This is a genomic window from Pseudarthrobacter sp. TRD_SC_9 (assembly GCF_055361265.1).
In genome coordinates this window covers 3031454-3086684 of sequence record NZ_CM143956.1, presented here as the reverse complement: position 1 = coordinate 3086684, position 55231 = coordinate 3031454, and the positions used below count along the sequence as shown (strand labels likewise).

Below are 55231 nucleotides of genomic sequence, written 5' to 3'. Positions count from 1 at the left end.
TCGCTGCCGAGTTCTATATCAACGCGATCAACGTGATGCGCGGCGCCGAGGCCATCTCCACCTACGCCCCGATCGAGGAATCCGAGAAGTTCCGGATCGAGTACTGGGCCTTGGAGGAAGCCAAGCTGGCGCGGATGCCCAAGCCCAAGAGCCACGCCACCCGCATCGCCCTGGTGACGGGTGCGGCGTCGGGCATTGGCAAGGCCATCGCGACCCGGCTCGCCGCCGAAGGCGCCTGTGTCGTGATCGCGGACCTGAACCTGGAGAATGCGGAAAAGGTCGCCGAAGAGCTCGGCGGCCCCGACGTTGCCGTTGGCGTGCAGGCTGACGTGACCGACGAAGCGCAGGTCGCGGCAGCCATTGACGCCGCCGTGCTGGCCTTCGGTGGCCTGGACCTGGTGGTTAATAACGCCGGCCTGTCCATTTCCAAGCCGCTGCTGGAAACCACCGAAAAGGACTGGGACCTGCAGCACAACGTCATGGCGAAGGGCTCGTTCCTGGTAGCCAAGGCAGGTGCCAAGGCCATGATCGCGCAAGGACTCGGCGGAGACATCATCTACATCTCCTCCAAGAACTCCGTGTTTGCCGGACCGAACAACATTGCGTACTCGGCGACCAAGGCCGACCAGGCCCACCAGGTCCGCCTGCTTGCCGCTGAACTTGGTGAGCACGGCATCCGGGTCAACGGCATCAACCCCGACGGCGTGGTCCGCGGCTCGGGCATCTTCGCCGGCGGCTGGGGTGCCAAGCGCGCCGCAGTGTACGGCGTGGACGAGGAAAAACTGGGCGAGTACTACGCCCAGCGGACCCTGCTCAAGCGCGAGGTCCTCCCGGAGCACGTGGCCAACGCCGCCGCCGTGCTCACCAGCAACGAACTGTCCCACACCACAGGCCTGCATATCCCGGTGGATGCCGGCGTCGCGGCCGCTTTCCTGCGGTGACGGGTGAGTCGGTGGTCGAGCCTGTCGAGACCAAGGACATCCTGCCTACTCCGGTGTTCGCAGCAGTAGACATCGGCGCCTCTTCCGGGCGGGTCATCCTGGGCAGGGTCAAGGCCAAGGACACGTCCGGCTCCGGCCCCGCCGTTGATCTGCAGGTTGTCCACCGCTTCCCCAACGCAGTAGTGGAGTCCGACGGCGGCCTGCGCTGGGATTTCGACTCACTGTTCGCGGAGGTACTCAAGGGGCTGGCAGCAGCGGCGGAAACCGCAGCGGCGGCCGGTGAGACCATCGCCAGCATCGGTATTGACACCTGGGCAGTGGACTACGGCCTGGTCAACCACGCCGGCGAGCTGGTGGCCCAGCCTTTCAGCTACCGGGACAGCCGCAGCGCAGCCGTCGTCGGGTCCGTGCACGCCGCACTGGCTCCTGAACAGCTCTATGCCACCACGGGCCTGCAGTTCCTGCAGTTCAACACCATTTACCAGCTGGCGGCCGAGGCTGACCTCGACGGCGTCCAGGCGCTGCTGATCCCGGATCTCATAGCTTTCCTGCTGACCGGCCAGCGCAGGACAGAGGCCACCAATGCCTCCACCACCGGGTTGTTCGACGCCGTTGCAGGGGAGTGGGCCAGCGAGTTTTTCCAGGCCCTGGGGCTGCGTCCGGATCTGTTCCCGCCGCTGGTGCAGCCAGGCGAAACCGTCGGCGCGATCCTGCCCGGAATCGCCAGCCGGACCGGGCTGGCACCGGAGACCACAGTCGTCGCCGTCGGCTCGCATGACACCGCCTCGGCAGTGGCCGCGGTACCGGCCGCCACTGAAAACTTCGCCTACATTTCCTCCGGCACCTGGTCCCTGGTGGGCGTGGAATTGCGTCGTCCCGTGCTGACCCAGGCCAGCCGGCAGGCGAACTTCACCAACGAACGCGGCGTGGACGGCACCATCCGCTACCTTCGCAATGTGGGCGGCCTTTGGTTGCTAAGTGAATGCCAGCGCAGCTGGGGGTCCGGCAACGAAGACGGCAACGGCGCCCCGAACCTGCCGGAACTGCTGGAGGCTGCCGCGGCGCTGCCCTCCGGCGGCCCCCAGATCAACGCTGACGATCCCGCCTTCATTGCCCCTGACCGGATGCCGGAGCGCATCCGGGCCGCCGTCCGGGAGTCCGGTGGCGAGCTCTCAAATGACCCTGCAGCCATCACCCGCTGCATCATGGACAGCCTGGCGGCCGGATACGCGCGGACCATCGCCGACGCTGAACGCCTCGCGGATGTTGCCGTCGACGTCGTTCACATTGTGGGTGGCGGATCGCAGAACCGGCTGCTGTGCCAGCTCACGGCGGATGCTACGGGCAAAACAATGATCGCCGGTCCGGTCGAAGCTACGGCCCTCGGCAACGTCCTGATCCAAGCCAGGGCGGCCGGCCAGGTGAGCGGGGGCCTGCGCGAGCTCCGGGGCTTGATCAGGCCTGCTGAACCGGTGACATTACGCCCGGTGTCAGCTGCTGTTCCAGGCATCGCCGCACTGGCAGACTGATCCCAGCCAGCAACACTCCCGCACATTGCCTCAGGAACGGAAGCCATGCCCCTTTTTGACCTGCCCCTGGAGAAGCTTCGCGAATATGAGTCACCGGTGGTGCCGCCGTCGGGCCTCAAGGAATTCTGGGACCGGAGCATAGAAGAAGCCCGTGAGTTTCCGCTGGCGGCAACATTTGAGCCGGTGGAAAACTACCTCGCCGTAATCGATACCTTCGACGTCACGTTTGCCGGCTTCGGCGGCGCCCCGATTAGGGGCTGGCTGCACCTGCCGGCCGGTCGTGACGCAGCAGATGAGCTGCCGGTGGTGGTCCAGTACGTGGGCTATTCCGGCGGCAGGGGACTGGTCAACGAGGACACCAGATGGGCCCAGGCGGGCTACGCGCACTTCATCATGGATACCCGGGGCCAGGGCTGGGGTGGGACGCGCGGTGACACTCCTGATCCGCACGAATCGGCCGGCGACGTCGCCTTCGCGGGCCTGATGACCCGCGGTATCAGCCATCAGGACGATTATTACTACCGCCGGGTGTATGTGGACGCGTTTCGCGCGGTGGAGGCAGCGCAGTCCCACCCCGCCGTCGATTCCTCGCGGGTGGTGCTGCAGGGCGTCAGCCAAGGCGGCGGTATCGTGGTGGCCGCGGCCGGGCTGGTAGCCGGAAGGCTCGACGGCGTGGTGGCAGCTATGCCCGACGTCCCGTTCCTGCAGGACTTCCCGCGTGCCATCGATATCACCCCGCGCGGACCCTACCCCGAGATCGCGGGCTTCCTGGCCCGGCACCGGGAGCGGTATGAGTCCATCCTTGAGGTGCTGAACTATTTCGACGGCGTCAACCTCGCCAGGTGGGCTGCCGTTCCGGCGCTTTACTCGGCTGCGCAGATGGACGATATCTGCCCGCCGTCGACAGTTTTTGCCAGCTTCAACGCATACGGCAGCGACGCGGGGACGCCGGTCAAGGACATTGAGGTGTACCGGTTCAACAACCATGAGGGTGGCCAGGAGCAGCAATGGATCCGCCAGTTGCTGTTTCTACGGAAGATCTTGGGGTAAGTTCTTAGTGCGGGACTGAGAAAACGGTTTCTGAGTCCCGCAGAACTGGGAACCAATGAAGAAACTCAGCAGGCTCAGCGTCTTTGGCTATGGAGCCGGCGACGCTGCAAACAGCATGATCATCAGCACCGGAAATATGTTCCTGCTGGTGTACTACACGGACGTGGCCGGCATCGGCGCAGCAGCGGCAGGAACGCTGCTGCTTGTTGCCCGGGTTTTTAATGCCTTCACCGACATAGCAGCCGGGCGCATCGTAGACCGCGTAAACAGCAAACGGTGGGGTAAGTTCCGTCCGTTCCTGATGTTTGGCTTCGTTCCCCTGGTGCTTAGCGCAGCGGCCTTCCACGTCCCGGACGTGGACCCCGCTATGAAGCTGCTGTACGCCTACTGCACGTACGGACTGGTCTGTGTGTCCTACAGCCTGGTGAACGTCCCGTACGGCTGCCTGGTTGGAGCAATGACGCAGGATGCGAAGGAGCGGGCGCGGCTTGGCGGCGCCCGCACCCTGGGAGGGCTGTCGGTCGGCGCCAGCCTCGGATTCTTCATTGCTCCGCTTTTGGGCGCAGGCCAGGATATGCAGCAGATCTTCACCTGGGTCACCCTGGTGTTCGTCGTCGTGGGTTCCGCGCTCTACTTCTTTACCGGTACCGTCTGCCTCGAGCAGGTTCCCGGCAGCGTCCCCAAGATCACGCTGAGCCAGAGCATCGCGGCGCTTAAGGCAAACTCACCCCTGGTGATCCTGTGCATCAGCTCCGTCCTCTTTGTCACCGGAACCACGGCCACCGGGGCTTCCCAATTTTTCTATCTTCGCGATGTCCTGTCCCGGGTGGACCTGTTTCCCCTTATGGCGGCAGCCCAGGTGGTCATCACGCTGACCCTGGCTGTGCTCATACCCCGGCCGGTGGCCCGATGGGGCAAACGGGCGGTCTACAGCGGCGGCGGCATCCTGGGTGTGCTGGGCGGCCTTCTGGTCTTCTCAGCGCCCGCGGACGTGCCCCTGCTTGGCCTGGCTGGACTGATCCTGGGACTGCTGGCCTCCGCCACCGTCAGCATCCTCACCTGGGCGCTGATTGCGGATACGGTCGAATACGGCGAGTGGAAAACGGGAGTCCGGGTCCAGGGCATTAATTACGCCCTGCTGGCCGCAACGAGGAAACTGGGCATGGGATTCGGCGGCGCCCTGGTGGCCTTCTCACTCGCCTGGGGCGGCTATGTATCCGGCATCAGTGAGCAGTCCGGCACTGCCACCCTCGCCATCCGGGCAGCTGCCGGCCTGCTCCCGGCGGCGCTGGTGTTGGCTTCAGTCGGAATCATGTGCTGGTACCGCCTGACGGACAAGAAGCACGCAGAGCTGGTGGCCAGCCTGTCCCGTGAAACGACGTAGCTGTTTTGCGACGGCGGCGGCTGGCGGTTATGGTGGTGGCTATGACTAACCGTTGGTATGCGTATTTTTCGTTGGCTCTGGAGGAGCCCGCGTCTAACTGACACGCACCCAACTTCCTTCAGAGCCAACAGGGCAGAGATTATTCTCTGCCCTTCGCCATATCTACGGCGGGTTCTGATTAAGGGCCCGCTTCCATCTCCGGAACAGGACCCCTCATGACCCCCGCAGCAACCGCCACAGCCGCCAGTTCGACGTCGAACCTCCGTGTTAGCCACTTCGCCGCCCTTCCCACGCCCCGGGAACTGAGGGCCGAGCTGCCGCTGGACGCCCACGTGACGGACGTCGTCGAGCGCGGCCGTGACGAAGTCCGGGCCATCATGGATGGCGTTGATGACAGGCTGCTGGTGATCGTTGGCCCCTGCTCCATCCATGATCCGCAGGCGGGGCTCGATTACGCGCGTCGGCTGGCAGTCCAGGCGCAGCTTCACGGTTCCGAGCTGTTGATTGTTATGCGGACCTACTTCGAGAAGCCGCGCACCACGGTGGGTTGGAAGGGCCTGATCAACGATCCGAATCTGGACGGCACCCACGACATGGTGACCGGGTTGCGTACCGCGCGGAGGTTCCTGCAGGACGTCGCCGCGCTCGGGCTGCCCACCGCCACCGAATTCCTGGAGCCCATCAGTCCGCAATACATGGCGGACCTGGTTTCCTGGGGCGCCATTGGTGCCCGGACCACCGAAAGTCAGATCCACCGCCAGCTGGCCTCCGGCTTGTCCATGCCCATCGGCTTCAAAAACGGGACCGACGGCGACCTCCAGGTTGCGATCGACGCCTGCGGTGCCGCTTCGGCCCCGCAGGCCTTCCTCGGCATTGACGATGAAGGCCGCGCCGCGCATGTGGCAACAGCGGGCAATCCGGACACGCACGTGATCCTGCGTGGCGGACGCAAGGGGCCCAATTACTCAGCTGCCGACGTCGAGGCTGCTTCTGAGCGGCTGGAAGGCAAGCAGCTCAACCCGCGGCTGATCGTTGATGCCAGCCACGCCAACAGCGGCAAGAGCCACCACCGCCAGGCCGAGGTTGCGCTGGAACTCGGTGCCCGGCTGGAGGACGGCGGCCCCGCCGCGGACGCAATCGGCGGCGTGATGCTGGAAAGCTTCCTGGTGGGAGGCGCGCAGAATCTTGACGTGGCGGAGCATGCGGCAGGCCGTACGGAACTGGTGTACGGCCAGAGTGTGACGGACGCCTGCATGGAATGGGACGTCACCGTTTCCGTGCTTGAGCAGCTGGCGGCATCGGCGCGGAAAAGGCGTGGCGCCCGGAGCGCTCAACTTGCTGGATGAAGAGCCGGATGGACTTTCACATTGGCACCCTGAACCTCTAGAGTATCTAGCACATGGTTGTTCGAAGGCCCGGTGACGACGCGCCGTAAAGGCGGTTGCCGAACAGCACCGGGAGCAAAGGAATATGGGATGTCCGCAGATCAGAACTTCTCCAACGTGAAGTTCCTGACCGTGGCCGAGGTGGCCGAGGTTATGCGCGTTTCCAAGATGACCGTGTACCGTCTGGTCCACTCAGGAGAGATGCCGGCCGTGCGCTTTGGCCGCTCCTTCCGGGTTCCTGAGAACGCTGTTGAGCAATACCTCAAGGGCGCCGTGGTGGAAGGCCAGTCGGACACTGCCTGACCCCTGTTGCTGTGGCCCTGCCGTCGCCCCTGACGGCGGCGGTCAGTAGGTGCCCCTGATAGGCGGTACCCTGTTAAGGAACGTTTTACGTCATTGTAAGAATCTGTCCGTTGTTTCAGTTCGTAGCATTGTCCACGAACATTTCCATCAGACAGGTACTACATCTAGTTTGTGAGGAACTTTCGTGGGTTCAGTTATTAAGAAGCGTCGCAAGCGTATGGCCAAGAAGAAGCACCGCAAGCTGCTTCGCAAGACCCGTCACCAGCGCCGCAACAAGAAGTAGATCATCTACTTCACTGCGTGAATGCCCGTTGCCGTCAGGCAGCGGGCATTTTTGCGTCCAGGCCCCGGTTCGGAACCAGCCCGCACTATCCCGGCGGACCCAAGACCCTGCCACTCAGTGGCTGAAAGGTCAGCGGCTGCGGAGGCGGGCGAAGCCCTTCCACAGGCCATAAACTGCGCCACCTACCGTGGCGGCCTTGAGGCCCAGGGTTGCTGCGCGACGGCCCGAGCGGAAGTCGTACACGGGCCAGTTGTGCTCGCGGGCGTGCTTGCGGAGCCGGGCGTCGGGGTTGATCGCCACAGGATGTCCCACCAGGGTGAGCAGCGGAATGTCGTTATAGGAGTCGCTGTAGGCCCAGCAGCGTTTCAGGTTCAGGCCTTCAGAGTCTGCCATGGCTTCTACGGCAGCCGCCTTGGCAGAACCGTGCAGGATGTCACCCACCAGGCGGCCGGTGTAGGCGCCTTCTTCCACTTCTCCCACCGTGCCCAGTGCGCCTGTCAGCCCCAAGCGGGTGGAAATGACGGTGGCTACTTCAATGGGTGTGGCCGTGACCAGCCAGACCCTCCGCCCGACGCGCAGGTGTTGCTCGGCCAGAGCCTTGGTTCCAGGCCAGATCCTCGAGGCGATCATCTCGTCGTAGACTTCCTCGCCGAGGGCCTTGATATCCGACACAGTAATGCCTGCCGCCAGGATCAGGGCTGAGTCGCGGACGGCATGGACATCACTGAGGTTCTCGCCGCGCATCACAAACTTGAACTGCTTCCAGGCGAAACCGCTGGCCTGGCGCAAGGTGAAGGCTTTCCGCTGGTACATCTTGCGGGCCACGTGGAACAGGCTGGCGCCCTTCATCAGTGTGTTGTCCACGTCGAAGAAGGCTGCCTCGCCAAGAGGGGACGGAGGGGTCGGGCGCGTGGCTACGGCGACATACTTCTCCTCGGGCATGCCTTGAGTCTAGCCAATGGGTCCGGACGCAGCTGCCGGGCCACCAGCTTCGCTGCCGGTAGCACCTTCCCGATGCAGCCCGCCGGTGCCTGCAGGACTACCTTTAAGTCATGGCAAAACCGGAAGTGGTACTACTGACAAAATCAGACTGCCACCTGTGCACACGGGCGCGTGCCGCCGTCGAACGCGTCACCTCCGGGCTGGGACTGGAATGGTCGGAACAACTGGTGGACCAGCACCCTGAACTGGGCCAGAGGTACGCCGAAGAGATCCCCGTGCTGCTGGTGGACGGTGTACAGCGGGATTTCTGGACCATTGACGAAAGCCGCCTGGACCGGCTGCTGCGGCGGATCCTGGCGGCGTAATGAAACGGGCTCAGGTGTGGGCGCCCGCTTTGTTGGCTCAGGCGTCCTGGCCCTAGAGTGTAGACACAACGCGACTCGACGGAGCAGACAGTGACCTCCTTGGAATCAACACCCTCTGCCATCCAGGGCGATGGCGGGACTGCGAAGCAGATTCCACCGGCAGCGGTGGCCCGCTTGACGCTCTACCTGCGCGCCCTGAATTCGCTGCTGGCCGAGGGCATCGAGACTGTTTCTTCGGACTCCCTGGCGGAGGCGTCAGGGGTGAGTTCGTCAACGCTGCGCAAGGACCTCTCGCACGTTGGTTCCTACGGCACGCGGGGCGTGGGTTATGAGGTCCAGTACCTCAGCAGGCACATCGCGGCGGCCCTTGGCCTGACCCACGACTGGAAAGTCGCAATTGTGGGCGCCGGTAACCTTGGTAAAGCCCTGGCGCGGTACGGCGGCTTCGAGTCCCGGGGGTTCGACGTCGTGGCGATTTTCGACGCCGACCAGATGGTGGTGGGAAACGAGGTCGGCTGGCTGCGGGTCAGTGATGTCCAGGACCTGGAAACGGTCCTGGAACGAACCGGCGCGAACATGGTGGTCCTTGCCTTGCCGGCCACGGTTGCCCAGGCCGTCTGTAACCGGGTAGTGGCCGCAGGAGTCACCAGCATCCTGAGCTTTGCCCCCATAGTGCTCCAGGTGCCCGAGGGCGTGAATCTGCGCAAGGTGGACATGGCCACCGAGCTCCAGATCCTCGCCTACCACGCACAACGGACGCAGACCCCGGGCCGAACAGCCTAAGCTGTGGCCCGCGGGCTGCGTCCGCGGAGAGTGTGCTGCGCCTGAAGACCTGCGCTAGCGGCTGTACGGGTTACCGAAGGGCTGCTGCTTCTGGAAGTAGGGCGCATTGGCCGGCAGGTAGAGCAGCACAATGGCCGCGATGCCCAGAAGGATCACAATGAGCTGCAGGACGCCGTATAGCGGACCGAACTGGAACAGGCTGAAAAGGCCAAAAACAGAAATGGCGGCAAAAACAGTTCCAAGGATCCGCGCCCAGTTCTTTCCCTTCCGCACCGGGAAGGCCACCAGGGCATAGAGACCCAGGGACAGCAGAGCGGCGATGATTCCTCCAACCATCACAGCACCCTGCATGCCCTCGGCCATTCCGGGGGGAACTTCCTCACCCTGCGATTGGATCTGTGACTCCATCGACTCCAAGAAGTAATCGCCGCCGGTGAAGGCCATGATGAGCGAGCTAACGGCGGACAGGATTCCTGCCGCGAGAATCATTTTGAAAGAGAGGTCCACCTGCGGCGGAACGGCGCGGTCTCCGGCTGGCTGAGACTGCTCCGACGGATAACCATACGGGGCAGGGGGCTGGCCATAGGGAGCCTGCTGGCCGTAGCCGGGCTGCTGCTGGCCGTACTGGGGAGCCTGCCCATACTGCGGCGGTACCTGCTCACCGTACTGGGGAGCGTTCTGGCCGTATTGCGGCTGCGGGGGTGACTGCTGACCATATTGAGGTGCGTTCTGGCCGTAGCCCGGCTGCTGCGGGGCGTTTTCCGGATCGTTGCCTTGAGGCGGCTGGACGGGAGGAGTGGTCATGAGCGTTCCTTCGCGAATCTGGATGAAACATCGGAGCCGGGAACAACGCAAGCCGTGCCCCCAGCATGGCTGATTCCACCGTACCTCCCACCGGCAGACTGGTGGGTCATTAAAGGCAATAAATTGTGCACTGGCCTGCAAAAACGCCTACGCTCCGGGTTGCCCGGGGCGTAGGCGTGTTCAGCAGGTGGTCAGTTGGTTGCGGGCGTGCGCTGTTCGAACCACGGCCGGGAGTTGGGCAGCCACATCAAAACGGTTGCCACGATACCGAGGATGGAGCCGAACCAGCCTCCTCCTCCGTCGATGCCGGACTGAACCAGGGATATAACCAAGGTGACTGCCACAATGACGGTCAGGGCCATGCGGGCCCAGGACTTGCCTTCCTTCATTTTCATCGCCAGGACAACCTGGGCAGCAGAAAGTACAAGCATGAGAAGGACCAGGAGCACAGCCACCACACCGAAGGCGGGCAGTGCGGCTATTGCTACCAAGGCAAAGAAGAACCCCACAACACCCAGGAGGACGCCCAGGATGCCCGTGATGACCCAGATCCAGTAGGAGACCTTGAGCTCCGTGGGCATTCCGGCGACGCTGAAAATACCAGAGAAGCCACCCTTGGGCATGACCTGGTCGAAGCTGCGTGGTGCGTCGGAGGGCATCTGGAACTGGTGGCTCTGCGGCGGGCCGGGCTGCTGGTAACCCTGGGCCGGCGGAGGCTGGTACCCGGCCGGGGGAGTGGTGGGGCTCTGGCCGGCAGGTGTCCCGGTTGAATCGGGTTGCGGTATGTCGCTCTGGTTGCTCATGGGTTCACTGTAGGCGTGGCCGGCCGTGTTATCTACGAATTGGCGTGGAAGTCGTGATGAAAACAAAGCAAACCGCCCGCCGTCGAACATTAGTGTCCGAGGGCGGGCGGTTGTCGCGTGTCAGCGAGGCGGTGGGACTAAGCCGCGGGAGCGATGAAGGCCAGTTCCAGGTTGATGCCGACCTTGTCGCTGACCAGCAGGCCGCCGGTTTCGAGGACGGCGTTCCAGGTCAGACCGAAGTCCTTGCGGCTAATGGTGGTCTGCGCGGTGACACCTGCGCGGGTGTTGCCGAACGGGTCCACGGCCACTCCGTTGAACTCGGTTTCCAGCGTGACGGGGCGGGTGATGCCCTTGATGGTGAGGTCGCCGTTCAGCTCAAAGCCGTCGCCGTTGTCTACGAGTTCTTTGGAGACGAAGGAGATTTCCGGGAACTTCTCCACGTCGAAGAAGTCCTCGCCGCGGACGTGGCCGTCGCGGTTGGCGTCGCCGGAGTCGAAGCTGGCGGTCTTGATGGTGGCGTTGATTGCAGAGTCGGTGACATTCGGGGCGAGTTCCAGAGTGGCTTCTGCGTCCTTGAACTGGCCGCGGACCTTGCTGATGCCAGCGTGCCGGACGGTGAAGCCGATCTCGCTGTGGGAGTTGTCGAGGGTCCAGGTGCCGGTGGTGATATCGGTGGGAAGTGCCATGATGGTGCTCCTTCAATTAGTTACGGGCTCAGGGGGAGAGCGTCTGATCGTTGGTTGAAGCCTCATCTGTTGAAGTATCAACTAACTGCTGCATCCAGTATAAACATGCATTTGCATGTTTTGTTCCCTGATTCACGAACTTTTTTGAAACTTTTTTGGAACACCTGCGGAACTACCCGGCCCGGCCGGAAGTTCTACTTCCGGTAGAAGATTTCGAATCGCCCCAGATCTTTGAGAAACTGGTAGACATGCCCCAATCCACGGTTCATCTGCTCCGCCATGGAGAGGTCCACAATCCCCAGGGGATTCTCTATGGCAGGCTTCCAGAATTTCACCTTTCCGAACTGGGCCAGCGAATGGCCCAGACTGCCGCCGCTTACTTTGCGGAGCGTGCTGCGCAAGGCGCCAATATCGTTTACCTCGCCGCGTCGCCTTTGACCCGCGCGCAGGAAACGGCACTTCCCACCGCGCAGGCGTTGAACCTGGAGATCGCCACCGAGGATCGCATCATCGAGGCCGAAAACCGCTTCGAAGGGCTCAAGGTCACCAGGGCGGAGCTCCGCAGGCTCCGGCACTGGCAGCACTTCGTCAACCCGCTCCGGCCGTCCTGGGGCGAACCCTACAAAGCACAGGCCCTGCGCGTCATGGCGGCCGTCCACGATGCGCGGCTCCATGCCAGAGAACTGGCCGGTACCGACTTTGAGCAGCGTGGCGCCGAGGCCATCCTGGTCAGCCACCAGCTCCCCATCTGGGCCACCCGGTTGAGCGCGGAAGGCCGGCGGCTTTGGCACGATCCCCGCAAGCGCGAATGTACCCTGACATCCGTCACCTCCCTGGTGTTCGACGCCGACGGGACCCTTCTGCGCGTTGAATACCACGAGCCTGCTGCCGCACTCCTTCCCGGTGCGTCCACCACTCCGGGAGCCTGAGCATGGCTGCCAGGAACCGCCCAATGAACTCCGCGATGGCCTCTCGCCGAACCGTACTTGTGGCCGGCGGCGCCGCGCTGGCCGGGCTTACCCTGGGCCTGTCCGGCTGCGCCCAGGAGGACGCCCTGGCCCGGCAGGCCAAGGCCGGGGACAACAAGAACTATGTGGCAGGTGACGGCTCCGTGACCGAATTCACCGCAGCCGACCGGGCTGCCGCCGTCGAAATCAACGGCACGCTGTTCAACGGCACCACCATTACCCCCGCAGATCTCCAGGGCAAGGTGACGGTGCTGAATTTCTGGTTTGCCGCCTGCGCCCCCTGCCGGGTGGAGGCTCCCCAGCTGGAGGCACTGCACCAGGAATTCAAGGACCAGGACGTCCGCTTCCTGGGCGTGAACCTCCGTGACGAAAAAGCCACGGCAGAAGCCTTCGAAAAGTCATTCAATGTGACCTATCCCAGTTTTGACGACAAAAACGGCTCGGTACTGCTGGCCGTTTCCGGCATGGTTCCCCCAGGCGCCGTTCCCACCACCCTGGTCCTGGACAAGCAGGGCAGGGTGGCGTCGCGTGTGCTCGGCGAGATCCAGACCGGCACGCTCAAGGCCCTCATCACCTCCGCCGTGGCAGAGTAGCGGGCGCATTTCCATGAACAGCCCCTTCGCCGAGACGATCTTGAGCGGCTCGCTGCTGCTGGCCATTCCCGTCGCCCTGTTGGCAGGGCTGGTGTCCTTCCTCTCGCCCTGCGTCTTGCCGCTGGTACCGGGATACCTCGGGTACGTCACCGGGTTGACGGGCGTGGACCTGCAGCGGCAGAAGAAGGGCCGGATGCTGGCCGGCATCGGCCTGTTCGTGCTGGGATTCTCCCTTATATTTGTGCTGCTGGGCGGAGCCTTCGGCCAGCTGGGCACCCTGATCTCCGGCCCGCAGAACGCGTGGATCACCCAGGTGCTGGGCCTTTTGGTGATCCTGCTGGGCGTGGTGTTCATGGGCGGCTTCGGCTGGTTCCAGCGCGACGCCAAGATTCACGCCAAGCCTCCCGCCGGGCTGTGGGGTGCGCCGCTGCTGGGCATCACCTTCGGGCTGGGCTGGGCCCCGTGCATTGGCCCCACCTATTCCGCCGTCCAGCTGTTGAGCCTGTCCGGCGGCTCCTCCGCGGCCAAGGGCGCGTTCCTGGCGTTTATCTACAGCCTGGGCCTGGGAATCCCGTTCCTGCTGATCGCACTGGCCGTGCGCCGCGGCGTGGGCGTCATGTCCTTCTTCCGCAAGCACCGCCTGGCCATTCAGCGCACTGGCGGCGCCATCCTGGTAATCCTGGGCCTGCTGATGGCCAGTGGCGTGTGGGGCGCCTGGGTCACCGAATTGCAGTACTGGTTCATAACCGACGTGAAATTGCCAATCTGATGAGCGAGCGTGTGAAAACTAATAAACGGACCGTAGCGGACGCCAAGGCCGAGGCGGCGTTACCGGCTCTGGGCCCCTGGGGCATGGTGCGCTGGGCCTGGACGCAGCTGACCAGCATGCGTACTGCATTGTTCCTGCTGCTGCTGCTGGCCGTGGCTGCCGTGCCCGGATCCCTCGTTCCGCAGCGGGCAGCCAATGCCTTTACCGTCAGCCAACACATCAAGAACAACGGCGACTTCGGCAGGGTGCTGGACGCCCTCCAGTTGTACGACGTCTACTCCTCGGTGTGGTTTTCCGCTATCTACATCCTGCTCTTTACCTCGCTGATCGGCTGCGTCATTCCGCGCGCCATCGCCCATTACAAGGCAATGCGCTCCCAGCCGCCGCGCACTCCCGCCAGATTCTCGCGACTTCCCGAATACGGCACCCTGGTGCTGAAGTCCGACGCCGGGATCCCGCCGTCGGAGGCCATCTCCGATGCCGCCGGGCTGCTGCGCAAACGCGGCTACCGGGTGGATGTGCGGGACGCCGACGGCGGCAGCCCGTCCCTGGGTGCTGAACGCGGCTTCCTCCGCGAAGTCGGCAACCTGGTGTTCCACACCTCGCTGATCGGTGTGCTGGTCTCCGTGGCCGCCGGCGGATTGTTCGGCTACAGCGGGCAGCGGATCCTGGTGGAAGGGGACACCTTCGTTAACACGCTGGTGGGTTATGACCAGTTCACTCCCGGCACCAACTTCCAGACCAGCGATCTCCAGCCCTACTCCATGCAGCTGAATTCCTTCGACATCAAGTTTGACCGCGAATCCGTGGGCAAGATCGGCCAGCCGATCGACTTCACCGCCAAAGTGACCACCAAGGAATCCCCCGAAGCACCCGCCTCGGAGCAGGTCCTGAAGTCCAATCAACCCGTCTCCCTGGGTGGCACCAGCATCTACCTGATAGGCAACGGGTACGCCCCGGTGGTGACAGTCCGGGACGGTGAGGGCAATGTTGCCATGCAGGGTCCCGTGGTAGCCCAGGTGCAGCCAGGTGCCGACAACTACTACTCTTCCGTGGTGATTAAGGTTCCGGATGCCAAGCCGGACCAGCTCGGGTTTGTAGGATTTTTCCTGCCCACGGCCTTTGTCGGCAACGACGGCATCTCCTTCAGCGGGGACCCGGAACTCTTCAACCCGCAGCTGACGCTGAACTCGTTCTACGGCGACCTCGGGTTGGACGACGGCGCTCCGCAAAACGTCTTCGCGCTGGACGTCGCAGACCTGACGCCGCTGAACGCCCGCGACCTTGACACCGGCGGCATCACCCTCGCTCCCGGCATGAGCTACGACCTTCCGGACGGCAAGGGCAGCATCAGTTTCGACGGCGTCAAGCGCTACATCGGCGTGGACATCCACCACAACCCAGGCCAGGGATTCGCGCTGATTTTTGCCCTGCTGGCCGTGGCCGGCCTGGTGGTCTCGCTGTACGTGAACCGCCGCCGCGTCTGGGTCCGCGCCGACACCGGGCCTGACGGCTCTACCACGGTGGAGTACGGCCTCCTGGCGCGTGGCGAAGACCACCGGCTGGCCGCCGAAGCCACCGCCATCGGGGAACTGCTCGCCGGGCAATGGCAGGTTGACCCCGCCACCCAGCAAAATCCCAGCAGTTCCGGGGATAATAGCCCCGACCCTGTTTCCACCCCTGCAGGCTCCACCACACCAACAGGCTCCCCCAAGCCGACGAAGGACCAGTAATGCCGTTTTCCCTCAACGAAACCGCAGGCGCCTACAGCGAACTGTTCATGCTGTTCGCCGCCGCCACCTACACGGTGGCGTTCGTCGCCTTCGCCTGGGACCTCGCCAAAAGCAGCAAAGCACTCCGCCTGATCGATGAGAAGGCCGCCGAAGCTGCCGCCGCCGAAGCTGCCGCCGCCCCGGCGTCCTCGAAACAGCCCGTGGGTGCCCGCGTCGGAAATTCTGCCGGGTCTGTCACTGACAGGACCGACGGGCACCTTGCCGGGCCGGTGGACCGGGCAGAACGGCCGACGTCGAAGGCGGGTTCGCCGTCCACCTCCAGAGCCCGGATGGCCGACGGCGACATGCGCTACGCCGCCGAGCGCCGCGTTCCCGCCCGCGTGGCTGTTGCGCTGACCGTACTGGGCGTTCTGATCCACGGTGCCGGCGTGGTGGCCCGCGCCATCGGGGCCGGCCGGGTGCCGTGGGGCAACATGTACGAGTTCCTGACCACCGGCGCCTTTATGGCGGTAGCTGTGTTCCTGCTGGTGCTGATCAAGCGCGACCTCCGCTTCCTGGGCACGTTCGTCCTTGGCCTGGCCGTGATCATGCAGGTTGCCGCGGCGGTGTCCTTCTGGACTCCCGTGGGTCACCTGGTGCCGGCCCTGCAAAGCTACTGGCTGATCATCCACGTCTCTATCGCCGTGCTGTCCTCGGCCCTGTTCACCTTGACCTTTGCCATGTCCGCGCTGCAGCTGGTGCAGTCGCACCGCCAGAAAACCGTGGCCGCCGGCGGCGCGGACAAGCTTGGTTTTATGCGCCTGGTTCCCTCCGCGCTGAGCCTGGAAAACCTGTCCTACCGGATCAACGCCATCGCCTTCATCGGCTGGACTTTCACCTTGATGTTTGGTGCCATCTGGGCCGAAAAGGCCTGGGGCCGGTTCTGGGGCTGGGATACCAAGGAAGTCTGGACCTTCGTGATCTGGGTGGTCTACGCCGGCTACCTGCACGCCAGGGCAACCCGTGGCTGGACAGGCACACGCGCAGCCTGGCTGTCGATCGTGGGATACCTGTGCATCGTCTTCAACTTCACCATCGTGAACCAGTTCTTCAGCGGCCTGCACTCGTATTCCGGCCTGTAGGGCGGGCGCTCCCGATGGTGGCGGGTAGCGGCTAAAGTCCGGTCCCCGGGTGGTGCCGTGCGCTGTTACTGGCGGTCGTCGTCGTGCGCGTCTGCTTCGCCCGGACTGGGATCCTTGGGGCGCTTGTTGCCGGTGTCCGACCCGGGAGTGTCCCCTCCGGTCTTGCGGATGTTCAGCTCTTCTTCAAGCTTCTTCAAGCGCGCGGCCTCTGCCTGGTTCCTGCGCTTCATCTCCAGGTTGCGGAGGAAATCGGGATCGTCGTCAGGGGAGCTGGTGCGTGGATAAGCCGGGGTGGCAGGCTGCTCCGGCGCAGGGCGGCCCAGCAACAGCCACAGGATGGCGCCAATAACGGGCAGCACGATCATGACCACAATCCACGCCGGCTTGGAGATTCCCCGTGTACGGCTGCCGTCAGTCCTTATCACGTCCACCAGTCCGTAGACGAAGACGACGAGGACTGCGATGGCCAGAACCACACGGAAGAGCATGGATCTAGTCTATCGTTCACGCGGCAACAGGGGTTCCGGGAAGGCCGCTAAACTTCAATAGTGGCCTTTTTGAAATATTCGCTGATCCGACTGGCGCTGTTCGCGCCACTCTTCGCTCTTTTTATGTTTCTCGAACTGGGAGCGCTGCTGTCCGTGGTCTGTGCTGCGCTGATCGCCTTCGCACTGAGCTACCTGTTTTTCCAGAAGCAGCGGGATGAGGCCGCAGCCGCCCTGCAGCACCGGTTCTCCGGTAATGCCAAGCCGCTCCGCACCGCTGGCGAAGTCGAAGACGCCAAAGCCGAGGACGCACTCCAGGACATCCAACCGGACAGCCCGAAAGACAAGTAGCCGCTAGAAGCCCCGGGCCAGCACCAGGCCCAGGGCGAAGAGCACGCTGTAGGCCAGGTTGATCAGGCCCGTCTGTCGCAGGACGGGGATGAGACTCTTGCGTTTCCGGCCGTTGATCATGAGCCAGGCCGGCATCAGGCAGGCCGGGATCACCAGCAGGACCACCAGCATCCACGGCCGGGTGGGAGCCAGGATCAGGACCAGCAAGATGGCCACGGCCAGCATCAGCACGTAGCTTTCGCGGGCGTGGCGGTCGCCCAGCCGGACTGCCAGGGTCTTTTTACCGGCCTGCGTGTCCGTTGGGATATCCCGGACATTGTTTGCCATCAGCAGGGCGGAAGCGATGAGCCCGGTGCCAACGGCGCCTATCACTGCGGGCAGGCTGATCTGGCCGGCCTGGGTGTAGGTGGTGCCAAGCGTCGCAACCAGGCCGAAGAAGACAAACACGAAGACGTCTCCCAGGCCCAGGTAGCCGTAGGGGTTCTTGCCGCCGGTGTAACCCCAGGCTGCGAAGACGCAGCCCAGGCCAACCAGAAGCAGCCACCAGCTCTGGGTGATGACCACCAGCGCCAAACCGCACAGCATGGCCAGCCCGAAGGCCCCGAGGGCAGCAGACTTCACATGCTCCGGCTGGGCGGCTCCCGAGCCCACCAGCCGAAGCGGGCCAACCCGGTCATCGTCAGTGCCCCGGATGCCGTCAGAGTAGTCATTGGCGTAGTTGACGCCCACCTGCAGCAGTAGCGCCACCAGCGCGGCCAGGACAGCGTTCAGCGGCCTGAAGGAGTCCATCTCATAGGCGGCGGCCGTGCCGATAAGGACGGGCGCGATCGCGGCCGGAAGGGTGCGGAGCCTGGCGCCTTGGATCCACTGGGCGGCTGTTGCCACTTGAGTACCTCGTACTGGTTTGGTGTTGGGCTGGTGTTCGTGGTGCAGGTCTACTTTACTTTCCCCTGTGGGCGTCGTTGAGACTGGCGGCCATCGCCATGCGGTCCGGCTTGCCGTTGGGCAGCATCAGCAATGCCTCTGCGGCCACCACCGTTTTAGGAGCGGTGACTCCCATGGCCTGGTGCCAGGCCTCCTTGAGCGCTGCTGCAGCTTCAGGAGAAGCGGAATCGGACACAGCGACGTAAGCCGCAACGGCCTGGCCCCATTCCGCGGACGGTACGCCGGCCACAAAAGCGGCGGTGACGCCGTCGGACTTCTCCAGCTCACCCTGTACCTGTGCGGCGGAAACTTTAACGCCACCGCTAATGATGACGTCGTCGACGCGGCCCAGCACAGTGAGGCGGCCGTCGCTGTCCAGGGTGCCGAGGTCGTTGGTACGGAACCAGCGCGTGCCGTCCACCTCGAAGAACGCACCGGATTCGCGGTCCGGGGCCTCCAGGTAACCGGCAGCGACGGTGTCTCCACCCAGGAGAATCCGGCCGTCGTCGGCAATCCGGACCCGCACACCCTCGATCGGAACGCCGTCATACACACAGCCTCCGCACGTTTCCGAGGAGCCGTAGGTGGTGATGACGCGCACCCCCGCCTTCCGGGCGGCTTCCTGAAGTGACAACGACGCCGGCGCGCCGCCCAGCAAGATGCCATTGAAACGCCGTAGCACGGCGAGCGTGTCCGGCGACGGGTCCTCCAGGAGGCGTTGCAGCTGGGTGGGTACCAGTGAGGTGAACCGGACCTTGTCAGTCAGTTCAAGGGCGGCGGCGGTGAACCGTTCGGGCGTGAATCCGTGTGACAGATCCATTGCCCACGGGCGGGTGCCGGCGAACAGCGAACGTACCAGGACCTGTACTCCCGCGACGTACTGAACGGGCACCGCCAGGAGCCACTGGCCCTCGCCGCGCAGGGCGATCGCCGTGGCCATCGAGGACGCAGCCAGCGCTTCCACCGGAAGGACAGTGGATTTGGGCGTGCCTGTGGAACCGGAGGTTCGCACCACAACCACGGCGTCATCATAGCCGGGGGTTTCCACGTGCTCCACCACCAGCGAGCCGTCCGGGGCGGCCGAAAGTTCGACGGCGGGACCCTCGCCATGGAGGGCGGCAGCCAGCGCTGCAAGGGCTGGTTCGATGTTCATCGGGCCTGCCTTAGAAGTAGTAGGGGAAGGTGGACCAGTCCGGGTCGCGTTTTTCCAGGAAGGCCTCTTTGCCCTCCACCGCCTCGTCCGTCATATAGGCCAGCCTGGTGGCCTCGCCGGCGAAAACCTGCTGCCCGGCCAGGCCGTCGTCGGCAAGGTTGAACGCAAACTTGAGCATCCGAATGGCCTGCGGGGACTGCCGTGCGATGTCCGCGGCGTACTCAAGCGCCACTTCCTCGAGCCGTTCGTGGTCCACGGCCTCGTTCACCGCGCCCATCCGGACCATGTCCTCCGCGGAGTATTCGCGGGCCAGGAAGAAGATCTCGCGCGCGGCCTTCTGGCCGATCTGGCGGGCCAGCAGCGCGGAGCCGTAACCGGCGTCGAAACTGCCAACGGTGGCGTCTGTCTGCTTGAACTTGCCGTGCTCGCGGGATGCGATGGTGAGGTCGGAAACCACGTGCAGGGAGTGGCCGCCGCCGGCCGCCCAGCCATTAACGACGGCGATCACCACCTTGGGCATGGTGCGCATCAGCCGTTGCACTTCCAGGATGTGGAGCCGGCCGGCGCGGGTGGGATCGATGGTTTCCTGGGATTCGCCTTGTGCGTACTTGTAGCCGTCCCGCCCGCGGATCCGCTGGTCTCCGCCGGAGCAGAAGGAATGGCCGCCGTCCTTGGCGGAGGGGCCGTTGCCGGTGAGGAGCACCGTGGCGACATCCGGCGTCATCCGGGCATGGTCCATGGCCCGGTAGAGCTCGTCAACGGTACCTGGCCGGAAAGCGTTGCGGACCTCAGGCCGGTTGAAGGCGATCCGGACCGTGGGCAGGTCCCTGACGATGCCGCCGTCGGAATGCCTTTCCACCTGGCGGTGGTAGGTCATGTCCTGAAAGTCCTCGAATCCGGTCACGGTGCGCCACCGGAAGGGCTCGAAGGTGTCGGATACTTTGGCGGGAAGGTGGTTGCTCACCGTCCAAGTCTAGTAATCAGGGCTCCGGATGAAGAACCGGGACTGCGGGGCGGGGCCCTGTTAAGGCTGTACTTGCTGAAGTTGTTCCAGTACCTCGGGGGAGATCGCGTACAGCATCACGGCGGCCAGCAGGTTCTTGGCGGCGTGGACGAAGTAGGAGAACATCACGTTGCGTCCGGTCCACAGGTAGACCAGGACCAGCGTGGCGCCCATGGCCAGGTAGGGCAGGAGCGCGGGGAACGAGAGGTCCTGCTGGCCCACAATGTGCATCGACGCGAACAGCACCACTGAAAGGACACTGCACACCCACACGTTGATCCGACGGCTCAGTTTGCCGATCAGCAGGTGCCGGAAAATGTACTCCTCCACAAACGGGCCCACCACCACCAGCAACGGAATCATCAGCCAGGCAGGGACCTGCTGGACCAGCTCCTGCAGGCCTTCCTGGTTGGCGGAGGTCTGGGCATCGCCGCCGGCTGCCACCACGATTGCCGTCAGGATCATCATGGCGATCACCGCCGTGGGCACCATGATCAGCGTGAACCACGGCCGCGTGGCCAGGACTTTCAGGTCCCTGAGGACCACTTTCCGGGCCGCCAGGAGGGCAGCTGTTCCGACCAGCCCGTAGAAAATGAGGTTGATGGCGTACGTCGCCGCCGCGGGGGTGGGTACCAGCTCGAGGAGCAGGGGGAGGATGAGTGCTCCGGCCACCGCGAAGAACGCTGCCACCGCGATGTACAGGGCCACGGCGGTGTAATCCAGCGCGTTGAACCGGTAGAGCTCCGGCGCAGGGGGTGGCGGGGTTCGGCGGGGAGTCATGGTTTCAGCCTATCGCCCAACCAGCTCGCATTTAACGCACCCAAAATGCCGTTTGACGACGTTAAATGCGAGTCACTTGGTGGGTGAGAGGGGGTGGTGCGTTGCACGCCGGCTTTTGCCTCGCCTAGAATATTCGGTATGCCTAACTTTTTGTTTCGGCAAGCCAAAGAAGGCACCGGGACGTCCGGATCTCCGACCCCGACCTGTCGGGCTGCGCTGCCCGCCCGGCTCAGCGCACTGGGCGCGGTCATCGTCACGCTCGCATTCATCCTCACCGGCTGTGGTGCTGGCGGCCCTGGTGCAGGGCAGGACGACGACCGGAAATCAGTCCTCACCACTTTCACGGTCCTGGCGGACATGGCGCGCAATGTTGCCGGTGACCACCTGGCCGTTGTGTCCATCACCAAGCCCGGCGCTGAAATCCACGGCTACGAACCGACTCCGGGAGACATCAGGAAAGCGGCTCAGGCGGACCTCATCCTGGACAACGGGCTCAACCTGGAAGCCTGGTTTGCCCAATTCGTGGAGGGCGTGGAAGTGCCGCATGCCGTGGTGAGTGACGGCGTCGAAGTAATCAACATTGGCGAGGACTCCTACCAGGGAAAGCCCAACCCGCATGCGTGGATGTCGCCGGCCAACGCCATGATCTATGTGGACAACATGGTGCGGGCCTTCTCGGGGCTGGAACCGGGGCACGCGCCGGACTTCGAGGCCAACGCGAAGGCCTACAAGGCAGAACTGCAGGCTGTGCAGGACGAACTGGTCACCCGGCTTGCCACCGTCCCTCCACAGCAGCGGGCCCTGGTCACCTGCGAAGGCGCCTTCTCCTACCTGGCTCGCGACGCCGGCTTAAACGAGGTCTACATCTGGGCCGTGAACGCTGAACAGCAGGCCACGCCGCAGCAGATTACCCGGGCCATCGAGTACGTGAAGGCTAACCAGGTCCCGGCCGTATTCTGTGAATCCACAGTGTCGGACGCCCCTATGCAGCAGGTGGTAAGAGCCAGCGGAGCGGATTTTGGCGGGGTCCTGTACGTCGACTCGCTGTCCGAGCCGGACGGCCCCGTGCCCACGTACCTGGACCTCATCCGACACGACGTTGACGTCATCACAACCGCGCTCGCCGGCACTCCCACGGCGGCAACATCATGAGCACGCCCGCAATCCAGGTAGAGAATGTCAGCGTTCACTACGGCGAGGTCCTGGCTCTGGACGGCGCCTCTCTGACCCTGGATCCCGCCCGGATTTGCGGCCTCATCGGCATGAACGGATCAGGAAAATCCACACTCTTCAAGGTGATCATGGGGATGGTGAAGCCCGACGCCGGCACGGTCCTTGTGAGCGGTGCCGCACCTTCCAGGGCACGCAAGCAAAGCGGGATCGGCTATGTCCCGCAGAGCGAGGACGTTGACTGGCAGTTCCCGCTGTCCGTTCGCGATGTGGTGATGATGGGCCGTTATGGCCGGCAGGGCTGGACCAGACGCGCCTCCAAAAGTGACAAGGCCGCCGTCGAAGATGCCTTGGAACGGGTGGAATTGGGCGACTACGCAGGGCGGCAGATCGGCCAGTTGTCCGGCGGCCAGAAGAAGCGTGCCTTCGTGGCCCGCGGCATCGCCCAGGGTGCCAGCATTATGTTGCTGGATGAGCCCTTCGCCGGTGTGGACAAACGGTCCGAGGCCACCATGACCCGGCTGCTCCGGGAACTGGCAGACTCCGGCTGCACCATCCTGATTTCCACACACGATCTCCATGCCTTGCCGCAGCTGTGCGACGAGGCTGTATTGCTCAACAAGAAGGTCCTGTTGCACGGCCCGCCGGATCTGGTGCTGCAGCCTGACCACCTGGCCCTGGCGTTTGGCCTGGACGTATTGAACCGCGGGAAGGAACAGGGCTGATCCATGGACCTGCTGGAGATTCTTGCTGAGCCACTTGGTTACGACTTTTTGGTCCGTGCCATCCTCACCACGGTCCTTGCCGCGGTGGTGTGCGCCCTGCTGAGCTGTTGGCTGGTACTGATCGGCTGGTCGCTGATGGGCGATGCCGTATCCCACGCCGTGCTGCCCGGCGTTGTCCTCGCGTATATGGTGGGCGCGCCATTCGCGCTGGGGGCCTTGGTGTTTGCCCTGCTTGCCGTGACCCTGATCGGCGTCGTACGAAACACCAGCCGGGTGAAGGAAGACGCCGCGATCGGCATTGTCTTCACGTCCCTGTTCGCGCTGGGACTGGTGCTGATTTCCGTGACGCCCAGCCAGACGGACCTGAACCACATCATCTTCGGTAACCTGCTGGGCGTGAGCATCCCTGACCTGATCCAGGTGCTGGTGCTTGGTATGGTCGCGTTTACCGTCCTCATCCTGAAGCGCAGGGACCTCACGCTCTTCGCTTTCGACCCCACGCACGCCCACGCGATCGGCCTGTCACCGCAGCGGCTCGGCGCGCTCCTGCTGGGCCTCCTGGCCTTGACCTCCGTAGTGGCGCTGCAGACCGTTGGCGTGGTGCTGGTGGTGGCGATGCTGATTATTCCCGGCTCCACCGCATACCTTCTGACGGACCGTTTCTCGCGGATGCTGGTCATCGCTCCCGTAGTTTCCGCAGTGTGTTCGGTTGCCGGCATTTACCTCAGCTACTACCTGGATACCGCCTCAGGCGCCATGGTGGTGCTGACGCAGGGAGCCGTGTTCGCCGTCGTCTATCTGTTCAGTCCGCGCCAGGGGCTGATCGGTACGCGGTTGGCAAAGGCGCGGCGGAAACGGGCAATCGTCGCCGCTTAAGCCCGGCTCGGTCCCGGTCCGTCAGCTCGCTGGAACGGTGCCTGCTCGCCGGAACGCTCCGGCGAGCCTGCACCTCTCCGGCGAGCCCGGAGGCTCAAACGCTGCTTACGATGAACAGGGCAGGTCTGGAACCGCCGCTGCCGGAGCGAGGAGCAAGCTTGAGGGGTTACGTCAATGACCGATCGCCAGGAATCCGCAGCACAGCGTGCTTCCAGCGGAAGTCAGGCACTGCCCGCCACCGGCCTCCTCGCCGGCCTCGGTGCCCGGATTCCTCTGGTGGCCGCTCCGATGGCCGGCGGTCCCAGTACTCCGGCGCTGGTGCTGGCCGCCGCCGAAGCAGGCGGAGTGGGATTCCTTGCCGGCGGCTACAAAACCCCGGACCAGTTCGCTGAACAGATAGCGCACGTACGCGCAGGTTCCGGGCAGCAGCCACACGAAAGCCCAGGCAAAGACCTGCGCGCTGCGCACGGCGGAACGGATATTTTCGGCGTCAACCTTTTCGTGCCGAACCCGGTTCCCGTGGACAGGGCGGCCTTTCGGGCTTACGCCATAGCGCTCCGTGACGTGGCGTCCCGCTATGGAGTTTCCATCGAGGCCGCCGAGGTCTTCGAGGATGACGATTACTGGGACGCCAAGCTGGACCTGCTAACCAGCGACCCGGTCCCGGCCGTAAGTTTTACCTTCGGGCTTCCTTCGGCGGAAGCCGTTCGCCGCCTCCGGAAGGCCGGATCCCTGGTGGTCCAGACGGTGACGAATGCCAGCGAGGCCCAGCAGGCCGAGGCAATCGGCGTCGACGCGCTGGTGGTCCAGTCGCATACCGCGGGCGGGCATTCGGGCACCTGGACGCCAGGCGTCCCGACCGGGCATATTCCGCTGGCGGAACTACTGGATCAGGTGCGGTCAAGGACCGGACTTCCGCTGTGGGGCGCGGGTGGCGTGTCTACACCGGAAGGTGCGGCGGAGGCCTTTGACCATGGAGCCGAGGCGGTAGCTGTGGGAACCGTACTTCTCAGGAGTCCGGAAAGCGGAGCCTCCACGACGTACAAGGCCGCGCTGGCAGACGAGGGCCGGAGTGAAACCGTTGTGACGGCGTCGTTCTCCGGGCGCCCCGCCCGCGCCTTGCGGAACGGATTCGTAGACCGTTTCCACGAGCTGGCCCCCGCCGGCTATCCGGCCATCCATCACCTGACCAGTCCCCTCCGCAAAGCCGCAGCCGCGGCCGGAGATGCGGAGGGAATCAACATCTGGGCGGGCACGGGCTTCCGGGACGCGGTTGCGGACCCTGCGGCGGACATCCTGCGCCGCCTGGCCGGCGTCCACTGACTGAAAATTGGTGAGATTTGCGTTAAAGGATCGTTACCGGGGGACCGGCGGGCGGAAACATAGGCGGCGCATCATGGGGCCATAGAGTTCCGCCGGCCGAAAGGATCTGTCCGTGATTACCAAGAACCTTTTCCTGCAGGGCATTTTCCCTTTCCAGGGTGCGGGCATGGAAAAACCCGTACCCCTCCACAGCGAACTGATGCGCTTTGTGCCGGATGGCGCCGTCAACCAGACGCTCTACTTTCGCGGCGGCAACACCAGCAACGAGCTGGTGACTGTTGTGCTGATGCGGGACGGCCAGCCCATGCGCTACTTTCCGATCGGAGCCAAGAGCGATGTCCACGTGCCCCTGCGGGTGGTGGAGGACATTGAAGGCGGCTCGGTGATTGAGTTGTTCCTCGCTGCGCCTGAAGGTACCTCCGGCTCTGTGGTGATCGACCTCGGGATGGTGGAACACTGATGGCTGCCGTCCTCAGCAGGCCGCAACCGTCCCGGAAGCAGCGGGACACCAGGAGGAAACTCGTCGTGATCGGGAACGGAATGGCGGGCGCCCGGGCGGTGGAGGAAATTCTGGCCCGCGGCGGAGCGGAGCAGTTCGCCATCACCATCTTCGGCGACGAGCCGTACGGAAACTACAACCGGATCATGCTCAGCCACGTCCTTTCCGGCGAGGAAAGCGACGCTGACATCTTCCTCAATGCCCTGAGCTGGTACCAGGACAACGGAATCGACCTGCACGCCGGCGTCACGGTGGACAGAATAGACAAGTTCACCAGGCACGTTTTTTCCAGCGACGGCCGGGTGACCCCTTATGACGTCCTCATCATCGCCACCGGCAGCCGCTCCCACCTGCCACCCATGGACGGCCTGAATATGCTCAGCGGCGCCCTCAAGCCCGGAATTTTCGGCTTCCGGACCATCGACGACACCCGCAAAATGGTGGCCCACGCCCAGCATGAGCACCACCGGAAGGCTGTGGTGATCGGCGGAGGCCTGCTGGGCCTGGAAGCAGCTTACGGACTCCGTAGCCACGGCATTGAGGTGGAGGTGGTCCATTCCGGCAGTCATCTTATGAGCGCGCAAATGGGGCCCGACGGCGGTGCGGTGCTTCGCCGGAGCATGGAGGCGCTGGGGATCGGCGTACATACGGGCAGCCGCACTACGGCTGTGCTGGGAACCGAGCAGGTCGCCGGCGTCAGCGTGCGGGGCAAACCGGACATTGATTGCGACATGGTGGTAATGGCGGCCGGCATCCGCCCGAATGTGGACCTGGCCGTGGTTAGCGGCCTGCCGGTGGAACGGGCCATTGTGGTGGACGACCAGTTGCGCGTCCAGGACGAGGACGCCATCTACGCTGTGGGCGAGTGCGTCCAGCACCGAGGCGAGGTCTACGGCCTGGTGGCCCCGCTGTGGGAACAGGCCGTGGTGCTGGCCAAGCACGTGACCGGGACGGACACCAGCGCCGCTTACCTGGGCTCACGAACGGCCACCAAACTGAAAGTGGCCGGCGTCGAAGTTGCCTCGATGGGTCTGCACGGACCGGAACGGGATACCGATGAACACATTGTTTTTTCCGAGCCCAGCCGGGGTGTCTTCAAGTCGATCGTGGTCCGTGACAACAAGATGGTGGGCGCCACCCTGCTGGGCGACAGCCGTAAGGTGGCTTTCCTGACCCAGGCCTACGACCGCGGACTGCCGCTACCTGCGGAACGGATCAACCTGCTGTTCGATCTCGGCACCCCAGGAACCGATGTAAGCGTGGCTGAGTTGTCCGACGATGCGCAGGTCTGCAACTGCAACGGGGTCAGCAAGGGCGATCTGGTAGGCGCCGTGAAGGGCGGCTGCAAATCGCTGGCCAGCGCCATGGATGCCACCCGGGCCGGGAAAGGATGCGGGTCCTGCAAGCTCCTGGTGGGTCAGGTTGTTGAGTGGGCGGCGGACGGAGCGGTGGAAGAGGACTCAACTGCCGGCTACTACGTGCCCGGCATCCCGCTGGAAAAGCGCGAACTCATGGCGGAGATCCGGAAGCGGGGGCTCCGCTCCGTTTCGGCGGTGTTCCAGGCGCTGGCCCCAGGCAGCACCGAGGACGCGAAGTCCAAGATGGGCCTGGCTTCCTTGCTGAAGATGATGCTGGCCGATCAGTACATCGATGAACGCGACGCCCGGTTCATCAATGACCGGGTCCACGCCAACATCCAGCGCGACGGGACGTTTTCCGTGGTGCCCCAAATGAAGGGCGGAGTGACATCCGTGCAGCAACTGCGGCGTATCGCGGATGTCGCCGAGAAGCACAAAGTGCCGCTGATCAAGCTGACCGGGGGGCAGCGCATCGACCTGCTGGGCATCCGCAAGGAGGACTTGCCGCAGGTCTGGGCGGACCTGGACATGCCTTCCGGATACGCCTACGGCAAGAGCTTCCGCACGGTGAAAACCTGCGTCGGAAAGGACTTCTGCCGTTACGGAACGGGGGACTCCACCCGGCTGGGTGTGGAGATCGAGTCCCGTTTCCAAGGCATCGAAGCGCCGGCCAAACTTAAGCTGGCGGTATCCGGCTGCCCGCGCAACTGTGCTGAATCGCTGGTCAAGGACGTTGGGGTGGTGGCGGTGGAGGGCGGCCGGTGGGAAATCTATGTCGGGGGAGCTGCCGGGGCGCACATCCGCAAGGGAGATTTGCTGGCCACGGTGGATGATCCTGAGGAGGTCAAGGTGCTGACCGGCCGGTTCATGCAGTACTACCGTGAGCAGGCCAACTGGCTGGAACGGACCTACGCTTTTGTGCCGCGGGTGGGGATCGAGCACCTTCGTGCGGTGATCGTGGAAGATTCGGAGGGGATGGCGGCACGGCTGGACGCGGCCATGCAGGCATCGGTGGACAACTACGTGGACCCCTGGAGCGAACGCAACGATCCGCTGACGCCGGGCCAGTTCCGCACCTCCCTGCCGCTGACTGTTCTGCCGCAGGTGCCGGTGCAATGAACATGCCATCACAGGGTCAGGGCATTCCGGACGATCAAAGAGTCAAGCCCGACGGCGGATCGGGAACCGCTGCGGTCCACGTCCTGGGGCCCGTGGAGCAGATCCCCGTGGGTGAGGGCCGCGCCTTCGCCGTTGAGGGCGAGCAGGTGGCTGTGTTCCGCCTCCGGGACGGCTCACTGCGGGCGTTGTCCGCGGTTTGTCCGCACCGGGGCGGCCCTCTTGCAGACGGCACCATAGACCAGGACGTGGTGATCTGCCCGCTGCACCAGCACGCTTTTGAACTGGCAACCGGCTGCTCCACCACCGGGGAAGGCGAGCTGCGGCGCTACTGGGTAGGCGTGGACGGCGAGCAGAATCTGGTACTTCAGACGGGGATGGTGTAGCGAACGTCACGTGGCACCCTGGCGCGTCTTGTAGGATGGTCAAGCCGCGCGAAGCTTCGGTTGCACGCGTTATTCCGCAACAAACGGTTGCCCTCTGGGCAGAACGCCGAATTTTGTGTCCGGAATCACTCGTCTTCCGGACATGCGCGCACTCCCAACCCCCACAAGGAATTGTTGTGCCACAAAGTACCCCCACAGAACTCCAGTCCAGCACGGCACCATCCACCGCCGTCGTAGATCCCACCCTCAGCGCCGAGGGCTACAAGAAGTCCCTGAGCGGCCGCCAGGTCACCATGATCGCCATGGGCGGCGCCATTGGCGTTGGCCTCTTTATGGGTGCCGGTGGCCGTCTGGCCTCCACTGGCCCGGCGCTCATCTTTTCCTACGCCATTGCCGGCGTCATCGCCTACCTGCTGATGCGGGCACTGGGCGAACTGATCATGTACCGCCAGACCTCGGGCTCGTTCGTCAGCTACGCAGGTGAAATGTTCGGCAAGAAGGGCGCGTACCTGTCCGGCTGGATGTATTTCATCAACTGGGCCATGACCGGCATCGCCGAGCTCATCGCGATCGGACTCTATTTCCAGTTCTTCTTCCCCAACGTGCCTGTTGAACTCTCCGCCATTGCAGCACTGCTGCTGCTGGTGGGCGTCAACCTCCTGAGCGTCAAGGCCTTTGGCGAATTCGAATTCTGGGCCTCCTGCCTCAAGGTAGGTGCCATTGTGATCTTCCTGGTGGTAGGCACCTTCATGGTGGTTACCAATGCCCAGGTGGGCGACGGCCACGCAGCAGTAAGCAACCTCTTCGCAGCCGAAGGCGGAATGTTCCCCAAGGGCGCCCTGGTGATGATCCTGGTCCTGAACGCCGTGATCTTCGCCTACAACGGAATTGAACTCGTCGGCATCACCGCCGGCGAGATGCAGGATCCGGCCAAGGAAGTGCCCAAGGCCATCCGCGCCGTCGTCTTCCGCATTGTGGTGTTTTACGTCGGCTCCGTGACCTTGTTGGCCATGCTGCTGCCCTCGGACCAGTATGTGGCCGGCACCTCGCCGTTCGTCACTGTGTTCGGCCAGATGGGCCTCGGCTGGATGGGCGATGTCATGAACATGATCGTCATCACCGCCGCATTGTCCTCCTGCAATTCGGGCCTGTACTCAATCGGCCGGATCTTCCGGACCATGGCCAATAACGGCCATGCTCCGACCTGGCTGACCCGGATGTCCAAGAACCACGTTCCCTACGCGGCTATCCTGGCCATCGGCGCGGTCTACCTCGTGGGCATCCTGCTCAACATCCTGCTGGGCGGTTCACACGCGTTCGACCTCGCGCTCAACTCCGCATCCATCGGCGTGATCTTCACCTGGGGTGCCATCTTCGCCAGCCAGATTGCGCTGCGCAAGAAGAAGGGCAAGGTCTCGTCCCTGCCCGCCCCGGGCGGAACATGGAGCAGCTGGGCCGGCCTAATTGCCCTGCTTGCCATCACTGTTCTGATTGGCTTTGACACCATGACCAGCAAGTCCGGCGAGGTCTTCCACCTGGGCCTCTGGACCCTGGCGACCATCCCATTCTTTGCGCTGCTGCTGTGGCTGGGCTGGCAGAAGGTCAAGACCAACGAGCCGCAGAACGCGCTCTTCAGCTAGTTCATTCACTCCAGGTGCCGATCGTCGCCTGACCTCCGCCTGGAAACAATAATGACGCCGGCGGCCACCTTCGTGCAGATGGTGGCCGCCGGCGTCGTTTTATGGCATTAGTCGTTGTGCTTGAACTGGTCCTTGACGTCCTCGCCAACCTTTTTGGCATCTGCCTTCAGCTGGTCGGTCTGGCCTTCGCGTTCCAGGCGCTCGTTGTCCGTGACCTTGCCGGCGGCTTCCTTAGCCTTGCCTCCCGCATGCTCCGCGGCGTTTCCGATCTTGTCTCCGATACCCATGGCGGATGCCACCTTTCGTCTACCGATTGATCAAGCACTTACATTTTTCACCCTAACACGAAGCATGCTTAGCACTTTTTGCGGCAACAAAGCTCTGCCGTAGGACGGCCGGAGCCGTAGTGATTGTCGCAGCCCCCGGCTAGGCTCGAGCCATGGATCACAGCACCAGCCTCACCCAGCACATCCAGGTTCCCCCGGAAACGGTGTGGTCGGTGATCACGGATATTTCGGGGTCTGTGGAGACACTTTCGGGCGTCAAGTCGGTACAAATGCTCAGTGACGGTCCCTATGGCGAGGGCACGCGCTGGAAGGAAACCCGCACCATGATGGGCCGCTCCGAGACCGTCGAAATGTGGGTGACACACGTCGATCCGCCGCGCAGTACTACCGTCAAGGCTGTCCAGGGCGGGGCGGACTACACCACCCGATTCAGCCTTAGTGAGCGCAAGGGCGGCACAGATCTGACACTGACGTTCGGGGCCGAAATTACCAATCCCAGCACTTTCAACCGCATCACCATGGCCTTGTTCGGCAAGCTGGGCATGGCCATGAGCCGGAAGGCCCTAGCCAAGGACCTGGCGGAAATCGCAGCCAAAGCGGAGTCCCTCTAGTGGCCGGTTCTGCGAAAGTCACCGCACCTCGTCTTTCGGCGCTTTCGCTTGAAGGCCTCACCGAGGACCCGGACCCGGACTTCCAGCGTGGCGAAAGGTACGACGGCGGGAGGTACGGCCGTGCGGCCGCTGATGGTCTGGAGCTGAACGGCACAGTCTTTGCCGAGTGTGAATTCCGGGGCGCCTCCTTCAATGAAACGCAGCTGCGCAGTGCGGCGTTCAGTGATTGCCTGCTCGCGGAACTCTACGCGCCGGTGTTCAAGGCGGCACGGACCAGCTGGCGGGACGTACAACTCACCAATCCGCGGCTTGGCTCCGCCGAGGTATATGACAGCACGTGGCAGTCGGTCCGGATCGACGGTGGCAAGGTGGACTTCCTGAATCTTCACGGTGCCAAGCTGAACGACGTCCTGATCAGCGACTGCATCATCAATGAACTGGACCTCGGCTCTGCCACTGCGGCCCGGGTAGCCTTCAAGAACTGCACCATCGGCACGCTGGACCTCAACGGCGCCAAACTTAGGGATTTCGACCTGCGCAGCACGGATTTCCGCACCATCAGCGGGCTGGGCAACTTGTCCGGCGTGGTGGTGGACGATTATCAGCTGAGCCTGCTGGCGCCGCTGCTGGCCAGTCATCTGGGGCTGGTTGTCGCGTAATCCCTGCCGCCTTGTTGACCGGGCGGGTGGGGAGTGTAATCTTTAGTGAACGAACGGTCGGTAATGTCCCGGGTTTCCTTCGGAACCGGCCGGACCATTAACACTGCCGTTACTCGCGAAGGATGTTACTCATGGCCTCAGCCGCTGCAGGACCACAGGCTTTCCTGGTGGGCGGGGTACGTACCCCGGTGGGCCGCTACGGTGGAGCCCTTTCCGCCGTCCGGCCGGACGACCTGGCTGCGTTGGTGGTCCGGGAAGCCGTGCTACGGGCAGGCCTGGATCCGGATGCCATCGATGAAGTAATCCTGGGCAATGCCAACGGGGCCGGCGAAGAGAACCGCAACGTCGCCCGGATGGCCACCATCCTGGCCGGGCTTCCGCTCCATATACCCGGCATCACGGTAAACCGGCTGTGCGCTTCCGGACTGAGTGCTATCATCCAGGCGAGCCAGATGATCAAGTCCGGCGCCGCCGACGTTGTTATTGCCGGCGGGGTGGAATCCATGAGCCGGGCGCCGTGGGTACAGGAAAAGCCAGCTACCGCGTTCGCCAAGCCGGGCGCCATTTTTGACACCTCGATCGGCTGGCGCTTCACCAATCCGCGGTTCCAGACGGGCGGGCTCTCCCGTGACGGCAAGATGACGTACTCCATGCCGGAAACCGCTGAGGAAGTTGCCCGGGTAGATGGCATCAGTCGCGAGGAGGCCGATGCCTTCGCCGTCCGTTCCCATGAGAAGTCACTGGCCGCGATTGCCGCCGGGCGTTTTGCCGCCGAGATCGTCCCCGTGACTGTTAAGGGCCGGAACTCGGACACAGTGGTCGACACGGACGAAGGCCCGCGCTCCGGTACCACTATGGACATCCTGGCTGGACTCCGGCCGGTGGTGGCCGGCGGCTCGGTAGTAACCGCCGGCAACTCCTCCACCCTCAATGACGGCGCGTCCGCGATCATCGTCGCGTCGGAAGCAGCCATCGGCAAGCTGGGCCTCACACCACGGGCCAGGATCATAGATGGTGCCTCAGCCGGCTGTGAGCCGGAAATCATGGGCATCGGACCGGTTCCGGCAACGCAAAAGGTGTTTGCCCGGACCGGAATTACTGCTGGGGAGCTGGGCGCCGTCGAACTCAACGAGGCATTTGCCACTCAGTCACTGGCCACCATGCAGCGCCTGGGCCTTGACCCGGACATCGTCAACAATGACGGCGGGGCCATCAGCCTGGGGCACCCGCTGGGTTCCAGCGGTTCCCGGCTAACCATCACCCTCCTGGGCAGGATGGAACGCGAGGACGCCAGGCTGGGGCTGGCCACCATGTGCATTGGCGTGGGCCAGGGAACTGCGATGCTGCTGGAGAGGGTCTGACCATGTTGGGGGAACAGACCTTCAGCACGCTCCTGGTGGAGGATCGCGCTGACCGGGTGGTAGTGCTCCTCAACCGGCCCGAGGTCCGTAACGCCATTGACCAAACCATGGTGGACGAGTTACATGCTGTCTGCGCCGAACTGGAACGGCGCCCCAAAGTCCTGATCATGGCCGGGGCCGGCGGGGTTTTCGCTTCCGGTGCGGATATTGCCCAGCTGCGCGGCCGTCGCCGGGACGATGCCCTGCAGGGGATCAACTCCGGCCTGTTCGTCCGGATCGCCAAGCTGCCCATGCCCGTGATCGCGGCGCTGGATGGCTACTGCCTGGGCGGTGGCGCCGAATTGGCGTACGCCGCGGACTTCCGGATCGGCACGCCATCGGTGCGGATCGGCAACCCGGAGACCGGCCTTGGAATCCTGGCCGCCGCCGGCGCAAGTTGGCGGCTGCGCGAGCTGGTGGGGGAGCCGCTGGCCAAGGAGATCCTGCTGGCCGGACTGGTGCTGCGCGCCGAGCAAGCACTCGCCGCGAACCTGATCACCGAAATCCACGAGGCGCCGGGTTTGATGGACGCCGCCCACAACCTGGCGGACCGAATCGGCCGGCAGGACCCGCTGGCTGTCCGGATTACCAAATCCGTCTTTCATGCACCGGCCGAAGCCCACCCGCTGATAGACCAGCTGGCACAGGGGATCCTGTTTGAGTCGCAGGCCAAGTTTGATCGGATGCAGGACTTTTTGAAGAAGAGAACACCTGCCGCCGAGCCGGCGGAGTCAACCGAGACTGGCAAGCCCGCCGGGTCCACCGAGGAGGACGCATGAGCAACGCTGAAACCGGAGCCATCCTGCCGGCGGTGGTCGGCGTCCTGGGCGGCGGGCGGATGGGTGCCGGCATTGCGCACGCCTTCCTGCTCAAGGGCTGCAATGTCCTGGTGGTGGAACGTGACCCGGAAGCTGCGGAGGCCGCCCGCGGAAGGGTGGAGTCCGCCGTCGCCAAGAGCATTGAACGAGGGGTGACCACCCGCAGCGCCGCCGAATTTTCCGGCAGGCTGACCGTCTCCGCCGACTACGACGACTTTGCCGGCCGCCAGTTGGTGATCGAGGCCGTCCCGGAGGACTGGGACCTCAAGGTGGCGTCACTGCGCAGCATCGAAAGCCGGCTCGGTGTGGACGCGCTCCTCGCCACCAACACGTCCTCGCTTTCCGTGGACGGCCTGGCCGCCGAGCTGGAACGCCCGGAGAACTTCCTGGGCCTGCACTTCTTCAACCCGGTGCCCGCCTCCACCCTGATCGAGGTGGTGGTGGGAAAGCGGACGACGCCGGAACTCGCCGCTGCCGCGAAGGGCTGGGTTGAGGCGCTCGGCAAGACCCCCGTCGTCGTCAATGATGCGCCGGGCTTCGCGTCTTCGCGGCTGGGCGTGGCGATCGCGCTGGAGGCCATGCGCATGGTGGAGGAAGGGGTGGCAACGGCTGCGGACATCGACGCCGCCATGGTGCTTGGCTACAAGCACCCCACAGGCCCGTTACGGACCACGGACATTGTGGGGTTGGACGTACGCCTGGGCATTGCCGAGTACCTGCACTCCACGCTGGGGGAGAGGTTTGCGCCTCCGCAGATCCTCCGGGACAAGGTGGCGCGCGGCGAGCTGGGCCGCAAGAGCGGGAAGGGCTTCTTCGACTGGCCCAGCTAACGCCTGCCTTGGGGAACGAGCCCCGGGGAACTAGTCGAAGAAGCCCACAATGTAGCCGACGAAGTACAGGAGCGACAGCACCACCACGATTCCAATGATGGCGATCCATAGGAACTGGGTGCTCTTGCGCGTGCCGTGCTCATCGTGGCCCTGCGGGCCGCTGGTGGAGGCTTCGCCGGGCGGTGTTTCCCCTGGGGGTACTCCGCCTCCCGGCTCCAGGCCTGTCACCTTGTCATCTTCCGGATCCGGGTTGGTGCCTGACACATCCGCTCCTCTGCTAGCCGCATTGGTCCTCTTCACAGCGTAACGGGATGAGCTGGCTGGGCCTAGGCTGGTCTGGTGACTTTCCTTGAGCCCTTGACCCTGACCGGCAAAAACGTAATTCTTGAGCCGCTCCACCCGGACCACCATGACGGCCTGGTGGAGGCCGCCAAGGACGGCGAGCTGTGGAAGCTCTGGTACACCTCGGTTCCCGCTCCCGAGGGCATGGCGGCGGCGATTAGTAAACGGCTGGACATGCAGGCGGCGGGCAGTATGCTGCCGTTCACCACCCGGTTGATCGACCCCGCCACGGGCGGCCCGGGCCGGATCATCGGGATGACCACGTACTGCAATATTGACGCCGCGACGCCCCGGGTGGAGATCGGCTACACCTGGAACGCCGCCTCTGCCCATGGCACCGGCACCAACCCTGAATCCAAGCTCTTGCTCTTGCGCCACGCGTTTGAGGTGCTGCACTGCCCGGCGGTGGAATTCCGCACCCACTGGCTCAATCACCAGTCGCGGGAAGCCATTGCCAGGCTCGGCGCAAAGCAGGATGGTGTGCTGCGCAGCCATCAGCGGAGCATCAGCGGTGAACTCCGGGACACGGTGGTGTTCTCCATCCTCCAGCACGAGTGGCCTGCGGTCAGGAACGGGCTGGAGCACCGGCTGAGCAAACGGTGATCCAGCCTAGGGTGCCTCAGAGTGTGCCGAGGAGCTCCTTCATTTCCTTGATCTCGGCCTCCTGTGCGGTCATGATCTCCTTGCTGAGCTGAACCGCACGGGGGTCCTTGCCTTCTTCGGACTCGGTCCGGGCCATGGTGAGGGCACCTTCGTGGTGGACGATCATCTGCTCCAGGAAGAGCCGTGCCGCCTCAGGCCCCTGGGCCTCCTCGAGTTCCTTCATGGCAGCGTCGTCCATCATCCCGGCCATAGAGTGTCCGTCATGGCCCGCTGCCATGTCTACCGGCTCATCCCATTCCTTAAGCCAGCCGGTCATGGTCTGGATTTCCGGGTCCTGTGCCTCCTTGATCCTCGTGGCCAGGGCAGTGACCGGAGCCGGGATGCCCTGTTTTGCCAGGATCATGCCGGACATCTCCACAGCCTGGGCGTGATGGGGGATCATCATCTGCGCGAACGCCACGTCCGCGGCATTATGCTCAGCCGCCGAGCCGGCGGCGGCGCTGGAACCGGTGCTGTGATGCATGCCCGGCATGGGATCGGCGCCGGGCGTGCCGGACGTCCCGGTTGTTCCGGCGCAGCCGGCCATGGCTAAGGAAGCAGCAATCGCAGCCGTTGAGAAGGCCAGGAGTTTCTTGTTCATGAGTTCAGGTCCTTTGGAAGTCAGCAGAATCAGTGCGGTGGGTTGCGGGTTTAACGGACCGCGGAGGGGTTGAGTTTCATCCGCCGGAGGAGTTGTGCGTTGAGGGCCACTACGATCGTGGACACGGACATCAGTACGGCACCCGCAGCCGGTGAAAGCACCACGCCGGCGAAAGCCAGGACGCCTGCTGCCAGGGGAACTGCCAGCACGTTGTAGCCGGTCGCCCAGACCAGGTTCTGCCACATCTTGGTGTAGCTGGCCCGCGAGAGATCCACCATGGACAGTACTGCGCGGGGATCGTTCCCGGCCAGGACCACGCCGGCGGATTCCATGGCGACATCGGTGCCGGCGCCGATGGCGATCCCCACTTCTGCCCTGGCCAGGGCAGGGGAATCGTTGACGCCGTCGCCCACCATGGCCACCTTCATTCCACGTGCCTGGAGCTCGGCCACCTTCTTGTCTTTGTCTGCGGGGAGCACCTCGGCAAAGACCTCATCGATTTTCAGGTCCTCTGCCACGGCCTCCGCCACCTGCCGGGCATCACCGGTAACCATGGCCACCTTCACCCCACGGTCCTGAAGGGCCGCCACCGCCTGGCGGGACTCGGGACGGACGCTGTCCTCAAGGCTGACTGCGCCCAGCACCTGCTTTCCATCGATGACGTAGAGTACGGCGGCACCCCTGCCCATCCATTGCCGGATGGGAGCAGCGAGCCCGTCAGGTTCAACAGCGTCCAGTTCACGCATGAGTGCAGGTCCGCCCACGTGCACGGTCCTGCCGTCCACGGAGGCGCGGACGCCGCGTCCGGTCAGGGAGCTGAAGCCTGTCGCCCGCGGAATAGCCACTTGGCGCTCCCGGGCGGCACGGACAATGGCCCGGGCCACCGGGTGCTCACTGTCGGATTCGACGGCGGCAGCCAGGGCAAGCAGGGCGCCCGGCTCGGTGCCGGGTGCCGTGGCAACGTCTTTCAGCTCCGGTTCGCCCACGGTGAGGGTGCCGGTTTTGTCGAACAGGACGACGTCGACGGTACGCATCCGCTCCAACGCCATCCGGTTCTTGATCAGGACGCCGGCTCGCGCCGCCTGCTCGGTTGAAATGGCGATTACTAGTGGAATGGCCAGGCCCAGGGCGTGTGGGCAGGCGATGACCAAGACAGTGACGGTGCGGGTAACGGCGTCGGGGACGCTGCCCAGCAGGGTCCACACAATGAAGGTGATGGCACCGGCACCTGTGGCGAAGTAGAAGAGGAACGCAGCGGCCCGGTCCGCCAGCGCCTGTGCCTTCGAAGATGAGGCCTGGGCTTCGGCCACGAGCCGCTGGATTCCTGCCAACGCGGTGTCATTTCCGACGGCGGTGATGCGCACCCGGACGCTGTTGTCCGTCGCGACGGTGCCGGCCACCACAGCGTCCCCGGGTGAGCGGGGCACAGTCTTGGACTCCCCGGTGATCATGGATTCGTCAAACTCTGCTTCGCCGTCGACAATTTCTCCATCAGCAGGCATCCTAGCCCCGGATCGGACCAATACTGTGTCGCCTTCGTGCAGCTCGGAGACCGGGACGGTCTCGGTGCCGGAATCGGTGATGCGTTCCGCCTCGTCCGGCAGCAGGGCCGCGAGGGCGTCCAGGGCGCCCTGCGCGGAGCCGAGTGCGCGCATTTCAATCCAGTGGCCCAGGAGCATGATGGCCACCAGCAGCGCGAGCTCCCACCAGAAGTCGAGGTCGAACCCGCCGAGGCCCAGGCTGGTGACCCAGGAGGCAGCGAACGCCACGGTGACGGCCATGGCGATCAGCAGCATCATTCCCGGCCTGCGGCTTTTCAGTTCCTGCCATCCGCCCTTGAGGAATGGCTGGCCTCCGTATAAGAAGATCACTGTCCCCAGCACCGGCGGTATCCAGGCCGAACCGGGGAACACCGGTGCCATATAGCCCAGGAGGTGGCCTATCATCGGGCTGAAGTACACCACCGGAACCGAGAGGGCCAGGGTCAGCCAGAAGCGGTTCTTGAACATGGCAGTGCTGTGGCCGGCGTGCTGCCCGTGGGTGTGCACGGCATGCTCGTCCTGCGGACCGTGGCTGCCGTGGTCCGCTTGAGTCCTGTGGCCCGTGTGCTGATCATGCTGGCCGTGGTGGCCCTCATTCGCCGTATGCTCGTCGAACTGCTCGGCTGCAGGCGCGGGGCCATGGTGCTCAGCCGGCTGTTCGACCGGGTGGCCGGCGTGCTTGGTGTGATGTTGCATTGTTTCCTCCTCATGAGGACACCCGGCCTGGGCGGGTGGAACCCGCCCGGGCTGGAAGGTTAAGGGTCAGTGGCCGGTGACTGCGTAGCCGGCCGAAGCGATGGCCTCGCGGACAGCTGCGGGATCGACGTTTCCGGTGACAACCAGGCGTGAGCGGCCACCGGGGACCAGGCCTACGGAAGCGGCGTCTACGCCATCAAGCGTAGTGACGGCATTCTCGACCGTCCGGGCGCAATGACCGCAGGTCAGACCTTCAACGTCAAAGCCGGTACCGGCGGATGTTCGATCGGGGGAAGTTCCGGAGCTTGTCGAGCAACAGCCCGCGGTGGAGGCGGCCAAAGGAAGTTCGGTCCGGTTCTCAGTTCCACACATGTCAGTTTCCATTTCTTGACGAAGAAGCGATGGGCGCTGGGGTTGAACGGCTGTGATGGCGGCGCTTTGCGCGGCCGGGACATGCCACTCACTGACAACACTGGAAACAATACCCCCGGGGGGTATGCAAGTCAAGAGGTGGAAGGGTGAGCCTTCCCCCCGCGCGGCCCGGGGTCTTGGCTCCCCGGGGGCTTCCATGTAGGGTTGGGATATATTACCGAACGGACGGTCAGTAATGCGGAGGTACGCAGCTGGCCCGTTGACCGCCTGGAAGGACCTGTCAAAGATGACTACCACTGCCACGATGCCGGAAACAGCCGACAGCACCATCGAGACCGTCCCCAGCTTCGTCCAGGATGGCTGGTGGACGCCTGCGGCTGATGCGGCGGATGGCGTTCCCGTCCGGGACGCCAGCACTGGCCGGCTTCTTGCGAAGGTGAGCAGCGAAGGGCTGGACCTCTCCGCCGTCGTACATTACGGCCGCACGGTGGGACAGGCAGGGCTGGGCGGTTTCACTTTCCACCAGCGCGCCCTGATGCTGAAGGAGCTGGCGCAGTACCTCAACGCCCGCCGGGAGCATTTCTACGAGCTCTCGGCACAGACAGGTGCCACCAGGATCGACTCGATGATCGATATCGACGGCGGCATCGGAGTGCTTTTCACCTTCGGGTCCAAGGGCCGGCGTGAGCTGCCCAACGCGCAGGTGGTGGTGGATGGACCCATGGAGGTGCTGGCCAAGGACGGATCGTTTGCCGGCGAGCATATTTATACCCGCATTCCGGGCGTCGCCGTCCAGATCAACGCCTTCAACTTCCCGGTCTGGGGCATGCTTGAAAAACTGGCACCGGCGTTCCTCGCGGGTGTGCCCACCATCGTGAAGCCGGCCACGCCAACAGGCTACGTTGCCGCCGCGGTGGTTAAGGCGATCATCGAATCCAACATCCTGCCGGAGGGCTCGCTGCAGCTGGTGTCCGGCTCGGTCCGCGGTCTGCTGGATGTGCTTGACTACCGCGACCTGGTGGCCTTCACCGGTTCTGCGTCCACCGCGCGCTCGCTGAAGTCACACCCGAATGTGGTGCAGGGCGGCGTGCGCTTCACGTCCGAGACCGACTCGCTCAATGCCGCCATCCTCGGCCCGGATGCGGTTCCAGGCACCCCGGAGTTCGACGCCTTCATCAAGTCGGTGGTTACCGAAATGACCGTCAAGGCCGGCCAGAAGTGCACGTCCATCCGACGCGCCATCGTGCCCCGGGAGTTGGTGTCCGACGTCGTTGCCGCCGTCGGACGGCGCGTTGAGGAGCGCGTGGTGGTGGGCGATCCCCGGGCTGAGGGTGTGACCATGGGCGCCCTGGCGTCGCTGGAGCAGCTCGCAGATGTGCGTGCCGCCGTCCAGGCCATGCTCGACGCCGGTGGTGAGCTCGCGTACGGAACTCTGGATTCGCCGTCGGTCAGGTCTGCGGACGGAACCCAGGCGGTCGTGGAGGACGGCGCCTTCATGGCCCCGGTCCTCCTGAGCTGGGCCGATTCCGATGCCGAAAGCGTCCACTCGCTGGAGGCGTTCGGCCCGGTGTCTTCAGTGGTGGGGTATGCAGATCTTAGCGACGCCGTCCGCCTCGCCGCCCGGGGAGGTGGCTCGCTGGTGGCTACTGTCTGCACCAATGATCCGTCTGTAGCCCGTGAACTGGTCACCGGAATTGCCGCGCACCACGGACGTGTCCTGATGCTCAACCGTGAGGATGCCCGTTCCTCCACCGGCCACGGTTCGCCGGTTCCGCACCTGGTCCATGGTGGCCCTGGCCGCGCCGGTGGCGGTGAGGAACTCGGTGGCATCCGTTCGGTGCTGCACCACATGCAGCGCACGGCTATCCAGGGCTCGCCGAACATGCTGACGGCCGTTACGGGCATCTGGCACACCGGCGCTGACCGGAACTTCACTGTTGAAACCGAGCAGGTCCACCCATTCCGGAAGGACCTGTCCCAGCTGCACATTGGCGACGCCGTGCGGTCAGACCTGCGGCAGGTGACGCTGGAGGACATCTCGGCGTTCGCCAACACCACCGGCGATACCTTCTATGCCCACACCGATAATGCCGCGGCCGAGGCCAACCCGTTCTTCCCGGGCATCGTGGCCCACGGGTACCTGCTGCTCAGCTGGGCGGCCGGATTATTCGTTGATCCTGCGCCGGGCCCCGTCCTGGCGAACTACGGCCTGGAAAACCTGCGTTTCGTCACGCCAGTGGCCGCCGGAGACTCGATCGGGGTCACGCTTACGGCCAAGAAGATCACGCCGCGCGAAACTGACGAGTATGGCGAGGTGGCCTGGGATGCCGTGCTCACCAATCAGGACGACGAGATCGTGGCGACCTACGACGTGCTCACCTTGGTGGCCAAGTAACCCCTGCGCCGCCTGCCCAACTAAGTAGCAGTAGTTGCCCATTACAGGGCTGTAAAGGGCAACTACTGCTACTTAGTTGGGTCAGAGGCCGGTCAACAGCTCCGCCGTGCGCTCAAGGGCGCCGGGTACCACTGAGTAGTAGGCCCAGGTGCCGCGCTTCTCGCGGTGGAGCAGGCCGGCGTCGACCAGGATCTTCAGGTGGTGCGACACCGTGGGCTGACCAAGGTCCAGCGGCTCGGTGAGGTCACAAACACAGGACTCCCCGGACTCGCCTGCCCTGACCATGGAGAGCAGGCGCAACCTGTTCGGATCCGCCAGCGCCTTGAAAACCAGCGCCCTCTGCCTGGCTTCGTCGGCGTCCAGGGTAGGCGCTGAGGCAGGCGCACAGCAGGCTTCATCCGTTGCCGGTTCCAGAATTTGCAGGGAGTTCATGTAGTCCATTATGCACCTACATTGACATTCATCAATATATTTGAGGATACTTGCATCGACCAGCATCAATCTTCCGCCAGGAGCCCCGTGAGTATCCAGACATCCCCGCCGCCAGCACGCACAGGAGAGGCGGCCGTCGTTGGGAAGCTCTCCACTCTGGACCGGTTCCTTCCCGTCTGGATCATCGCCGCCATGATCGGCGGCATCCTGCTGGGCCGCTTTGTCCCCGGGCTGAACACGACCCTGGATGCCGTGAAGGTGGGCGAAGTATCACTGCCCATCGCCATTGGCCTCCTGGTGATGATGTACCCGGTGCTGGCCAAGGTCCGCTACGACCAGACGCGACGGGTGGTGGCGGACCGGAAGCTTATGGTCACCTCCCTGGTGATCAACTGGCTGGCAGCACCGGCGCTGATGTTCGCCCTTGCCTGGATCTTCCTGCCGGACCTTCCGGAGTACCGCACCGGCCTGATCATCGTGGGCCTGGCCCGTTGTATCGCCATGGTGATGATCTGGAATGACCTCGCCTGCGGGGACCGCGAAGCCGCGGCCGTGCTGGTCTTCATCAACTCCGTCTTCCAGGTAATCGCCTTTGGCGCCCTGGGCTGGTTCTACCTGCAACTCCTGCCTACCTTGCTGGGATTGCCCACCACCAGCGCTGATTTCTCGTTCTGGGCCATCACCCTCTCCGTCCTGGTCTTCCTGGGCATCCCGCTGGTGGCCGGCTTCCTCACCAGGACCCTGGGGGAAAAGGCCAAAGGCCGCGACTGGTACGAGGACCGCTTCCTGCCCAGGCTCGGCCCGTGGGCGCTGTACGGGCTGCTGTTTACCATCGTGCTGCTGTTCGCGCTGCAGGGCGGCACCATTACGTCCAGGCCGCTGGACGTCGCCCGGATCGCGCTGCCCCTGCTGGTCTATTTTGTGGTGGTGTTCGGCGCCGGCATGGTGATCGGCAAATGGCTTGACCTTGGCTATGCCAAAACCACTACCCTCGCCTTCACTGCCGCGGGCAATAATTTCGAACTTGCCATCGCTGTGGCGATCGGCACCTTCGGTGTGACATCCGGCCAGGCGCTTGCCGGCGTCGTCGGCCCCTTGATTGAAGTCCCGGCGCTTGTTGCACTGGTGTATGCGGCATTGTGGGCGCGGAAGCGCTACTTCCCGTCCGCACCGTAAGACCCCACCCTCCCTAAACCCGGCCCCGTCCCAGGAGAACCCCCAAATGAGCACCGAAACCGCTAAAAAGCCGTCCGTCCTGTTCGTCTGCGTTCACAACGCCGGCCGCTCACAAATGGCCGCAGCCTTCCTCACCACCCTGGCCGGAAACTCCATTGAGGTCCGCTCAGCCGGTTCGCAGCCCGCCCACAAGGTGAACCCTGCCGCGGTCGAGGCTATGGCCGAGCTGGGCATCGACATGTCCGCCGAGGTCCCCAAGGTCCTCACCACAGAAGCAGTCAAGGAATCGGATGTCGTGATCACCATGGGTTGCGGCGACGAATGCCCCTACTTCCCCGGCAAGCGCTACGAGGACTGGGTCCTGGAGGACCCCGCGGGCCAAGGCGTTGACGCCGTGCGGCCCATCCGCGACGACATCAAGGGCCGCATCGAAGCCCTCATCGCGGGGCTGCTGCCCGCCGCGCACAAGGACGCGCAGTAGCCACCCCACCCCGCCAGCAGCCAGAACATAAGGAGCCCCGCCATGAGCACCGATAACGCCACAACGGAACAGCTGATCATCATCGGGTCCGGTCCCGCAGGCTACACCGCAGCCATTTACGCCGCCCGCGCAGGCCTGGAACCCCTGGTTCTGGCCGGCTCTGTCACAGCAGGCGGCGCCCTGATGAACACCACCGAGGTGGAGAACTTCCCGGGCTTCCCTGCCGGCATCCAGGGCCCGGAGCTCATGGACAACCTCCAGGGGCAGGCGGAGCGTTTTGGCGCCAAAGTAGTGTTCGACGACGTCACGTCAGTGGACCTCAAAGGGCACCTCAAGACCGTGGTCACCGGAGCCGGAACTATCCACAGCGCGCCTGCGGTCATCCTCGCCACCGGCTCGGCTTACAAGGAACTGGGCCTGCCTGAGGAAAAGCAGTTCAGCGGTCATGGCGTCTCCTGGTGCGCCACCTGCGACGGCTTCTTCTTCCGTGACCAGGACATCATCGTGGTGGGCGGTGGCGACTCCGCAATGGAGGAAGCCACCTTCCTGACCCGATTTGGCAAGACCGTGACCATTGTGGTCCGAAAAGGTGAACTACGTGCTTCCCGGATCATGGCCCAGCGGGCCAAGGACAACCCCAAGATCAAGTTCGCCTGGCATTCGGCGGTGTCCAGGATCCACGGCAACGGCAAGGTTACCGGCGTCACGCTAACGGACACACGCACCGGCGAAACCCGCGAGCAGGCTGCCACCGGCATCTTCGTCGCAATCGGCCACGTGCCGCGTACCGAACTGGTGGCCGGCCAGGTGGAGTTGGACGCCGAGGGCTACATCAAGGTCGATTCACCCACCACGGTGACCAACCTGACGGGCGTGTTTGCGTGCGGCGATGCCGTGGATCACCGCTACCGCCAGGCCATCACCGCTGCCGGGACTGGTTGCGCCGCGGCCCTCGATGCCGAACGCTACCTGGCTGCCCTGGAGGACGCGGACAGCATCGCCACGGCGCTGGTGGAGGAACCGTCCCACAGCTGACCCTGCCCGCCCCCAACTAGGTCGCAGTTGTTGCCCTTTACAGCCCCGTAAACGGCACCTACTGCTACGTAGTTGGGGGAACGCCCACCGATACTGAGGAACCCCCCATGGATGCCAAGAAGACCCTCCCCGTTGTTGTGATCGGTGCCGGCCCGGTTGGCCTGGCTGCCGCAGCCCACCTGCTCGAGCGCGGACTGGAGCCGCTTATCCTCGAAGCCGGGCCGTCAGCTGGCGCGGCGATCGAGCAGTGGCGGCACATCCGCCTCTTCTCACCATGGCGGTTTAACCTCGACGCCGCGGCAGTTCGGCTCCTGGAAGAGGTCTCGATAGGCTCGACCACCGGGGCAGGCTCGGTCTCGACAGGCTCGACCACCGACGGCGGCTCGGCGGCCGGGTCCTGGGAGCCGCCGCGGCCAACCGCACTGCCCTACGGCGGAGAACTGATCGATCAGTATCTGGCACCGCTGGCCGCGCTACCAGCTATCAGCAGCCGCCTGCACACCAACGCCCGGGTCACAGCCGTCACGCGCCAGGGCATGGACAAGACCCACAAGCGCAACCGTGATGCCACACCCTTCACCGTTCGGGTCCAGCACACCGACGGCACGGTCCGGGACATCACCGCTGCGGCAGTCGTGGACGCTTCGGGCACCTGGTCCAGGCGCAATCCGCTGGGCACTTCAGGGCTGCCGGCCGTGGGGGAGGCGGAATCTGAAAGCAGGATCTCCTCGCCGCTGCCGGACGTCCTGGGCAGGGACCGGGAAGTCTTCGCCGGGCACCGGGTACTCGTGGTAGGCGCGGGCCACTCGGCAGCCAACACCCTGATCAACCTGGCTGACCTGGCCAAGGCGGAGCCGGATACCAAAATTATGTGGGCTGTGCGGGGCGCCTCGGCCGAGAAAGTCTACGGCGGAGGCGACGCGGACGGCCTGCCCTCGCGCGGCCAGCTCGGCTCGCGCGTCCGCCGGCTGGTGGAGGCCGGGACCATCCAGCTGCACACCCGCTTCGGCATCGGCTCCCTGAAGACACTGGATACCCAGGTGGCAGTCGAGGCACTGGACGGTCGCACGCTGAGCGCCGACGTCGTGGTTCCCTGCACCGGATTCCGGCCTGATCTGGGAATCCTCAGCGAACTCCGGCTGGAACTGGACCCCGCCGTCGAAGCGCCACAGGCGCTGGGGCCGTTGATCGACCCCGAATTCCACTCCTGCGGTACCGTTGCCCCGCATGGTGCCAAGGTTCTGGCCCATCCGGACAAGGACTTTTACATCGTGGGCATGAAATCCTATGGCCGCGCACCCACTTTCCTGCTGGCCACAGGCTACGAGCAGGTCCGGTCCATCGCGGCAGCGCTCGCGGGAGACCGGGACGCCGCCGATGCTGTGCAGCTCCAGCTCCCGGAAACCGGGGTCTGCTCGTCCGACGGCGGCACCTCCTGTGACGTTCCGGCGGCGGCCGCGGAACAGCAGGGCTCGTGCTGCTCCAGCCCGGAACCCGTCCTCATTGGCTTCCCCACAGGGTTGTCCCACGGCCGCTCCGGAACCAGCTGACCGCCGGCACCTGCCCAACCTCCCGCCGTCTACAACCGATCACGGCCGCCACTCCAAAGGAAAACCCTTATGACCCAGGAATCATCCAAAACCCCGTCCGTCCTGTTCGTTTGCAGCAAGAACGGCGGGAAGTCACAGCTTGCCGCCGGCCTGATGAACCAGATCGCTGCCGGGAGCGTAGACGTCCGTTCCGGCGGCACGAAACCGGGCAACGCCCTCAACCCGGAGGTGGTGGAGTCACTGCAGGAACTGGGCATCGACATCACGGCCGAGTACCCGAAGCCGGTGACGGACGCCGGCATCGAGGCGGCCGACGTCGTAGTGGTACTGGGAACCGAGGCCAAGCTGGAACCGCGCGAAGGCACGCGCTTTGAACTGTGGGAGCCCGAGGAGCCGTCTCTGCGGGGGATCGAGGGCATGGAACGTATGCGCCTGGTCCGCGACGACATCAAACACCGTGTGGAAAACCTCTACCGGGAGCTCACCAACCCCGCCCCCTGACCCAAGTAGGTAGCAGTCGTTGCCCTTTAGAGACTTCTAAACGGCAACAACTGCTACCCAGTCGGGCGGGCAGGGCTTTACGACGGCGGGGCCTTACGCTTCTGCGCCGCCGTGCAGGCCGTCATCGCTGCTGTCGTCCGACGGAGCGGTGCCGGTCTGGTCGGAGATGTCCAGGTTGCCGCGGGCCTCGTCCATGGTGGGGCCACCGCTGGGGACATCGTACTTGTCAGGGCGGATGCCCTTGGCTTGTTCCTCGATCAGTGCCTGTTCTTCACTGAAGCGGATCTCGTTCGCTTCATCGCCGGCGTCGCCCGGGATGTCGTCCCTGACGGTGGACGGGTCCGGGACGATGTAGCCCTGGTCGGCTTCTTCCTTCGGATTGCTCATAATGTACTTCCTCTCTGGTGTGCCTTTTGGCACTCTCCGGTGGTGCTGGCCTTATCTGGCGGTGCTGCCGGTTGGACGTTCGGCCAGCTCGGCCTTGATGTCCAGTCCCTCGCCGCCGCGCAGCACGCGCAGTTCCACGGTATCGCCCGGGTTGCGGTTCCGCAGCTCGGCCAGGAGCTGTTCCGGGGTGCGCAGTTTCACACCCTCGAGCGATTCCAGGACGTCCCCGGGCCGCAGTCCGGCCCCGCCCGCCGGTCCGCCTTCTTCAACGGCCAGCACCACAACTCCGGTGTCGGCGTCAATGCCCAACCGGTCGGCGATCTGAGGGGTCAGCGCGCCGGGGGTCAGGCCAAGGTAGGCGTGCTCGGCAGTGCCGTCTGCCAGGAGCTCCTCGGCCACTTCGACGGCGGTCGCGCCCGGGATCGCGAAGCCAAGGGCCACTGCCCCGGCCTGCGGCGGGATGTATGCCTCGCTGATGCCCACCACCTCGCCACGCATATTCACGACGGCGCCACCTGAGTTGCCGGGGCTGATGGGCGCGTCAGTCTGGATCAGGTCCACCAGGGACAGGCTTTGCTGGGCGGAATCCGGGATGGCACGGTGCAGGCCGGAAATGATGCCGGCCGTGACGGTGTTCTCGAAGCCCAGCGGCGAGCCCAGCACAATGACGTCCTCACCCACTCGCGGGAGCGTGGTCTGGAAAGAGGCTGCCGGGAGCCCGGTGCGGTCCACCTGGATCAGCGCCAGGTCTGTCACGGGGTCAGTGGCGCGGACCTCGCCCTCCACCCGCTGGCCGTCGGCGAATCCGACTTCCACCGGTGAGGACCCGCGGATCACGTGCTCATTCGTCAGGATCAGGCCGTCAGCTGAGTACACCACCCCGCTGCCCAGTCCGCCCCCGGTAAAGATGGTGACCATGGACGGTGCGAGTTCCTCCACGAGACGGGGTATATCGCGGGTGGAGGTTCCGCCGTCGTCCGTTTCATTTTCCCGGGCGGGGGAGGACGCTGCTTCCGCAGGTGCCGTAACACTGGGAGGGGTGCCCTCAGGATCTTCTCCGGTGCAGCCAGCCAGTACCAATGCTGCCATGAGGAGCCCGGCAAGTAAGGCGAATGGACGACGACGGCGGTGCGGCCGGTTGACAGTCCTTGCTGACGATTCCAGTGCAACCCCCTTGATGATGGCTGTCTGTCTTTCCACCGTAGCTCGCCGACGGACCCCTAGCCACCCCAAGTGGTCGGTGGCTGAGCTTGTCGAAACCCGGATGTCGGAACCGGGATCTCGACGGGCTCGATCACCGGATCTCGACGGGCTCGATTGCCGGGACTACCGGTGGAGACCGTCGAAGGCCATGGTGATGACGTCGTCGGCCAGCTTGGCCGGGGTCAGGGGGCCGCCCGGTTTGTACCACTCGACGATCGAGTTGATCATGCCGAACAGGAGCCTGGTCACGGTACCGGGATCGATATCCTGGCGCAGCGTGCCGTCCTTGCTGGCGGCGGAAATGAGCGCGGAAACTTTGTGGTCGAAGGAGCGGCGGCGTTCCAGCGCGTCGCGTTCAATCCCGGTGTTTCCCCGCAATCGAAGCAGCAGGGTGACGAACGGCAGACGGTCCACCAGCACGGACACGGTTTGCCGCAGGACAAACTCCAGCCGGGCATCGGCCGGGCCGCTCTGGTATTCCGGCTGCTCCAGGATGTCTTCGAGGCCACCCAGGGCGTGGTCCAGTGCCAGTTTGAGGAGATCGCCCTTGGACGGCACGTGGTGGTAGATCGCGGACTTGGAGATGCCCAGGTTTTCCGCCAGGATCCCCATCGAAGTGGCGTCGTAGCCATGCCGGTTGAAAACGTCGACGGCGATCCGCAGCACGGACTGCTGGTCGTAACCGGGCCGGCCCCGTTTGGTCGCTTCAGATGTGGACATGGAGCCTAGTTTCTCACGAACGGTCGGTCAGTCAGCGCCACCCGGGAGCGGACTACCCCTTCGGGCGAAGGTCGTAGATCCGCTTGAGCTTCCCGTTGGAGCGGGCCAGTGAGCCTGGCTCTACCACCACCACCGTGCACGAAGAACCCACGTGGATCTTGATCTGCTCTCGCAGGGTTAGTCCCGCGGTCGCACTGTGTTCGGCGGAAACGGATTCGCGGCGCTCGACGCGAACGGTCAGCTGGTCCATCCGCTGGCCCTCCGGGCGGGTGATTTCCAGCTGGAAGTGCGGGCTCAGTTCCGGGATGCGAAGGGCAATCTCCTCGATCTGGGAGGGAAAAAGGTTCACCCCGCGAAGGATGATCATGTCATCGCTGCGGCCCGTGATCCGGCCCATCCGGCGGTGTGCGGGGAATGCGGTGCCCGGCATGAGGCGGGTGAGGTCCTTGGTGCGGTACCGGATGATAGGCAGCGCTTCCTTGGTGAGCGAGGTAAAGACCAGCTCGCCGTGTTCGCCGTCGCCCAGCACGTTTTCCTTCCCGGCCACGGGGTTGAAGGCGTCGATGATTTCCGGGCGGAAGTGGTCTTCCCAGACGTGGCTGCCGTCCTGCGTCTCGACGGATTCCCCGGCCACGCCGGGGCCCATCACCTCGGAGAGGCCGTAGATGTCGCACGCCTTGATGTTCATGGTCACTTCCAGCTCGTGACGCATTTCCTCGGTCCACGGCTCTGCACCGAGCACCGCGTATTTGAGGGAGGTCGACGTCGGATCGATCCCCATGTGCGTCATGGCGTCGGCGATGGTGAGCAGGTAGGTGGGCGTGGCCAGTATGGCGTCCGGCTTGAAATCCTGGATCAGCTGGATCTGGCGTTCGGTCTGGCCACCGGACATGGGGATCACGGTGCAGCCCAGCGCTTCGGCACCGGCGTGCGCGCCCAGGCCCCCGGTGAACAGGCCGTAACCGTAGGCGTTGTGCACCTTCATTCCGGGTCGGATGCCGGAGGCGCGGAAGCAGCGGGCAACAAGCTTGGCCCAGTCGGCCAGGTCCTTTTTGGTGTAGCCGACGACGGTGGGCCGGCCCGTGGTGCCCGAGCTTGCGTGCACGCGGGCTACTTCACTCTGCGGCACGGCGAACATGCCGAACGGGTATTCCGCGCGCAGGTCCTCCTTGGTGGTGAAGGGGAAGTTGCCCAGGTCGCTGAGTTCACGGAGGTCCGTGGGGTGGACCCCGGCGTCGTCGAACTTGCGCTTGTACAGGGCTACGCGCTCGTAGGCGTACGCAACGCTGTTCTGGAGTCTGGCCAGCTGCAGTGATTCCAGCTGGTCCCGGGACATGGTTTCCTCAGGGTCCAGGGTGCCCGGACCGGCTGCGGAGGTGGTGGCGAGGCTGGCGGCTTCGGCGGCGCTGGCGGTCATGGTGTCCTACTTCTTGGGGATGGTGCGGCTGCGGCCACGGAACTCGGCAACGAGTTCACCGGGTGCCGGCGGAAGGGTGGGGGAGTCGGCGTCGGCGGCCGGGGAGGGGCCGGCGTCGGCGGCAAAAATCTGGATGTCATAGAGTCCGCTGCGGCCGGATTGTGAGCGTCGGTCAGCCACGGCGGTAACCACCTGGCCTTCATAGGCGGGCTTCAGGAAGTTGATGTCGACGCCGGCAGCTACGGTGATGCTCTCCGGCTCGCCGTGTTGCGGGGCCGCGGGGTTGCAGGCCAGTGCAAAGGCCGTATCCGCCACGGCGAAGATCATTCCGCCATGGGCAATCCCGAAACCGTTGAGCATTTCCTGCCGGAGGGTCATCCGGACGGTGGCGTGCCCATCACCCAGCTGCAGGACTTCGATGCCAAGCCATTCGGAGGCATAGTCCTTCTCCAGAATGGGGTGCGCTTCCCCGGACAGCGTTGTCTCGGCCATGCGTCATTGCCTCCAGCTTTAGTTACCGAATGTTCATTAGGTAATCCCATAGGGGGCGAGGCTGTCAAGGGTAGGGTGCAAAATGCGTCGGCCTCGTCGTGGGCACCGCCAGCCAGCTGCATGAGGTGAAAGGATGGGAGGACCTGCATCAGCACAGCAAAGGGCGGACCATGGCCAAAGGGATATATGTCAGCGCAACCACTCCGGGCTCGGGTAAGTCGCTTGTGGCGCTCGGACTGGCGGATACGTTGTACAGGCACGCAGACCGCATCGGCTTCTTCAAGCCGGTGGTCCATGGCCCCAGCGCGGCGCAGGATCCCATGGTTGCCCTCATGAAGTCGCGCTTCGAGCTCGATGACGAGCGCTGCCGCGGCGGTCTCACCCATGAGGAAGTACGGTCGCTGCTGGCCGAAGGGAAGCGCGCGGATATCGATGCCCGCTGCGTGGAGATCTTCGCCGAGATGGCGCGCCACTGCGACGTGGTGATCGTGGAGGGCACGGACCTCACTGGCCAGGATGCCGCCGTCGAATTTGACCTCAACGCCCGCCTGGCCAACAATCTGGCCGCACCTGTGGTGGCTGTGGTTGGCGCGAAGGGGCGCACCGTCGCGGAAGCTGCTGCCGCCGTCGAGGTTGCCCGCAAGGAACTGGCAGCGGAAAAGTGCGCCCTCCTGGCCATCATGGTGAACCGTGCGGACGCTGACGACGTCGATGCTATCGCCGCCGCTGTGAAGCCCGGCGCCTCCGGACGTCCCGTGTACGTCCTGCCTGAGCTGGAGGAAATCGCGCGCCCCACGACCGGGGAAGTTGCCGCGGCCTTGGGTGTGCGGCAGATCGCGGGCCGGCCGGACATGGAACGCGATGTGCGGGATATCAAGGTGGCGGCCATGAACGTGGGCAACTTCCTGAATGTGCTGGACGAAGGCGCGCTGGTGATTGTGCCGGGGGACCGGGCGGATGTGATGGTGGCGTGCCTGGCGTCGTCCTTCTCACCGGAATTCCCGGTGCCGTCTGCCCTGATCCTTACCGGTGGCCTTGCCCCGGATGCCAACATCTATCCACTCCTGGCTCAGGCGCCGTTCCCCGTGTTCGCCTCCGAGGAAGACACCTACACCACGGCGCGCCGCGTCTCAGAGGTCCGCAGCGAGATCTGGTCCGGCCACCGACGCAAGGTGGCCTCTGCGCTGGGCCTGTGGTCCCGGCGCGTGGATGAGACCGAGTTGGTGGAAAGGCTGCACCTGCCGCGCGTCGAACGGATGACCCCGCTGCGCTTCCTGCACGATCTCATCGAACGCGCGCGCACGCAGCGCAAGCACGTGGTGTTGCCCGAGGGCACGGACGTGCGCATCCTGAGGGCGGCGGAAATCCTGCACCGCCGTGACGTCTGCGATCTCACGGCGCTGGGCCCGGAGAGCACTGTCCGCGAGCTGGCAGCGGCGAACGGCATCGACCTTTCCGGGATTAACATCGTGGATCCTGCCACTTCCGGGCTCCGGCAGAAGTTCGCCGAAAAGTACGCCGAACTGCGCGCGCATAAGGGCGTGGACCTGGCCAAGGCCTTGGAGATCATGCAGGACGTCAGTTACTTCGGCACCATGATGGTCCAGCTGGGCGTGGTGGACGGGATGGTGTCCGGGGCTGCCCACACCACGGCGCACACCATCCGTCCGGCGCTGGAGTTCGTGAAGACCCGTGAGGGCGTGAAGATTGTGTCCTCGGTGTTCCTGATGCTGATGCCGGACCGGGTGCTGGTCTATGGAGACTGCGCCGTGAACCCGGAGCCCAATGTGGAGCAGCTTGCAGACATCGCGCTGGCTTCGGCAGAGACGGCCACCCAGTTCGGCGTGGAGCCGCGAGTAGCCATGCTGTCTTACTCCACGGGAGGCTCGGGTTCGGGGGAGGCCGTGGAGGAAGTGCGGCAGGCCACCGAACTGGTGCGTGAGCGCCGCCCGGATCTCGCCGTCGAAGGTCCCATCCAGTACGACGCCGCCGTCGACGCCTCCATCGGGGAGTCCAAAATGCCCGGTTCCACCGTTGCCGGGCAGGCCACGGTGTTCATCTTCCCGGACCTCAACACCGGCAACAACACCTACAAGGCCGTGCAGCAGAGCTCAGGCGCAGTGGCAGTGGGGCCGGTTCTTCAGGGGCTGCGGAAGCCGGTCAATGATCTTTCGCGCGGCTGCACGGTGGAGGACATCGTGAACACCGTGGCCATCACCGCGATCCAGGCCCAGGCCGGTGGTTGACCTGTCGAAACCCGGTTTCCGTCAGCTGTTGTCCGGTTTGGCCAGGCTGTCCGGGTCCTCCTGCTTGGCGGGCTCATCGGACAAGCCCTGCGGCGTGAGGTTAAGGTCCTCGGCGTTCTTGGAGCCATCGCTATTCTTCGGCTTGGTCACCCCTGCCTCCGTCTCATCGCCGGCCCCTGGTTCAAGGGGAGCCGTGCTGCTGGACCCCGTGTTGGTGGGATCGTTGTCTTCGCTCCGGGTGGGTTCGTCGGTCATGAAGTTGTCCTCTCGGGCTGTTCCAGCTGGTCCGCTGACTCTAGGCACAGCGTATGCCTGTCCGCAAGGACCGCGCCGGGAGGCCGCGGCAATTTATAGTGGGAGCTAACCGCAACAGCAAGGCTGAGGAGGCCCCATGCTCGTTCTCGTCATCAACTCCGGTTCGTCGTCACTGAAGTACCAGGTACGTGATGTTGCCGCCGGGAGCGTTCTTACCGAGGGGCTGATTGAGAAAATCGGCATGGGCAACGGCGGTGGCGGCGACGGCGAGATTGAGGGCCCACGGGATCACGCCGAGGCATTGGAGCTGGTGGACGCCGCCATCCATGCGGAACTGGGTGACCAGAAGCTGGGGGCGGTGGGGCACCGCGTGGTCCATGGCGGCGAGCGGTTCGCAGAGCCGGTGCTGATCGATAACGAGATTACCCGCGCCATTGAGCGCCTCAACCCCCTGGCGCCGCTGCACAATCCGGCCAACGTGCTGGGCATCCGCGCCATCAGCAGGAAGTGGCCGGATATGCCGCAGGTTGCCGTCTTCGACACTGCCTTCCACCGCACCCTTCCGGAGCACGCCTGGCGTTACGCCGTGCCGGAGGAGCTCTACACCAACTACGGCATCCGCCGTTACGGATTCCATGGCACCTCGCACGAATATGTCACGCACCGTGCGGCCGCGCTGCTGGACCTGTCCGTGGAAGAGTTCGACGGCGTCATCGCCCACCTCGGGAACGGTGCCTCCGTGACGGCTGTCCAGGGCGGACGCTCGGTGGATACTTCGATGGGATTCACGCCGCTTGAGGGCCTGGTGATGGGCACCCGGGCCGGCGACCTGGATCCGTCCATCCTGGTGTTTCTGGCCCGTGCCGGCTGGAATCCCGAGGACATCGATACCATGCTCAACCGGGAATCCGGGCTCAAAGGCCTGGCCGGCACCAACGACATGCGCTCGGTAGTGGAAGCCGCGGAGAGTGGCGACGGCAAAGCAGCAATAGCGCTCGCGGTGGCGTCCTATCGGCTGGCAAAGTACATTGGCGGCTACCATGTGGCGGTGGGCGGCGCCAAGGCCCTGGTTTTCACCGCAGGCATCGGAGAGAACTCGCACCAGTTCCGCGCCCTTGTGGCACAGAAGCTGGGTGCCCTGGGCATCGAGCTCGACGCCTGGCTGAACGAGCAGGGGTCCAAGGAACCTCGCGTGATTTCCACGCCGGAGTCCGCCATCCCTGTCCTGGTGGTTCCCACCGATGAGGAGCGCGCCATAGCGGAGGCGACTGCCGCCGTCGTGAGTTCCAGGTGACGGCCTAGCCTCAGGCACGGCCTGCAGTGCGCCCCCGGAAGTGAGCTTTAGGCGCGGCCTTTAAGGATCAATTGCCAGTAGACCTGGGGAAAGATATCCCGGTCCACTACCCAAGACGCCTTGCTCTCCTTCCACATCGGTACCTTGGGAATAGTAGGCATCACCCGGTACTGATCGTCGAATTCGGCAAACACCACGGTGGAGCCGGACACGGTGAAGGGGCAGACTGCGTAGTTGTCGTACTTGTGGGCAGGCATCTTTCCCGACCTCACCGCCAGTAGGTTTTTCGCCAGAACTTTCGTCTGCTTGCGCAAGGCACCCCCGGATTTAGAGTTTCTGGTCCCGGCGGCATCACCGAGGGACCAGACGTTAGGGATTCTGGAGTGCCGGAGCGTTTGTTTGTCTACCTCTACGAACCCTCCGGCATCTCCGGCGGCAGGGAGGTTTGTGGCCTTCAACCAGTCCGGCGCGGACATGGGTGGCACAGCATTGAGGACGTCGTAACGCAGGTCCTCCGTTCCGCCGGTCCTGGTATTGCGGAGGGTGGCCGTTTGCGTGGCCGCGTCCACGGAAACCAGCTCACTGTCTGTTCGCAGTTCGATGCCGTACTCGGCGAT

General features: G+C 64.4%; 59 protein-coding genes (2 of these 59 cut by a window edge). 37 read left to right on the top strand and 22 right to left on the bottom strand.

Annotated elements, in window-relative coordinates:
* The 7 genes from ACWA13_RS14420 to ACWA13_RS14390 form a co-directional block, all read left to right on the top strand.
* A protein-coding gene (locus ACWA13_RS14420; protein WP_463934864.1) for a bifunctional aldolase/short-chain dehydrogenase crosses the window boundary here: on the top strand, positions 1–941 show its end. Its footprint begins 1117 nt before the window's first position; 941 of the gene's 2058 nt are visible here — the last part of the coding sequence; the start codon falls outside the window, past its left edge; it ends in the stop codon at positions 939–941.
* 11 nt (positions 942–952) lie between these two features.
* The gene (locus ACWA13_RS14415; protein WP_463934863.1) at positions 953–2470 is read left to right on the top strand and encodes a rhamnulokinase; all 1518 of its coding nucleotides are present in this window, start codon (positions 953–955) and stop codon (positions 2468–2470) included.
* A 45-nt stretch (positions 2471–2515) separates the two neighbouring features.
* Complete coding sequence (locus ACWA13_RS14410; RefSeq protein ID WP_463934862.1) at positions 2516–3520, top strand: acetylxylan esterase; 1005 nt, start codon at positions 2516–2518, stop codon at positions 3518–3520.
* A gap of 55 nt (positions 3521–3575) precedes the next feature.
* A complete protein-coding gene (locus tag ACWA13_RS14405) occupies positions 3576–4904 on the top strand; it encodes a glycoside-pentoside-hexuronide (GPH):cation symporter (protein ID WP_463934861.1) in 1329 nt (442 codons plus the stop codon).
* Between the two features lie 215 nt (positions 4905–5119).
* Positions 5120–6250, top strand: a complete 1131-nt coding sequence (locus ACWA13_RS14400; RefSeq protein WP_463934860.1) for a 3-deoxy-7-phosphoheptulonate synthase — start codon at positions 5120–5122, stop codon at positions 6248–6250.
* A 129-nt stretch (positions 6251–6379) separates the two neighbouring features.
* Positions 6380–6592: a helix-turn-helix domain-containing protein gene (locus tag ACWA13_RS14395; RefSeq protein WP_463934859.1), complete on the top strand. Its 213-nt coding sequence runs from the start codon at positions 6380–6382 to the stop codon at positions 6590–6592.
* Positions 6593–6776: 184 nt separating this feature from the next.
* The gene (locus tag ACWA13_RS14390) at positions 6777–6875 is read left to right on the top strand and encodes a 30S ribosomal protein bS22 (protein ID WP_003792170.1); all 99 of its coding nucleotides are present in this window, start codon (positions 6777–6779) and stop codon (positions 6873–6875) included.
* Positions 6876–7004: 129 nt separating this feature from the next.
* Here ACWA13_RS14390 and ACWA13_RS14385 read toward each other — a convergent pair whose 3' ends face one another.
* On the bottom strand, positions 7005–7817 hold the full coding sequence (locus ACWA13_RS14385; protein ID WP_463934858.1) for an HAD family hydrolase: 813 nt from the start codon (positions 7815–7817) through the stop codon (positions 7005–7007).
* 110 nt (positions 7818–7927) lie between these two features.
* Here ACWA13_RS14385 and ACWA13_RS14380 point away from each other — a divergent pair, with 110 nt between their 5' ends.
* Entirely contained in the window at positions 7928–8182 is a 255-nt protein-coding gene (locus ACWA13_RS14380) for a glutaredoxin family protein (protein WP_463934857.1), read from the top strand.
* 90 nt (positions 8183–8272) lie between these two features.
* On the top strand, positions 8273–8965 hold the full coding sequence (locus ACWA13_RS14375; protein WP_463934856.1) for a redox-sensing transcriptional repressor Rex: 693 nt from the start codon (positions 8273–8275) through the stop codon (positions 8963–8965).
* 54 nt (positions 8966–9019) lie between these two features.
* On the opposite strand, the gene ACWA13_RS14370 is transcribed toward ACWA13_RS14375, so the two are convergent.
* From ACWA13_RS14370 to ACWA13_RS14360, 3 genes are all read right to left on the bottom strand, one after another.
* Positions 9020–9769: a hypothetical protein gene (locus tag ACWA13_RS14370; RefSeq protein ID WP_463934855.1), complete on the bottom strand. Its 750-nt coding sequence runs from the start codon at positions 9767–9769 to the stop codon at positions 9020–9022.
* Positions 9770–9960: 191 nt separating this feature from the next.
* Positions 9961–10572 carry a hypothetical protein gene (locus tag ACWA13_RS14365; RefSeq protein ID WP_463934854.1) on the bottom strand — a complete coding sequence of 204 codons (612 nt, stop codon included), beginning with the start codon at positions 10570–10572 and terminating at the stop codon, positions 9961–9963.
* Positions 10573–10709: 137 nt separating this feature from the next.
* On the bottom strand, positions 10710–11258 hold the full coding sequence (locus ACWA13_RS14360) for a YceI family protein (RefSeq protein ID WP_463934853.1): 549 nt from the start codon (positions 11256–11258) through the stop codon (positions 10710–10712).
* 248 nt (positions 11259–11506) lie between these two features.
* On the opposite strand from ACWA13_RS14360, the gene ACWA13_RS14355 reads away from it, so the two are divergent.
* The 5 genes from ACWA13_RS14355 to ccsB are packed head-to-tail and all read left to right on the top strand — an operon-like array spanning position 11507 to position 16442.
* Positions 11507–12187, top strand: a complete 681-nt coding sequence (locus tag ACWA13_RS14355) for a histidine phosphatase family protein (RefSeq protein WP_463934852.1) — start codon at positions 11507–11509, stop codon at positions 12185–12187.
* A gap of 23 nt (positions 12188–12210) precedes the next feature.
* Positions 12211–12819, top strand: coding sequence for a TlpA family protein disulfide reductase (locus tag ACWA13_RS14350; RefSeq protein ID WP_463934851.1), 609 nt, complete (start codon positions 12211–12213; stop codon positions 12817–12819).
* A gap of 13 nt (positions 12820–12832) precedes the next feature.
* Positions 12833–13588 carry a cytochrome c biogenesis CcdA family protein gene (locus tag ACWA13_RS14345; RefSeq protein ID WP_463934850.1) on the top strand — a complete coding sequence of 252 codons (756 nt, stop codon included), beginning with the start codon at positions 12833–12835 and terminating at the stop codon, positions 13586–13588.
* The gene (resB, locus tag ACWA13_RS14340) at positions 13588–15321 is read left to right on the top strand and encodes a cytochrome c biogenesis protein ResB (protein ID WP_463934849.1); all 1734 of its coding nucleotides are present in this window, start codon (positions 13588–13590) and stop codon (positions 15319–15321) included. Before ACWA13_RS14345 ends, resB begins: the two co-directional genes overlap by 1 nt.
* Complete coding sequence (gene ccsB / locus ACWA13_RS14335) at positions 15321–16442, top strand: c-type cytochrome biogenesis protein CcsB (RefSeq protein WP_463934848.1); 1122 nt, start codon at positions 15321–15323, stop codon at positions 16440–16442. Before resB ends, ccsB begins: the two co-directional genes overlap by 1 nt.
* 65 nt (positions 16443–16507) lie before the next feature.
* Here the strand turns inward: ccsB and ACWA13_RS14330 are convergent, their stop codons facing one another.
* A complete protein-coding gene (locus ACWA13_RS14330) occupies positions 16508–16930 on the bottom strand; it encodes a PLD nuclease N-terminal domain-containing protein (protein WP_463934847.1) in 423 nt (140 codons plus the stop codon).
* Positions 16931–16990: 60 nt separating this feature from the next.
* Here ACWA13_RS14330 and ACWA13_RS14325 point away from each other — a divergent pair, with 60 nt between their 5' ends.
* The gene (locus tag ACWA13_RS14325) at positions 16991–17278 is read left to right on the top strand and encodes a DUF4229 domain-containing protein (protein WP_463934846.1); all 288 of its coding nucleotides are present in this window, start codon (positions 16991–16993) and stop codon (positions 17276–17278) included.
* Between the two features lie 3 nt (positions 17279–17281).
* On the opposite strand, the gene ACWA13_RS14320 is transcribed toward ACWA13_RS14325, so the two are convergent.
* The 4 genes from ACWA13_RS14320 to ACWA13_RS14305 are packed head-to-tail and all read right to left on the bottom strand — an operon-like array spanning position 17282 to position 21138.
* The gene (locus ACWA13_RS14320; RefSeq protein ID WP_463934845.1) at positions 17282–18163 is read right to left on the bottom strand and encodes a 1,4-dihydroxy-2-naphthoate polyprenyltransferase; all 882 of its coding nucleotides are present in this window, start codon (positions 18161–18163) and stop codon (positions 17282–17284) included.
* Between the two features lie 55 nt (positions 18164–18218).
* Positions 18219–19355: an AMP-binding protein gene (locus ACWA13_RS14315; RefSeq protein WP_463934844.1), complete on the bottom strand. Its 1137-nt coding sequence runs from the start codon at positions 19353–19355 to the stop codon at positions 18219–18221.
* Positions 19356–19365: 10 nt separating this feature from the next.
* Entirely contained in the window at positions 19366–20319 is a 954-nt protein-coding gene (locus tag ACWA13_RS14310) for a 1,4-dihydroxy-2-naphthoyl-CoA synthase (protein WP_463934843.1), read from the bottom strand.
* A 60-nt stretch (positions 20320–20379) separates the two neighbouring features.
* Positions 20380–21138, bottom strand: a complete 759-nt coding sequence (locus tag ACWA13_RS14305; protein WP_463934842.1) for a lysostaphin resistance A-like protein — start codon at positions 21136–21138, stop codon at positions 20380–20382.
* Between the two features lie 138 nt (positions 21139–21276).
* Between ACWA13_RS14305 and ACWA13_RS14300 the strand changes: the two genes are divergently transcribed.
* The 8 genes from ACWA13_RS14300 (at position 21277) to ACWA13_RS14265 (ending at position 30231) form a co-directional block, all read left to right on the top strand.
* Positions 21277–22290: a metal ABC transporter substrate-binding protein gene (locus ACWA13_RS14300; protein ID WP_463934841.1), complete on the top strand. Its 1014-nt coding sequence runs from the start codon at positions 21277–21279 to the stop codon at positions 22288–22290.
* The gene (locus ACWA13_RS14295) at positions 22287–23033 is read left to right on the top strand and encodes a metal ABC transporter ATP-binding protein (protein ID WP_463934840.1); all 747 of its coding nucleotides are present in this window, start codon (positions 22287–22289) and stop codon (positions 23031–23033) included. The genes ACWA13_RS14300 and ACWA13_RS14295 overlap by 4 nt, the downstream gene beginning before the upstream one ends.
* 3 nt (positions 23034–23036) lie before the next feature.
* Positions 23037–23909, top strand: a complete 873-nt coding sequence (locus ACWA13_RS14290; protein WP_463934839.1) for a metal ABC transporter permease — start codon at positions 23037–23039, stop codon at positions 23907–23909.
* Positions 23910–24083: 174 nt separating this feature from the next.
* Entirely contained in the window at positions 24084–25232 is a 1149-nt protein-coding gene (locus ACWA13_RS14285) for an NAD(P)H-dependent flavin oxidoreductase (protein WP_463934838.1), read from the top strand.
* A gap of 112 nt (positions 25233–25344) precedes the next feature.
* Positions 25345–25692, top strand: coding sequence for a molybdopterin oxidoreductase (locus ACWA13_RS14280; protein ID WP_463934837.1), 348 nt, complete (start codon positions 25345–25347; stop codon positions 25690–25692).
* On the top strand, positions 25692–28208 hold the full coding sequence (gene nirB, locus ACWA13_RS14275; protein WP_463934836.1) for a nitrite reductase large subunit NirB: 2517 nt from the start codon (positions 25692–25694) through the stop codon (positions 28206–28208). Before ACWA13_RS14280 ends, nirB begins: the two co-directional genes overlap by 1 nt.
* A gap of 2 nt (positions 28209–28210) precedes the next feature.
* Positions 28211–28591 carry a Rieske (2Fe-2S) protein gene (locus ACWA13_RS14270; protein WP_463937940.1) on the top strand — a complete coding sequence of 127 codons (381 nt, stop codon included), beginning with the start codon at positions 28211–28213 and terminating at the stop codon, positions 28589–28591.
* A 176-nt stretch (positions 28592–28767) separates the two neighbouring features.
* On the top strand, positions 28768–30231 hold the full coding sequence (locus tag ACWA13_RS14265; protein ID WP_463934835.1) for an amino acid permease: 1464 nt from the start codon (positions 28768–28770) through the stop codon (positions 30229–30231).
* A 107-nt stretch (positions 30232–30338) separates the two neighbouring features.
* Here ACWA13_RS14265 and ACWA13_RS14260 read toward each other — a convergent pair whose 3' ends face one another.
* Positions 30339–30518: a CsbD family protein gene (locus tag ACWA13_RS14260; protein ID WP_463934834.1), complete on the bottom strand. Its 180-nt coding sequence runs from the start codon at positions 30516–30518 to the stop codon at positions 30339–30341.
* Positions 30519–30670: 152 nt separating this feature from the next.
* On the opposite strand from ACWA13_RS14260, the gene ACWA13_RS14255 reads away from it, so the two are divergent.
* From ACWA13_RS14255 to ACWA13_RS14235, 5 genes are all read left to right on the top strand, one after another.
* Entirely contained in the window at positions 30671–31129 is a 459-nt protein-coding gene (locus tag ACWA13_RS14255) for an SRPBCC family protein (RefSeq protein ID WP_463934833.1), read from the top strand.
* The gene (locus tag ACWA13_RS14250) at positions 31129–31788 is read left to right on the top strand and encodes a pentapeptide repeat-containing protein (RefSeq protein WP_463934832.1); all 660 of its coding nucleotides are present in this window, start codon (positions 31129–31131) and stop codon (positions 31786–31788) included. The genes ACWA13_RS14255 and ACWA13_RS14250 overlap by 1 nt, the downstream gene beginning before the upstream one ends.
* 131 nt (positions 31789–31919) lie before the next feature.
* Entirely contained in the window at positions 31920–33149 is a 1230-nt protein-coding gene (locus tag ACWA13_RS14245) for a thiolase family protein (RefSeq protein ID WP_463934831.1), read from the top strand.
* A 2-nt stretch (positions 33150–33151) separates the two neighbouring features.
* Positions 33152–33967 (top strand): enoyl-CoA hydratase/isomerase family protein, encoded by an 816-nt coding sequence (locus tag ACWA13_RS14240; protein WP_463934830.1) that lies wholly within the window; start codon positions 33152–33154, stop codon positions 33965–33967.
* The gene (locus ACWA13_RS14235) at positions 33964–34836 is read left to right on the top strand and encodes a 3-hydroxyacyl-CoA dehydrogenase family protein (RefSeq protein ID WP_463934829.1); all 873 of its coding nucleotides are present in this window, start codon (positions 33964–33966) and stop codon (positions 34834–34836) included. Before ACWA13_RS14240 ends, ACWA13_RS14235 begins: the two co-directional genes overlap by 4 nt.
* Before the next feature lie 30 nt (positions 34837–34866).
* On the opposite strand, the gene ACWA13_RS14230 is transcribed toward ACWA13_RS14235, so the two are convergent.
* Positions 34867–35100, bottom strand: coding sequence for a DUF6480 family protein (locus ACWA13_RS14230; protein WP_463934828.1), 234 nt, complete (start codon positions 35098–35100; stop codon positions 34867–34869).
* 75 nt (positions 35101–35175) lie between these two features.
* Between ACWA13_RS14230 and ACWA13_RS14225 the strand changes: the two genes are divergently transcribed.
* Positions 35176–35781 (top strand): GNAT family N-acetyltransferase, encoded by a 606-nt coding sequence (locus ACWA13_RS14225; RefSeq protein WP_463934827.1) that lies wholly within the window; start codon positions 35176–35178, stop codon positions 35779–35781.
* 16 nt (positions 35782–35797) lie between these two features.
* On the opposite strand, the gene ACWA13_RS14220 is transcribed toward ACWA13_RS14225, so the two are convergent.
* The 3 genes from ACWA13_RS14220 to ACWA13_RS14210 form a co-directional block, all read right to left on the bottom strand.
* Positions 35798–36421 (bottom strand): DUF305 domain-containing protein, encoded by a 624-nt coding sequence (locus ACWA13_RS14220; RefSeq protein ID WP_463934826.1) that lies wholly within the window; start codon positions 36419–36421, stop codon positions 35798–35800.
* A 50-nt stretch (positions 36422–36471) separates the two neighbouring features.
* Positions 36472–38658, bottom strand: coding sequence for a heavy metal translocating P-type ATPase (locus tag ACWA13_RS14215; protein ID WP_463934825.1), 2187 nt, complete (start codon positions 38656–38658; stop codon positions 36472–36474).
* A gap of 66 nt (positions 38659–38724) precedes the next feature.
* Positions 38725–39030, bottom strand: a complete 306-nt coding sequence (locus ACWA13_RS14210; protein ID WP_463934824.1) for a heavy-metal-associated domain-containing protein — start codon at positions 39028–39030, stop codon at positions 38725–38727.
* Positions 39031–39316: 286 nt separating this feature from the next.
* Here ACWA13_RS14210 and paaZ point away from each other — a divergent pair, with 286 nt between their 5' ends.
* A complete protein-coding gene (paaZ, locus tag ACWA13_RS14205; protein WP_463934823.1) occupies positions 39317–41425 on the top strand; it encodes a phenylacetic acid degradation bifunctional protein PaaZ in 2109 nt (702 codons plus the stop codon).
* A gap of 81 nt (positions 41426–41506) precedes the next feature.
* Here the strand turns inward: paaZ and ACWA13_RS14200 are convergent, their stop codons facing one another.
* Complete coding sequence (locus tag ACWA13_RS14200) at positions 41507–41857, bottom strand: ArsR/SmtB family transcription factor (RefSeq protein WP_463934822.1); 351 nt, start codon at positions 41855–41857, stop codon at positions 41507–41509.
* A gap of 87 nt (positions 41858–41944) precedes the next feature.
* Here ACWA13_RS14200 and arsB point away from each other — a divergent pair, with 87 nt between their 5' ends.
* From arsB to ACWA13_RS14175, 5 genes are all read left to right on the top strand, one after another.
* Positions 41945–43033 (top strand): ACR3 family arsenite efflux transporter, encoded by a 1089-nt coding sequence (gene arsB / locus ACWA13_RS14195; RefSeq protein ID WP_463934821.1) that lies wholly within the window; start codon positions 41945–41947, stop codon positions 43031–43033.
* A 46-nt stretch (positions 43034–43079) separates the two neighbouring features.
* The gene (locus ACWA13_RS14190; RefSeq protein WP_463934820.1) at positions 43080–43514 is read left to right on the top strand and encodes an arsenate reductase ArsC; all 435 of its coding nucleotides are present in this window, start codon (positions 43080–43082) and stop codon (positions 43512–43514) included.
* 42 nt (positions 43515–43556) lie between these two features.
* The gene (trxB, locus tag ACWA13_RS14185; RefSeq protein WP_463934819.1) at positions 43557–44549 is read left to right on the top strand and encodes a thioredoxin-disulfide reductase; all 993 of its coding nucleotides are present in this window, start codon (positions 43557–43559) and stop codon (positions 44547–44549) included.
* 107 nt (positions 44550–44656) lie between these two features.
* Complete coding sequence (locus tag ACWA13_RS14180; protein WP_463934818.1) at positions 44657–46099, top strand: FAD-dependent oxidoreductase; 1443 nt, start codon at positions 44657–44659, stop codon at positions 46097–46099.
* Between the two features lie 69 nt (positions 46100–46168).
* Complete coding sequence (locus tag ACWA13_RS14175; RefSeq protein ID WP_463934817.1) at positions 46169–46600, top strand: arsenate-mycothiol transferase ArsC; 432 nt, start codon at positions 46169–46171, stop codon at positions 46598–46600.
* Positions 46601–46693: 93 nt separating this feature from the next.
* Here the strand turns inward: ACWA13_RS14175 and ACWA13_RS14170 are convergent, their stop codons facing one another.
* The 5 genes from ACWA13_RS14170 to ACWA13_RS14150 form a co-directional block, all read right to left on the bottom strand.
* Positions 46694–46987 (bottom strand): hypothetical protein, encoded by a 294-nt coding sequence (locus ACWA13_RS14170; protein ID WP_463934816.1) that lies wholly within the window; start codon positions 46985–46987, stop codon positions 46694–46696.
* 51 nt (positions 46988–47038) lie between these two features.
* Positions 47039–48187: a S1C family serine protease gene (locus tag ACWA13_RS14165; protein ID WP_463934815.1), complete on the bottom strand. Its 1149-nt coding sequence runs from the start codon at positions 48185–48187 to the stop codon at positions 47039–47041.
* A gap of 126 nt (positions 48188–48313) precedes the next feature.
* Positions 48314–48910, bottom strand: a complete 597-nt coding sequence (locus tag ACWA13_RS14160; protein WP_463934814.1) for a TetR/AcrR family transcriptional regulator — start codon at positions 48908–48910, stop codon at positions 48314–48316.
* Positions 48911–48962: 52 nt separating this feature from the next.
* Positions 48963–50327, bottom strand: coding sequence for a phenylacetate--CoA ligase family protein (locus tag ACWA13_RS14155; protein WP_463934813.1), 1365 nt, complete (start codon positions 50325–50327; stop codon positions 48963–48965).
* A 6-nt stretch (positions 50328–50333) separates the two neighbouring features.
* The gene (locus ACWA13_RS14150; protein ID WP_463934812.1) at positions 50334–50819 is read right to left on the bottom strand and encodes a hotdog fold thioesterase; all 486 of its coding nucleotides are present in this window, start codon (positions 50817–50819) and stop codon (positions 50334–50336) included.
* Between the two features lie 170 nt (positions 50820–50989).
* Between ACWA13_RS14150 and pta the strand changes: the two genes are divergently transcribed.
* Positions 50990–53065 carry a phosphate acetyltransferase gene (gene pta / locus ACWA13_RS14145; protein ID WP_463934811.1) on the top strand — a complete coding sequence of 692 codons (2076 nt, stop codon included), beginning with the start codon at positions 50990–50992 and terminating at the stop codon, positions 53063–53065.
* Between the two features lie 21 nt (positions 53066–53086).
* Here the strand turns inward: pta and ACWA13_RS14140 are convergent, their stop codons facing one another.
* A complete protein-coding gene (locus ACWA13_RS14140) occupies positions 53087–53320 on the bottom strand; it encodes a hypothetical protein (RefSeq protein ID WP_463934810.1) in 234 nt (77 codons plus the stop codon).
* Positions 53321–53456: 136 nt separating this feature from the next.
* Here ACWA13_RS14140 and ACWA13_RS14135 point away from each other — a divergent pair, with 136 nt between their 5' ends.
* Positions 53457–54614, top strand: a complete 1158-nt coding sequence (locus tag ACWA13_RS14135) for an acetate kinase (protein WP_463934809.1) — start codon at positions 53457–53459, stop codon at positions 54612–54614.
* Positions 54615–54661: 47 nt separating this feature from the next.
* On the opposite strand, the gene ACWA13_RS14130 is transcribed toward ACWA13_RS14135, so the two are convergent.
* Positions 54662–55231: the end of an NAD(P)/FAD-dependent oxidoreductase gene (locus ACWA13_RS14130; RefSeq protein WP_463937939.1), read on the bottom strand. The gene runs 627 nt beyond the window's last position; the window shows 570 of its 1197 coding nt (coding positions 628–1197); the start codon falls outside the window, past its right edge; its stop codon occupies positions 54662–54664.

Excerpts from the sequence above, each read along its gene's own strand:
- ACWA13_RS14410 (WP_463934862.1), top strand. The coding sequence starts at position 2,516 with ATGCCCCTTTTTGACCTGCCCCTGGAGAAGCTTCGCGAATATGAGTCA.
- ACWA13_RS14405 (WP_463934861.1), top strand. The coding sequence starts at position 3,576 with ATGAAGAAACTCAGCAGGCTCAGCGTCTTTGGCTATGGAGCCGGCGAC.
- ACWA13_RS14400 (WP_463934860.1), top strand. The coding sequence starts at position 5,120 with ATGACCCCCGCAGCAACCGCCACAGCCGCCAGTTCGACGTCGAACCTC.
- ACWA13_RS14395 (WP_463934859.1), top strand. The coding sequence starts at position 6,380 with ATGTCCGCAGATCAGAACTTCTCCAACGTGAAGTTCCTGACCGTGGCC.
- ACWA13_RS14385 (WP_463934858.1), bottom strand. The coding sequence starts at position 7,817 with ATGCCCGAGGAGAAGTATGTCGCCGTAGCCACGCGCCCGACCCCTCCG.
- ACWA13_RS14380 (WP_463934857.1), top strand. The coding sequence starts at position 7,928 with ATGGCAAAACCGGAAGTGGTACTACTGACAAAATCAGACTGCCACCTG.
- ACWA13_RS14370 (WP_463934855.1), bottom strand. The coding sequence starts at position 9,769 with ATGACCACTCCTCCCGTCCAGCCGCCTCAAGGCAACGATCCGGAAAAC.
- ACWA13_RS14365 (WP_463934854.1), bottom strand. The coding sequence starts at position 10,572 with ATGAGCAACCAGAGCGACATACCGCAACCCGATTCAACCGGGACACCT.
- ACWA13_RS14360 (WP_463934853.1), bottom strand. The coding sequence starts at position 11,258 with ATGGCACTTCCCACCGATATCACCACCGGCACCTGGACCCTCGACAAC.
- ACWA13_RS14355 (WP_463934852.1), top strand. The coding sequence starts at position 11,507 with ATGCCCCAATCCACGGTTCATCTGCTCCGCCATGGAGAGGTCCACAAT.
- ACWA13_RS14350 (WP_463934851.1), top strand. The coding sequence starts at position 12,211 with ATGAACTCCGCGATGGCCTCTCGCCGAACCGTACTTGTGGCCGGCGGC.
- ACWA13_RS14345 (WP_463934850.1), top strand. The coding sequence starts at position 12,833 with ATGAACAGCCCCTTCGCCGAGACGATCTTGAGCGGCTCGCTGCTGCTG.
- resB (WP_463934849.1), top strand. The coding sequence starts at position 13,588 with ATGAGCGAGCGTGTGAAAACTAATAAACGGACCGTAGCGGACGCCAAG.
- ccsB (WP_463934848.1), top strand. The coding sequence starts at position 15,321 with ATGCCGTTTTCCCTCAACGAAACCGCAGGCGCCTACAGCGAACTGTTC.
- ACWA13_RS14330 (WP_463934847.1), bottom strand. The coding sequence starts at position 16,930 with ATGCTCTTCCGTGTGGTTCTGGCCATCGCAGTCCTCGTCGTCTTCGTC.
- ACWA13_RS14315 (WP_463934844.1), bottom strand. The coding sequence starts at position 19,355 with ATGAACATCGAACCAGCCCTTGCAGCGCTGGCTGCCGCCCTCCATGGC.
- ACWA13_RS14305 (WP_463934842.1), bottom strand. The coding sequence starts at position 21,138 with ATGACTCCCCGCCGAACCCCGCCACCCCCTGCGCCGGAGCTCTACCGG.
- ACWA13_RS14300 (WP_463934841.1), top strand. The coding sequence starts at position 21,277 with ATGCCTAACTTTTTGTTTCGGCAAGCCAAAGAAGGCACCGGGACGTCC.
- ACWA13_RS14295 (WP_463934840.1), top strand. The coding sequence starts at position 22,287 with ATGAGCACGCCCGCAATCCAGGTAGAGAATGTCAGCGTTCACTACGGC.
- ACWA13_RS14290 (WP_463934839.1), top strand. The coding sequence starts at position 23,037 with ATGGACCTGCTGGAGATTCTTGCTGAGCCACTTGGTTACGACTTTTTG.
- ACWA13_RS14285 (WP_463934838.1), top strand. The coding sequence starts at position 24,084 with ATGACCGATCGCCAGGAATCCGCAGCACAGCGTGCTTCCAGCGGAAGT.
- nirB (WP_463934836.1), top strand. The coding sequence starts at position 25,692 with ATGGCTGCCGTCCTCAGCAGGCCGCAACCGTCCCGGAAGCAGCGGGAC.
- ACWA13_RS14270 (WP_463937940.1), top strand. The coding sequence starts at position 28,211 with ATGCCATCACAGGGTCAGGGCATTCCGGACGATCAAAGAGTCAAGCCC.
- ACWA13_RS14260 (WP_463934834.1), bottom strand. The coding sequence starts at position 30,518 with ATGGGTATCGGAGACAAGATCGGAAACGCCGCGGAGCATGCGGGAGGC.
- ACWA13_RS14255 (WP_463934833.1), top strand. The coding sequence starts at position 30,671 with ATGGATCACAGCACCAGCCTCACCCAGCACATCCAGGTTCCCCCGGAA.
- ACWA13_RS14245 (WP_463934831.1), top strand. The coding sequence starts at position 31,920 with ATGGCCTCAGCCGCTGCAGGACCACAGGCTTTCCTGGTGGGCGGGGTA.
- ACWA13_RS14240 (WP_463934830.1), top strand. The coding sequence starts at position 33,152 with ATGTTGGGGGAACAGACCTTCAGCACGCTCCTGGTGGAGGATCGCGCT.
- ACWA13_RS14235 (WP_463934829.1), top strand. The coding sequence starts at position 33,964 with ATGAGCAACGCTGAAACCGGAGCCATCCTGCCGGCGGTGGTCGGCGTC.
- ACWA13_RS14220 (WP_463934826.1), bottom strand. The coding sequence starts at position 36,421 with ATGAACAAGAAACTCCTGGCCTTCTCAACGGCTGCGATTGCTGCTTCC.
- ACWA13_RS14215 (WP_463934825.1), bottom strand. The coding sequence starts at position 38,658 with ATGCAACATCACACCAAGCACGCCGGCCACCCGGTCGAACAGCCGGCT.
- ACWA13_RS14210 (WP_463934824.1), bottom strand. The coding sequence starts at position 39,030 with ATGTGTGGAACTGAGAACCGGACCGAACTTCCTTTGGCCGCCTCCACC.
- paaZ (WP_463934823.1), top strand. The coding sequence starts at position 39,317 with ATGACTACCACTGCCACGATGCCGGAAACAGCCGACAGCACCATCGAG.
- ACWA13_RS14200 (WP_463934822.1), bottom strand. The coding sequence starts at position 41,857 with ATGAACTCCCTGCAAATTCTGGAACCGGCAACGGATGAAGCCTGCTGT.
- ACWA13_RS14190 (WP_463934820.1), top strand. The coding sequence starts at position 43,080 with ATGAGCACCGAAACCGCTAAAAAGCCGTCCGTCCTGTTCGTCTGCGTT.
- trxB (WP_463934819.1), top strand. The coding sequence starts at position 43,557 with ATGAGCACCGATAACGCCACAACGGAACAGCTGATCATCATCGGGTCC.
- ACWA13_RS14180 (WP_463934818.1), top strand. The coding sequence starts at position 44,657 with ATGGATGCCAAGAAGACCCTCCCCGTTGTTGTGATCGGTGCCGGCCCG.
- ACWA13_RS14175 (WP_463934817.1), top strand. The coding sequence starts at position 46,169 with ATGACCCAGGAATCATCCAAAACCCCGTCCGTCCTGTTCGTTTGCAGC.
- ACWA13_RS14170 (WP_463934816.1), bottom strand. The coding sequence starts at position 46,987 with ATGAGCAATCCGAAGGAAGAAGCCGACCAGGGCTACATCGTCCCGGAC.
- ACWA13_RS14160 (WP_463934814.1), bottom strand. The coding sequence starts at position 48,910 with ATGTCCACATCTGAAGCGACCAAACGGGGCCGGCCCGGTTACGACCAG.
- ACWA13_RS14155 (WP_463934813.1), bottom strand. The coding sequence starts at position 50,327 with ATGACCGCCAGCGCCGCCGAAGCCGCCAGCCTCGCCACCACCTCCGCA.
- ACWA13_RS14150 (WP_463934812.1), bottom strand. The coding sequence starts at position 50,819 with ATGGCCGAGACAACGCTGTCCGGGGAAGCGCACCCCATTCTGGAGAAG.
- pta (WP_463934811.1), top strand. The coding sequence starts at position 50,990 with ATGGCCAAAGGGATATATGTCAGCGCAACCACTCCGGGCTCGGGTAAG.
- ACWA13_RS14140 (WP_463934810.1), bottom strand. The coding sequence starts at position 53,320 with ATGACCGACGAACCCACCCGGAGCGAAGACAACGATCCCACCAACACG.
- ACWA13_RS14135 (WP_463934809.1), top strand. The coding sequence starts at position 53,457 with ATGCTCGTTCTCGTCATCAACTCCGGTTCGTCGTCACTGAAGTACCAG.